Annotated in this window: 59 protein-coding genes and 1 other annotated feature (1 of these 60 running past the window's edge); of the genes, 30 read left to right on the top strand and 29 right to left on the bottom strand. The window is 36.8% G+C overall.

The genetic code is table 11. The annotated features are described in order from the left end of the window. The 8 genes from tpx to BAU17_RS07065 all read left to right on the top strand — a co-directional run. Window positions 1-336, top strand: the 3' portion of a protein-coding gene (gene tpx, locus BAU17_RS07100) for a thiol peroxidase (RefSeq protein WP_161902114.1). 156 nt of this gene lie to the left of the window's left edge; 336 of the gene's 492 nt are visible here — the last part of the coding sequence; its start codon lies off the left edge, out of view; its stop codon occupies window positions 334-336. 32 nt (window positions 337-368) lie between these two features. Continuing rightward, window positions 369-583 (top strand) — a binding site (T-box leader). 57 nt (window positions 584-640) lie between these two features. Then, a complete protein-coding gene (locus tag BAU17_RS07095; protein WP_161902113.1) occupies window positions 641-1,828 on the top strand; it encodes an aminotransferase-like domain-containing protein in 1,188 nt (395 codons plus the stop codon). A 15-nt stretch (window positions 1,829-1,843) separates the two neighbouring features. Further along, window positions 1,844-4,483: a valine--tRNA ligase gene (locus tag BAU17_RS07090; protein ID WP_161902112.1), complete on the top strand. Its 2,640-nt coding sequence runs from the start codon at window positions 1,844-1,846 to the stop codon at window positions 4,481-4,483. Window positions 4,484-4,537: 54 nt separating this feature from the next. Then, complete coding sequence (locus tag BAU17_RS07085; RefSeq protein ID WP_161902111.1) at window positions 4,538-5,005, top strand: GNAT family N-acetyltransferase; 468 nt, start codon at window positions 4,538-4,540, stop codon at window positions 5,003-5,005. Between the two features lie 36 nt (window positions 5,006-5,041). After that, the gene (locus tag BAU17_RS07080; RefSeq protein ID WP_202622293.1) at window positions 5,042-6,346 is read left to right on the top strand and encodes a bifunctional folylpolyglutamate synthase/dihydrofolate synthase; all 1,305 of its coding nucleotides are present in this window, start codon (window positions 5,042-5,044) and stop codon (window positions 6,344-6,346) included. A gap of 25 nt (window positions 6,347-6,371) precedes the next feature. Further along, on the top strand, window positions 6,372-7,031 hold the full coding sequence (locus BAU17_RS07075) for an HAD family hydrolase (RefSeq protein ID WP_202622292.1): 660 nt from the start codon (window positions 6,372-6,374) through the stop codon (window positions 7,029-7,031). Window positions 7,032-7,082: 51 nt separating this feature from the next. Further along, window positions 7,083-7,766 (top strand): RadC family protein, encoded by a 684-nt coding sequence (gene radC, locus BAU17_RS07070; RefSeq protein ID WP_161902110.1) that lies wholly within the window; start codon window positions 7,083-7,085, stop codon window positions 7,764-7,766. Window positions 7,767-7,918: 152 nt separating this feature from the next. Beyond that, window positions 7,919-8,119 carry a cold-shock protein gene (locus BAU17_RS07065; protein WP_161902109.1) on the top strand — a complete coding sequence of 67 codons (201 nt, stop codon included), beginning with the start codon at window positions 7,919-7,921 and terminating at the stop codon, window positions 8,117-8,119. A 38-nt stretch (window positions 8,120-8,157) separates the two neighbouring features. Here the strand turns inward: BAU17_RS07065 and rnjA are convergent, their stop codons facing one another. Beyond that, the gene (rnjA, locus tag BAU17_RS07060) at window positions 8,158-9,837 is read right to left on the bottom strand and encodes a ribonuclease J1 (protein WP_161902108.1); all 1,680 of its coding nucleotides are present in this window, start codon (window positions 9,835-9,837) and stop codon (window positions 8,158-8,160) included. 1 nt (window position 9,838) lies between these two features. Beyond that, complete coding sequence (locus BAU17_RS07055; protein ID WP_161902107.1) at window positions 9,839-10,051, bottom strand: DNA-directed RNA polymerase subunit epsilon; 213 nt, start codon at window positions 10,049-10,051, stop codon at window positions 9,839-9,841. Between the two features lie 424 nt (window positions 10,052-10,475). Between BAU17_RS07055 and BAU17_RS07050 the strand changes: the two genes are divergently transcribed. The 3 genes from BAU17_RS07050 (at window position 10,476) to BAU17_RS07040 (ending at window position 15,432) form a co-directional block, all read left to right on the top strand. Next, complete coding sequence (locus tag BAU17_RS07050; protein WP_161902106.1) at window positions 10,476-12,209, top strand: ABC transporter ATP-binding protein; 1,734 nt, start codon at window positions 10,476-10,478, stop codon at window positions 12,207-12,209. Continuing rightward, the gene (locus BAU17_RS07045) at window positions 12,206-13,963 is read left to right on the top strand and encodes an ABC transporter ATP-binding protein (protein WP_161902105.1); all 1,758 of its coding nucleotides are present in this window, start codon (window positions 12,206-12,208) and stop codon (window positions 13,961-13,963) included. Before BAU17_RS07050 ends, BAU17_RS07045 begins: the two co-directional genes overlap by 4 nt. A 221-nt stretch (window positions 13,964-14,184) precedes the next feature. Next, on the top strand, window positions 14,185-15,432 hold the full coding sequence (locus BAU17_RS07040) for a glycoside hydrolase family 73 protein (protein ID WP_231475060.1): 1,248 nt from the start codon (window positions 14,185-14,187) through the stop codon (window positions 15,430-15,432). A 50-nt stretch (window positions 15,433-15,482) separates the two neighbouring features. On the opposite strand, the gene clpP is transcribed toward BAU17_RS07040, so the two are convergent. Next, a complete protein-coding gene (gene clpP, locus BAU17_RS07035) occupies window positions 15,483-16,064 on the bottom strand; it encodes an ATP-dependent Clp endopeptidase proteolytic subunit ClpP (protein ID WP_161902104.1) in 582 nt (193 codons plus the stop codon). Between the two features lie 175 nt (window positions 16,065-16,239). Here clpP and BAU17_RS07030 point away from each other — a divergent pair, with 175 nt between their 5' ends. The 7 genes from BAU17_RS07030 to glnA all read left to right on the top strand — a co-directional run bounded on the left by BAU17_RS07030 (window position 16,240) and on the right by glnA (window position 22,188). Further along, the gene (locus BAU17_RS07030) at window positions 16,240-16,758 is read left to right on the top strand and encodes a hypothetical protein (RefSeq protein ID WP_161902103.1); all 519 of its coding nucleotides are present in this window, start codon (window positions 16,240-16,242) and stop codon (window positions 16,756-16,758) included. Between the two features lie 170 nt (window positions 16,759-16,928). After that, window positions 16,929-17,654: a glycerophosphodiester phosphodiesterase gene (locus tag BAU17_RS07025; RefSeq protein ID WP_161902102.1), complete on the top strand. Its 726-nt coding sequence runs from the start codon at window positions 16,929-16,931 to the stop codon at window positions 17,652-17,654. 12 nt (window positions 17,655-17,666) lie between these two features. Then, window positions 17,667-18,584, top strand: coding sequence for a tRNA (adenosine(37)-N6)-dimethylallyltransferase MiaA (gene miaA, locus BAU17_RS07020; protein ID WP_161902101.1), 918 nt, complete (start codon window positions 17,667-17,669; stop codon window positions 18,582-18,584). Next, window positions 18,581-19,819 (top strand): GTPase HflX, encoded by a 1,239-nt coding sequence (gene hflX, locus BAU17_RS07015; RefSeq protein WP_161902100.1) that lies wholly within the window; start codon window positions 18,581-18,583, stop codon window positions 19,817-19,819. Before miaA ends, hflX begins: the two co-directional genes overlap by 4 nt. An 84-nt stretch (window positions 19,820-19,903) precedes the next feature. After that, window positions 19,904-20,224, top strand: coding sequence for a hypothetical protein (locus BAU17_RS07010; protein ID WP_161902099.1), 321 nt, complete (start codon window positions 19,904-19,906; stop codon window positions 20,222-20,224). Between the two features lie 198 nt (window positions 20,225-20,422). Beyond that, a complete protein-coding gene (locus tag BAU17_RS07005; protein WP_161902098.1) occupies window positions 20,423-20,803 on the top strand; it encodes a MerR family transcriptional regulator in 381 nt (126 codons plus the stop codon). Between the two features lie 44 nt (window positions 20,804-20,847). Then, entirely contained in the window at window positions 20,848-22,188 is a 1,341-nt protein-coding gene (gene glnA, locus BAU17_RS07000; RefSeq protein ID WP_161902097.1) for a type I glutamate--ammonia ligase, read from the top strand. A gap of 40 nt (window positions 22,189-22,228) precedes the next feature. Here glnA and BAU17_RS06995 read toward each other — a convergent pair whose 3' ends face one another. Next, entirely contained in the window at window positions 22,229-22,597 is a 369-nt protein-coding gene (locus BAU17_RS06995) for a TIGR02328 family protein (protein WP_161902096.1), read from the bottom strand. A 162-nt stretch (window positions 22,598-22,759) separates the two neighbouring features. Between BAU17_RS06995 and BAU17_RS06990 the strand changes: the two genes are divergently transcribed. From BAU17_RS06990 to BAU17_RS06965, 6 genes are all read left to right on the top strand, one after another. Further along, on the top strand, window positions 22,760-23,551 hold the full coding sequence (locus BAU17_RS06990) for a hydroxymethylpyrimidine/phosphomethylpyrimidine kinase (RefSeq protein WP_161902095.1): 792 nt from the start codon (window positions 22,760-22,762) through the stop codon (window positions 23,549-23,551). Next, window positions 23,544-24,026 carry an ECF transporter S component gene (locus tag BAU17_RS06985; RefSeq protein WP_161902094.1) on the top strand — a complete coding sequence of 161 codons (483 nt, stop codon included), beginning with the start codon at window positions 23,544-23,546 and terminating at the stop codon, window positions 24,024-24,026. The genes BAU17_RS06990 and BAU17_RS06985 overlap by 8 nt, the downstream gene beginning before the upstream one ends. A gap of 3 nt (window positions 24,027-24,029) precedes the next feature. Continuing rightward, window positions 24,030-24,575 (top strand): TIGR01440 family protein, encoded by a 546-nt coding sequence (locus BAU17_RS06980; RefSeq protein WP_161902093.1) that lies wholly within the window; start codon window positions 24,030-24,032, stop codon window positions 24,573-24,575. Window positions 24,576-24,781: 206 nt separating this feature from the next. Continuing rightward, the gene (locus tag BAU17_RS06975) at window positions 24,782-26,380 is read left to right on the top strand and encodes a CTP synthase (protein WP_161902092.1); all 1,599 of its coding nucleotides are present in this window, start codon (window positions 24,782-24,784) and stop codon (window positions 26,378-26,380) included. A gap of 224 nt (window positions 26,381-26,604) precedes the next feature. Continuing rightward, complete coding sequence (locus BAU17_RS06970) at window positions 26,605-27,474, top strand: class II fructose-bisphosphate aldolase (protein WP_161902091.1); 870 nt, start codon at window positions 26,605-26,607, stop codon at window positions 27,472-27,474. Between the two features lie 171 nt (window positions 27,475-27,645). Further along, window positions 27,646-28,518 (top strand): VOC family protein, encoded by an 873-nt coding sequence (locus BAU17_RS06965; protein WP_161902090.1) that lies wholly within the window; start codon window positions 27,646-27,648, stop codon window positions 28,516-28,518. 16 nt (window positions 28,519-28,534) lie between these two features. On the opposite strand, the gene BAU17_RS06960 is transcribed toward BAU17_RS06965, so the two are convergent. Continuing rightward, the gene (locus BAU17_RS06960) at window positions 28,535-28,903 is read right to left on the bottom strand and encodes a hypothetical protein (RefSeq protein ID WP_161902089.1); all 369 of its coding nucleotides are present in this window, start codon (window positions 28,901-28,903) and stop codon (window positions 28,535-28,537) included. A gap of 162 nt (window positions 28,904-29,065) precedes the next feature. Between BAU17_RS06960 and BAU17_RS06955 the strand changes: the two genes are divergently transcribed. From BAU17_RS06955 to BAU17_RS06945, 3 genes are all read left to right on the top strand, one after another. Continuing rightward, window positions 29,066-30,325 (top strand): UDP-N-acetylglucosamine 1-carboxyvinyltransferase, encoded by a 1,260-nt coding sequence (locus BAU17_RS06955; protein WP_161902088.1) that lies wholly within the window; start codon window positions 29,066-29,068, stop codon window positions 30,323-30,325. 3 nt (window positions 30,326-30,328) lie between these two features. Next, on the top strand, window positions 30,329-31,624 hold the full coding sequence (gene rho, locus BAU17_RS06950) for a transcription termination factor Rho (RefSeq protein WP_161902087.1): 1,296 nt from the start codon (window positions 30,329-30,331) through the stop codon (window positions 31,622-31,624). Window positions 31,625-31,718: 94 nt separating this feature from the next. Next, entirely contained in the window at window positions 31,719-31,982 is a 264-nt protein-coding gene (locus tag BAU17_RS06945) for a type B 50S ribosomal protein L31 (protein WP_161902086.1), read from the top strand. A gap of 16 nt (window positions 31,983-31,998) precedes the next feature. Here BAU17_RS06945 and BAU17_RS06940 read toward each other — a convergent pair whose 3' ends face one another. Further along, complete coding sequence (locus tag BAU17_RS06940; protein ID WP_060815585.1) at window positions 31,999-33,231, bottom strand: site-specific integrase; 1,233 nt, start codon at window positions 33,229-33,231, stop codon at window positions 31,999-32,001. A gap of 99 nt (window positions 33,232-33,330) precedes the next feature. Beyond that, on the bottom strand, window positions 33,331-33,606 hold the full coding sequence (locus tag BAU17_RS06935) for a hypothetical protein (RefSeq protein ID WP_002405442.1): 276 nt from the start codon (window positions 33,604-33,606) through the stop codon (window positions 33,331-33,333). 162 nt (window positions 33,607-33,768) lie between these two features. On the opposite strand from BAU17_RS06935, the gene BAU17_RS06930 reads away from it, so the two are divergent. Continuing rightward, complete coding sequence (locus tag BAU17_RS06930; RefSeq protein WP_002405441.1) at window positions 33,769-33,984, top strand: hypothetical protein; 216 nt, start codon at window positions 33,769-33,771, stop codon at window positions 33,982-33,984. 405 nt (window positions 33,985-34,389) lie between these two features. On the opposite strand, the gene BAU17_RS06925 is transcribed toward BAU17_RS06930, so the two are convergent. Both BAU17_RS06925 and BAU17_RS06920 read right to left on the bottom strand, forming a co-directional pair. Next, window positions 34,390-34,617, bottom strand: a complete 228-nt coding sequence (locus tag BAU17_RS06925; protein WP_002405440.1) for a helix-turn-helix domain-containing protein — start codon at window positions 34,615-34,617, stop codon at window positions 34,390-34,392. Next, a complete protein-coding gene (locus BAU17_RS06920; RefSeq protein ID WP_161902085.1) occupies window positions 34,614-35,087 on the bottom strand; it encodes a sigma-70 family RNA polymerase sigma factor in 474 nt (157 codons plus the stop codon). Before BAU17_RS06920 ends, BAU17_RS06925 begins: the two co-directional genes overlap by 4 nt. A 479-nt stretch (window positions 35,088-35,566) precedes the next feature. Here BAU17_RS06920 and BAU17_RS06915 point away from each other — a divergent pair, with 479 nt between their 5' ends. Then, window positions 35,567-35,923: a helix-turn-helix domain-containing protein gene (locus BAU17_RS06915; protein WP_017370348.1), complete on the top strand. Its 357-nt coding sequence runs from the start codon at window positions 35,567-35,569 to the stop codon at window positions 35,921-35,923. 514 nt (window positions 35,924-36,437) lie between these two features. Here BAU17_RS06915 and BAU17_RS06910 read toward each other — a convergent pair. Together BAU17_RS06910 and tet(S) are read right to left on the bottom strand one after the other, a co-directional pair. Continuing rightward, on the bottom strand, window positions 36,438-36,605 hold the full coding sequence (locus BAU17_RS06910) for a cysteine-rich KTR domain-containing protein (protein ID WP_005228365.1): 168 nt from the start codon (window positions 36,603-36,605) through the stop codon (window positions 36,438-36,440). 87 nt (window positions 36,606-36,692) lie between these two features. Further along, window positions 36,693-38,633 (bottom strand): tetracycline resistance ribosomal protection protein Tet(S), encoded by a 1,941-nt coding sequence (tet(S), locus tag BAU17_RS06905; RefSeq protein ID WP_002405437.1) that lies wholly within the window; start codon window positions 38,631-38,633, stop codon window positions 36,693-36,695. Between tet(S) and BAU17_RS14320 the strand changes: the two genes are divergently transcribed. Continuing rightward, window positions 38,618-38,743, top strand: coding sequence for a hypothetical protein (locus BAU17_RS14320; RefSeq protein ID WP_193393255.1), 126 nt, complete (start codon window positions 38,618-38,620; stop codon window positions 38,741-38,743). The two genes, tet(S) and BAU17_RS14320, sit on opposite strands and share 16 nt — an antisense overlap. 718 nt (window positions 38,744-39,461) lie before the next feature. Here the strand turns inward: BAU17_RS14320 and BAU17_RS06895 are convergent. The 18 genes from BAU17_RS06895 to BAU17_RS06815 form a co-directional block, all read right to left on the bottom strand. Further along, on the bottom strand, window positions 39,462-40,379 hold the full coding sequence (locus tag BAU17_RS06895) for a conjugal transfer protein (protein ID WP_002405436.1): 918 nt from the start codon (window positions 40,377-40,379) through the stop codon (window positions 39,462-39,464). Window positions 40,380-40,395: 16 nt separating this feature from the next. Beyond that, window positions 40,396-41,415 (bottom strand): bifunctional lytic transglycosylase/C40 family peptidase, encoded by a 1,020-nt coding sequence (locus tag BAU17_RS06890; RefSeq protein ID WP_002405435.1) that lies wholly within the window; start codon window positions 41,413-41,415, stop codon window positions 40,396-40,398. 10 nt (window positions 41,416-41,425) lie between these two features. Then, window positions 41,426-43,642 (bottom strand): CD3337/EF1877 family mobilome membrane protein, encoded by a 2,217-nt coding sequence (locus BAU17_RS06885; RefSeq protein ID WP_002405434.1) that lies wholly within the window; start codon window positions 43,640-43,642, stop codon window positions 41,426-41,428. A 31-nt stretch (window positions 43,643-43,673) separates the two neighbouring features. After that, the gene (gene tcpF / locus BAU17_RS06880; protein WP_010774562.1) at window positions 43,674-46,121 is read right to left on the bottom strand and encodes a conjugal transfer ATPase TcpF; all 2,448 of its coding nucleotides are present in this window, start codon (window positions 46,119-46,121) and stop codon (window positions 43,674-43,676) included. Next, window positions 46,105-46,497 carry a conjugal transfer protein gene (locus tag BAU17_RS06875; RefSeq protein WP_025188218.1) on the bottom strand — a complete coding sequence of 131 codons (393 nt, stop codon included), beginning with the start codon at window positions 46,495-46,497 and terminating at the stop codon, window positions 46,105-46,107. Before BAU17_RS06875 ends, tcpF begins: the two co-directional genes overlap by 17 nt. A 47-nt stretch (window positions 46,498-46,544) precedes the next feature. After that, window positions 46,545-49,682, bottom strand: a complete 3,138-nt coding sequence (locus BAU17_RS06870; protein ID WP_005231832.1) for a DEAD/DEAH box helicase — start codon at window positions 49,680-49,682, stop codon at window positions 46,545-46,547. Continuing rightward, window positions 49,672-50,481 (bottom strand): Hachiman antiphage defense system protein HamA, encoded by an 810-nt coding sequence (locus tag BAU17_RS06865; protein WP_010774564.1) that lies wholly within the window; start codon window positions 50,479-50,481, stop codon window positions 49,672-49,674. Before BAU17_RS06865 ends, BAU17_RS06870 begins: the two co-directional genes overlap by 11 nt. A 133-nt stretch (window positions 50,482-50,614) precedes the next feature. Then, a complete protein-coding gene (locus BAU17_RS06860; RefSeq protein ID WP_002405429.1) occupies window positions 50,615-51,115 on the bottom strand; it encodes an antirestriction protein ArdA in 501 nt (166 codons plus the stop codon). Window positions 51,116-51,131: 16 nt separating this feature from the next. Further along, window positions 51,132-51,353, bottom strand: a complete 222-nt coding sequence (locus BAU17_RS06855; RefSeq protein ID WP_002405428.1) for a hypothetical protein — start codon at window positions 51,351-51,353, stop codon at window positions 51,132-51,134. 13 nt (window positions 51,354-51,366) lie between these two features. Further along, on the bottom strand, window positions 51,367-52,557 hold the full coding sequence (gene mobT, locus BAU17_RS06850; protein WP_060815082.1) for a MobT family relaxase: 1,191 nt from the start codon (window positions 52,555-52,557) through the stop codon (window positions 51,367-51,369). A gap of 424 nt (window positions 52,558-52,981) precedes the next feature. Then, window positions 52,982-53,320 (bottom strand): hypothetical protein, encoded by a 339-nt coding sequence (locus tag BAU17_RS06845; RefSeq protein ID WP_010774565.1) that lies wholly within the window; start codon window positions 53,318-53,320, stop codon window positions 52,982-52,984. A gap of 68 nt (window positions 53,321-53,388) precedes the next feature. Then, window positions 53,389-53,673, bottom strand: a complete 285-nt coding sequence (locus tag BAU17_RS06840; protein WP_002405424.1) for a hypothetical protein — start codon at window positions 53,671-53,673, stop codon at window positions 53,389-53,391. After that, window positions 53,663-55,039 (bottom strand): FtsK/SpoIIIE domain-containing protein, encoded by a 1,377-nt coding sequence (locus BAU17_RS06835; RefSeq protein ID WP_002405423.1) that lies wholly within the window; start codon window positions 55,037-55,039, stop codon window positions 53,663-53,665. Before BAU17_RS06835 ends, BAU17_RS06840 begins: the two co-directional genes overlap by 11 nt. 3 nt (window positions 55,040-55,042) lie before the next feature. Continuing rightward, the gene (locus BAU17_RS06830; protein ID WP_002405422.1) at window positions 55,043-55,408 is read right to left on the bottom strand and encodes a YdcP family protein; all 366 of its coding nucleotides are present in this window, start codon (window positions 55,406-55,408) and stop codon (window positions 55,043-55,045) included. A gap of 15 nt (window positions 55,409-55,423) precedes the next feature. Continuing rightward, window positions 55,424-55,738 (bottom strand): YdcP family protein, encoded by a 315-nt coding sequence (locus BAU17_RS06825; RefSeq protein WP_005228395.1) that lies wholly within the window; start codon window positions 55,736-55,738, stop codon window positions 55,424-55,426. 147 nt (window positions 55,739-55,885) lie between these two features. Then, on the bottom strand, window positions 55,886-56,293 hold the full coding sequence (locus tag BAU17_RS06820) for an antirestriction protein ArdA (RefSeq protein ID WP_002405419.1): 408 nt from the start codon (window positions 56,291-56,293) through the stop codon (window positions 55,886-55,888). Between the two features lie 2 nt (window positions 56,294-56,295). Beyond that, window positions 56,296-56,445, bottom strand: coding sequence for a hypothetical protein (locus BAU17_RS14100; protein WP_002405418.1), 150 nt, complete (start codon window positions 56,443-56,445; stop codon window positions 56,296-56,298). 69 nt (window positions 56,446-56,514) lie between these two features. Next, on the bottom strand, window positions 56,515-57,594 hold the full coding sequence (locus tag BAU17_RS06815) for a DNA cytosine methyltransferase (protein ID WP_172461411.1): 1,080 nt from the start codon (window positions 57,592-57,594) through the stop codon (window positions 56,515-56,517). Window positions 57,595-57,671 lie beyond the last annotated feature (77 nt).

Genomic DNA, 57,671 nt, shown 5'->3' with positions numbered 1-57,671 from the left:
GATATCGATACACGTGTTTGTGCAATTCAAACAAAACGTTTTAATATCGAAGCAAGTCAAATAGAAGAAATCAACTTTGCAACTATTTCAAATAATACACAAGAAGAACAAGCTGCTTGGTGTGGTCAAGAAGGTGTAGACATGGTGATGTTACATGATCCAGAAAATACCTTTGGTGAAAGTTATAGTATTCTGATTCCAGAAATGAATCGCTATGCACGTTCAATCTTTGTTTTAGACCAAGACGGTGTGATTCGTTATGAAGAAATCGTTCCGGAGTTGTCACATGAACCAGACTATACAAAAGCACTTGAAGCTGCAAAAGCACTTGTGTAAGTTGACTTTCAAAAAAGTTCATTGTAGAATAAATTCTAACGAAGAACAAGAGGAGTAGCTAGGACCACTACTTTTAGAGAGAAAATTGATTGGTGCAAGATTTTCAGTAGGGTTTAGTGAAGGTAGCTTGGGAGTTTTTTTGACTTGAACGATGAGTAGGGTCAAACGGGTAGTGAACGTTAACTCACTATTGAGAGGTAGAAAAATTCTACAATTTAGGTGGTACCGCGTAATTAACGTCCTAAGATGCATCGTGCATCTTAGGATTTTTTTATGACAAAAATCAAGAAATGAGTGTGAGAAGATGCCATTAAAATTTGCAAATCGTGTCAACGAAATTCAATCTTCTGAAGTCCGCGAGTTACTAAAATTAACAGAACAACCCGACTTCATTTCGTTTGCTGGCGGCTTACCCGCACCAGAATTATTTCCCATTGAAGAAATTCGACAAGTGAATGAGTGGTTGTTAAAAGAAGATGGTCAGGCTGCCTTACAATACAGTACCACAGAAGGATTTGAGCCATTGCGTGCGTGGATTGCTCAACGCATGAACCAAAAATTACAGACCAATTTTGATCCAGATAATATTTTAATTACCAGTGGTTCTCAACAAGCAATTGATTTAACTGGGAAAATCTTTTTAGATGAAGGTGACGTTGTTTTCTGTGAAAGTCCTACGTATTTAGCCGCATTAAATGCGTTTCGTGCGTATGGTTGCCAATTTGTCGAAATTGCTACCGATGAAAACGGCATGGATATGGAAGATTTAGAAGCCGAAATCAAGCAATATCCGCAAGCTAAATTAATCTACGTGATTCCAGAATTTCAAAACCCAACTGGTTTGAGTTGGAACTTAGAACGTCGCCAAGAATTAGCCAAGCTTTCTGAGCAGTACCAATTGCCAGTGTTGGAAGATAATCCGTACGGCGAGTTACGCTTTGAAGGAGAAGATTTACCGTCTATTCGTCATTTTGATCAATCAGGAACGATTATTTGTACGGGAACTTTTTCTAAGATTTTTTGTCCAGGATATCGTATTGGCTGGATTGCAGGAGACAAGGAAATCCTAAAAAAATATACGATTATGAAACAAGGAACTGATTTGCACAGTAATACGAAAGCGCAACGTGAAATTGCTCTGTATTTGGAGCATTTCTCGATTGATAAGCATATCGCAACGATTCGTGACTTGTATTTACATCGTCGCAATCTAATGTTAGCCGCAATTGAACAGTATTTCCCAAAAGAAGTGCAATATACACGCCCAGAAGGCGGATTATTCGTTTGGGTCACTTTACCAGAATACATGGATGTCCGACCTATTGCGCAAGAGTGTTTGGCTGAAAAAGTGGCTTTTGTCAGTGGAGAAACATTCTATCCAACGAGTGAAAATCATCATACTTTCCGATTGAATTTTTCAAGCATGCCGGATGAGCGCATTAAAATCGGGATTGAAAAATTAGGTCGCGTACTATATAACTATACAAAATAATTAGGAGGAACAAAGATGTCAGATAACAATTTATCGACAAAGTACCAACCACAAGAAGTGGAAGCCGGTCGCTACCAACAATGGTTAGACCAAGAATTATTCAAACCAAGTGGAGATAAAAAAGCCAAACCCTATTCAATCGTCATTCCACCACCAAATGTGACTGGAAAACTACATTTAGGTCATGCATGGGATACAACACTCCAAGACATGATTATTCGTCAAAAACGCATGCAAGGCTTTGATACGTTATGGTTGCCAGGTATGGACCATGCGGGTATTGCTACGCAAGCCAAAGTTGAAGAAAAATTGCGTGAACAAGGGATTTCTCGTTATGACTTAGGTCGTGAAAAATTTGTTGATCAAGTATGGGAATGGAAAGAAGAATATGCTAGTCATATTCGTGAACAATGGTCAAAACTAGGCTTGTCATTAGATTATAGCCGTGAACGTTTTACCTTAGACGATGGCTTATCAGAAGCGGTTCGTAAAGTATTTGTCACTTTATATGAAAAAGAATTAATCTATCGTGGTGAATATATTATTAACTGGGACCCACAAGCGCGAACAGCATTATCTGATATTGAAGTGATTCATAAAGACATTGAAGGTGCTTTTTACCATATGACTTATCCACTAGCGGATGGTTCAGGCGTAGTTGAAATTGCAACGACACGTCCAGAAACAATGTTAGGTGATACGGCGGTCGCTGTTCACCCAGAAGATGATCGCTACAAAGCATTAATTGGTAAAAAAGTTATTTTACCATTAGTGAATAAAGAAATTCCGGTGATTGCCGATGAGTATGTTGATATGGAGTTTGGGACTGGGGTAGTAAAAATTACACCAGCGCATGATCCAAATGACTTTGAGGTTGGTAATCGTCATGACTTACCACGCGTTAATGTGATGAATGAAGATGGCTCAATGAATGATTTAGCCGGTCAATACGCAGGCATGGATCGTTTTGCAGCCCGCAAACAAATCGTCAAAGATTTAGAAGCGGCTGGTCGTTTAGTTAAAATCGAAAAAATGGTACACAGTGTAGGACATTCAGAACGTACAGGTGTTGTTGTTGAACCTCGTTTATCGACACAATGGTTTGTTAAAATGCAACCACTAGCAGAAGAAGCGATTAACAATCAAGCAACCGACAAGGCTGTTGATTTTTATCCACCGCGCTTTAATCAAACATTTTTACGTTGGATGGAAAACGTGCATGATTGGGTTATTTCTCGTCAATTATGGTGGGGCCATCAAATTCCTGCATGGTACCATAAAGAAACTGGTGAAATGTATGTGGGAATGGAAGCACCTGCTGATGCGGAAAATTGGACACAAGATGAAGACGTTCTAGACACTTGGTTCAGTTCAGCATTATGGCCGTTTTCAACAATGGGTTGGCCAAATGAAGAAGCAGAAGACTTCAAACGTTATTTCCCAACAAATACATTAGTAACAGGTTACGATATTATTTTCTTCTGGGTAAGTCGCATGATTTTCCAAAGCTTGGAATTTACGGACGAACGCCCATTCAATAACGTGTTGATTCATGGATTGATTCGTGCGGAAGACGGACGTAAGATGAGTAAGTCATTAGGGAACGGGATTGACCCAATGGAAGTCATTGAAAAATATGGCGCGGATGCGTTGCGTTGGTTCTTATCAAATGGCTCTGCTCCAGGTCAAGACATGCGTTTTAGCTATGAGAAAATGGATGCTGCTTGGAACTTTATCAACAAAATTTGGAATGCCTCTCGTTTTGTTTTGATGAATGTGGAAGGCATGACCATTGAAGACATCGACTTCTCAGGTCAAAAATCTGTTGCGGATCGTTGGATTTTGACGCGCTTGAATGAAACAATTGAAAAAGTCACTGACTTGTTTGACCGCTTTGAATTTGGTGAAGCAGGCCGTCAATTATACAACTTTATCTGGGATGACTTCTGTGATTGGTATATTGAGATGAGTAAAGAAACTTTATATGGGGAAGATGAAGCAGCGAAATTAGTCAATAAGAGTGTCTTAGTTTATACATTAGATCAAATTTTACGCTTGTTACACCCAATCATGCCATTTGTAACCGAAGAAATTTGGCAAAAGATTCCACATACGGGCGACTCTTTAGTTGTTGCTGAGTACCCAGTTGTACGTCCAGAATTAACGGATGAAACAGCGGCAAAAGGAATGGAAGTCTTGAAAGAATTGATTCGTTCTGTTCGTAATATTCGTTCAGAAGTGAATACCCCATTATCAAAACCAATTACGCTATTGATTCAAACCAATGATGAAGACGTTGATACGTTCTTAAAAGCAAATCAAAACTACATCGATCGTTTCTGTAATCCAGAAGAGTTAGTCATCGATAGTACATTAGAAGCACCGGAATTGGCAATGTCTGCCGTTTTAACTGGCGCAACGATTTACTTGCCATTAGCAGGTTTAATTAATATTGAAGAAGAAATCAAACGTTTGGAAAAAGAATTGGACAAATGGAACAAAGAAGTCAAACGTGTCCAAGGAAAATTATCAAACGAACGCTTTGTATCTAGCGCTCCAGAAGCTGTCGTTGCCCAAGAGCGTGAAAAAGAAGCGGATTATTTAGAAAAACAAAAAGCAGTAGAAGAACGTATCGCACAATTGCGTACGATTTAATCAAAAAGGAGTGGAATCTTTATTCCGCTCTTTTTTGCAATAAGGAGGATGTTTATGGAGTTTCGTTTTGCAACGAAAGAAGATGTGCCATTAATTTTAACTTTTATTAAGGAACTAGCAACGTATGAAAAGCTACTAGCCGAAGTTGTGGCAACAGAAGCCGATTTGGAAAAATCGTTGTTTGAACAAAAACATGCTGAAGTGTTGTTTGCAGTCGTTGATGGAAAAGAAGTTGGTTTTGCTTTGTTTTTCCATAATTATTCAACCTTTTTAGGAAAAGCCGGTTTATATTTAGAAGATCTTTATGTTACACCAGAGGTTCGGGGCCAAGGGATTGGGAAGAAGTTATTAAAAAAATTAGCCCAAATTGCTTTAGAAAGAGATTGTGGTCGTTTAGAATGGTGGTGCTTAGATTGGAATCAAACAAGTATTGATTTTTATCTTTCTTTGCATGCTGAACCAATGAATGAATGGACATCTTACCGATTAACAGGTGAAAACTTAAAGAAATTGGCAGAATAAAGGATTTATTTGTTATAATAATGACAGAGGTGAAGCATGTTGCAAACAGTAGAAGAAGCAATTGAATGGGTTCACAGCCGTTTACCTTTCGGCTCACGCCCGGGATTAGAGCGGATAGAGGCACTTTTAGCATTATTAGATCATCCGGAAAAGAACGTGCCGATGATTCATGTAGCCGGAACGAACGGCAAAGGTTCGACCGTCAGCTATTTGCGAGCGATGATTCAAGAAACAGGTTTAACAGTCGGAACGTTTACATCACCATATATTGAAAGTTTCAATGAACGTATTGCGATGAATGGCGTGGCGATTTCAGACGAAGAGCTACTTGGATTAGTCAAAAAGATTCGTCCGCTAGTTGCACAGTTGGATGAAGACGAGCAATTATCTGGTATCACTGAGTTTGAAGTCTTAACAGCCATGGCATTTGTGTATTATGCCGAACAGCAAGTTGACGTAGCTATTATTGAAGTTGGTTTGGGTGGTTTGTTAGATAGTACAAATGTTATTTCGCCTATGCTAACGGCAATTACGACGATTGGCATGGATCATATGGACATTTTAGGCGATACATTAGAAGAAATTGCTGAACAAAAAGCAGGGATTATTAAAGAAGGCATTCCAGTTGTGACAGGAAATATTCAAGAAAAAGCATTGCGTGTGATTAACCGTATCGCTGAACAAAAACATGCTGAAGTTCATCGTTTTGATCAAGCGTATCAGGTCACTTACAAGCATCCTGATGCACAATGGGGCGAAGTGTTTGATTTTTACAATGAATCAGGACGATTACCTGAATTAAAAACTTCCTTGCTAGGTAAACATCAAGTGGAGAATGCAGGAGTAGCGATTCAACTGTTCTACCTTTATTGCCAAACAGTGAAGATTCCGTTTCAAGAAAAAAATGTACGTGAAGGATTGAAAAGAACATTTTGGCCAGCACGTATGGAACGTATTAGTGAGGAGCCATTAGTCATTTTAGACGGTGCTCATAATGAACATGCAATCAAGCGATTAGTTGAAAATATAAAACAAGAATTTAGTAATTACCGTATTCACATTTTATTTTCAGCACTTGAAACGAAAGAAATCAGTACAATGATTCACCAATTACTTGAATTACCAAATGCCAATATTTATTTGACATCATTTGACTATCCAAAAGCGTTACGTTTAGAAAAAAATTATCAAAAAATTGATGAAAAACGAATTCAAATTGCTTCACTATGGCAATTCGGCTTAGCTGATATTTTAGAAAAAGCAGAAGAAGATTCATTGGTTTTAGTAACAGGTTCATTGTATTTTGTGTCAGAAGTGAGGAACTTATTACAGGAACTATAACTATAAATGATACAGGGAGGAAATTATGGCATTACAAGGTGTAATATTTGATATGGATGGGTTAATCTTTGATACCGAACAATTGTATTATCAAGCAACCCAAGATGTGGCTGATGAGATGGGATTTGCTTATGATTTTAGTTTGTACGAAAAATTTATTGGTGTGTCAGATGAAGAGCTTTGGTTAGCCTATCATGAAATGTATGATGAGATTCACGGCAAAGAAACAGTCGTTCAGTTTATTGATCGTGCATTTACCCGAGGATTGGAATTGTTTGAAAATGGCTTAGCTGATTTAAAGCCAGGTGTACGCGAGTTGTTAGCCTATTTAGATGAGAAACAAATTCCTCGTGTGATTGCGTCTAGTAATCAACGCCAAGTCATTGATATTTTGTTAGCAAAAAATGATTTAGCCAAAGAATTTGATGCGGTTGTTTCCTTTGAAGATGTTGCACGTGCGAAGCCAGATCCTGAAATTTTTGAAAAAGCCCAGCAGTTTTTGAATATTCCTAAAGAAAACTTGTTAATTCTGGAAGATTCAAAGAATGGGATTTTAGCTGCGCATAGTGCTGGAATTGATGTGATTATGATTCCTGATTTGTTACCACCAACGCCAGAACTAGAAGAACGGACACTAGCGGTGTTTGATTCTTTATTAGAAATTCCAGCTTTTTTAGAAAAATAAATCTTACTCCTTTACGTATCTATTATTGATTAGATGTAAAGGAGTTTTTTTATGGAGAAAAAAACAATGGTACCAGAAAGTTCACTGCCACGTGAACGCTTGTTAGAATTTGGCGAAAAAGCATTATCAAATCAAGAATTACTGGCTATTTTACTACGAACCGGCTCCAAACCGTATAATGTATTAGAGTTAGCAGGAATGATTTTATCGGAATTTCCGAATTTATATGAATTAAAAAGCGCCAATCTCAATGAATTACAACAAATCCGAGGGGTAGGGAAAATTCGTGCCATTGAATTAAAAGCGATGATGGAATTAGGGGCGCGCATTCAGCAAGCGAATCAACAAAAATACGGTAAAGTACAATCAAGCTTTGGCCTTGCCCAACAACTGATTGAAGAACTGAAAGATTCACATCAGGAACATCTTATTTGTTTGTACTTAAATACTAAAAATGAAATTATTCACCGCAAAACTTTATTTATTGGCTCTTTGAACCAATCGATTGCGCATCCCAGAGAGATTTATCGGGAGGCCGTTCGTTGTAGTGCGGCGCGCATTATCTGTTCTCATAATCATCCAAGTGGGACGCCCGCAGCAAGCGTCAATGACCGATTGTTTACTAAAAGATTGAAAGAGTGTGGAGAAATGATGGGTATTGAATTATTGGATCATTTGATAGTTGGAAGTGATGGGTATGTTAGTTTACGTGAAGAAGGATTTTGGGAACAATAATAATAGAAGAATACTTGCAAAAAAATAACTGCAAGTGTACAATTAATTTGTAATCTTGTTTGGCAATAGATGTTGAAACACATGGATCACCTCTATCGTACACGAGCAAAGTTACAATCAATTTAGTGCATCGGCACGAGGAGGTTTCTATAATGGAACAAGGAACAGTAAAATGGTTTAACGCAGAAAAAGGTTTTGGTTTTATCTCACGTGAAGACGGAAGTGACGTATTCGTACACTTTTCAGCAATCCAAAGTGATGGCTTCAAGACTTTAGAAGAAGGTCAAGCTGTAACATTTGATGTTGAAGACTCAGATCGTGGCCCACAAGCTACAAATGTTGTTAAAGCCTAAAACAAAAAGATGAAAGTGGATATCCACTTTCATCTTTTTTACTCTTCATCTAGTGTCATAATCATTGATAAAATCATTGGATGACGCTCTGTTTTTTCAAATAAGAAAGGCTGTAATGCGGCCGACATTGCTTCACGTAATTTATACTCTGTACAATCTGGTTGATTCAAGGCTTCACGTAAAGCGTGGAACAAAATACTTTGCCCTTCGCTAATCATTTCTCCTGATTCACGCATATAAACAAAACCACGAGATAAGATATCTGGACCAGCTAAAATTTCTTTTTTCTCAATATCAACTGTCGCTACAGCTAAAACCAGCCCTTCTTCTGAAAGAATACGACGGTCACGCAATACGACATTACCAATATCACCAATCCCACTACCATCAACATACACATCGCTAGCATTGAAATGTCCTGCCATTCGAGCTGTATCTGGCGTTAAAGCTAACATATCACCATTTTCCATAATGAAACAATTTTCTTTTGGTACACCCGTATCTTGTGCTAATTGCGTATGAATTTTTAGCATACGGAATTCACCATGAACCGGCATAAAGAATTTTGGTTTCATTAGACGAAGCATTAATTTTTGTTCTTCTTGACCACCATGGCCAGAAGTATGAATGTTGTTTAATTTTCCATGAATGACATTCGCACCTGCTTCTAGTAATAAGTTAATCAAATGATTCACACTTGTTGTATTACCAGGAATAGGAGAACTTGAAAAAATCACCGTATCATCTGGATGAATATTAATTTGACGGTGTGTACCATTGGCAATTCGACTTAAGGCAGCCATTGCTTCACCTTGTGAACCAGTACATAGAATCATTGTTTCATTTGAAGGCAAGCGATTGATTTCGCTTGCGTCAACAAACGTTCCAGCAGGGACTTTGATATAACCTAATTTTTGACCATTTACAATGGCATTTTCCATACTACGACCAAAGACGGCAATTTTACGCCCCGTTGCAACGGCGGCATCTGCGGCTTGTTGCAAACGGAAAATATTTGAAGCAAAGCTAGCAAAGATAATGCGCCCTTCAATTTTTTCAAAAATCTTCACAATCGAAGAACCGATTGTTTTTTCTGACTTGGTAAAGGTAGGGATTTCTGCATTGGTACTATCTGATAAGAGACAAAGAACACCTTCTTCACCAATGCGAGCCATTTTGTGTAAATTTGCTGGTTCGCCGACCGGAGTGAAATCAAATTTGAAGTCACCTGTCGCAACAATATTCCCACACGGCGTTTTAACAACTACACCTAATGCATCAGGAATACTATGCGTTGTACGGAAAAAGCTAACAGACGTTTTTCTGAAGCGAATCACGGTATCTTCGTTGATTTCATGTAATTCAGCATCACGCAAAAGACCATGTTCATCTAATTTATTGGTAATTAATGCTAACGCTAGTGGTCCAGCATAAATTGGAATATTCGCTTGACGTAGTAGATAAGGAATTCCACCGATATGATCTTCATGACCATGCGTGACAATTAAACCTTTTACTTTTTGGATATTTTGGACAATATAACTGTAATCAGAAATCACATAGTCAATGCCAAGTAGCTCATCTTCAGGAAATTTAATCCCTGCATCAATTAAGATAATCTCATCTTGAAATTGCACCCCATAGCAGTTTTTTCCGATTTCTCCTAATCCTCCAACACCGAAGACACCTGTTTCGTTGTTTTTAAGAGATACTTTCATTCTAAAACTCCGTTAATTGGAAATCAGCATTTTCTTTTTCATATTCTAAATGATTTCCTTCTAGTTTGTAGACAAGTTCAATGTTATATGGGGTATTGTCTTCAACTAATTGACGTGCAATGACTTCGTTGTCTGCTTCAATATATAAAGCATGTGTTTGTTCTCTTTTTGGATTACGTTCTTTTGTTTCTTGATAATAAACTTTAAAAATCATGGTTCTATCTCCTTTATCTGCTCAAAGCAGTTAATTATTATTTTTGTTTGAATTTATACGCGCAACAAACTTGAGGTCCGTCAAATATCAGACCTGTAGGGAAGACATCTGAGATACTTTTTTCAGACAAAGTGTGAGAAAAAAAGAGAAAGCCTAGTCGTTGCTTTCCGAATTTATGGCGCAAAAAAATTCAACCGATGCTGTATCGTGATACACGACATTTGTTCTTAGTTTATCATACAAATCAGAATAAGTATAGAAAGTAAGAAAGTTGAAAACGTTTCTAAGAAAAATGTTTAAACGAGAAAAATTAAAGCTTGATGAAAAGTGAAAGTTATTTTCAGAAACATAGCTTGGAAAGTTTTCTTAAAAAAATACCTGTGCTATAGTAGAAGTAATTAAATAGTTTAAGGAGGGATTTTTTTTGAAATTGATGTTTCGTTACACAATGAAGAATAAAAAGTGGCTCTTTTTTAATTTCATCTGTGTATTTGGCTTTATTTTAATTGAACTTGGCTTGCCGACGCTTTTAGCCCGCATGATTGATGTTGGGGTTGAAAATCAGGATTTCGAGTATGTGAAGAAAATGGGTCTAGCCATGATTGTCATTGTCATCGTCGGGATTTTCATGAATATTATGTTAGGATATTTCACTTCGCGTATTACGACAAAAATGACCGCTGATATTCGTGATGATTTATTTGAAAAAATTCAGACATATTCTCATAATGAATATGAACAAATTGGTGTATCATCATTAATTACTCGTGTTACCAATGATGCTTACCAAATTATGCTGTTTATGCAAAATATCTTGCGGATGGGATTTATGACACCGATGATGTTTGGTGTTAGTTTGTATATGGTGTTCCGAACAAGCGCGACTTTAGGTTGGTACGTTTTAGCGGCATTGCCATTTCTATTGATTGGTGTTGTAGCGATCGCTCGTATTTCAGAACCATTGTCAACGAAACAACAAAAGAATCTGGATAAAATTAACGGTATTCTTCGAGAGAATCTTTCAGGGTTGCGAGTAATTCGAGCTTTTGTAAATGAAAAATTTGAAGAAGAACGTTTTGATAAGGTAAATAGTGCCTACGAAAAAAGTTCAAAAAGCTTATTCCGTTTAATGGCGATTGCTCAACCAGCCTTTTTCTTCTTGTTTAATATCGTGATGGTCTTGATTATTTGGACTGGGAGTGTTCAGATCGATGCGGGGCAATTACGAGTTGGGGATTTAATTGCCTTTATTGAATATATTTTCCACGCCTTATTCTCATTCATGTTATTCTCAACAGTCTTTATGATGTATCCTCGTGCCGCTGTTTCAGCAAATCGGATTCAAGAAGCCTTTGATATTGAGCCAATTATTAAAGACAATCCAGAAGGCGTGATTGAGACAGACACAAAAGGATATATTGAATTTAAAAATGTAACCTTTGCTTACCCCGGCCCTTCTCAAACACCAGTAATTCGTAACATTAGTTTTACGGCAAAACCAGGTGAAACAGTGGCCTTTATCGGTAGTACGGGTAGTGGGAAATCAACATTAATCCAATTAATTCCACGTTTTTATGATGTGAGTGAAGGGCAAGTGTTGATTGACGGCGTGGATGTTCGTGATTATCAATTAGATGCCTTACGTCAAAAAATTGGTTTTATTCCACAGAAAGCTTTGTTGTTCACTGGGACGATTGCTGATAATTTGCGTTATGGAAAAGAAGACGCCAATTTACAAGAAATGGATCGTGCAGTAGATATCGCTCAAGCGACAGAATTTATTTCTCGCTTGCCTGAAGGCTATGATACCCCTGTATCAGAAGGTGGAACGAACTTTTCGGGTGGTCAACGTCAGCGTTTAGCAATTGCTCGCGCAGTGATTCGTCAGCCAGAAATTTTTATTTTTGATGATAGTTTTTCGGCTTTGGATTATGCAACAGATGCAAAATTACGTGAACGACTACGTGCAGAAACGACTGAATCTACAACTTTAATTGTTGCTCAACGTGTAGGAACGATTATGCATGCCGACAAGATTATCGTATTAAACGAAGGTGATGTTGTTGGTACAGGTACACACAGGGAATTATTAGAAAACTGTTCTGTTTATTATGACATTGCAGCATCACAACTATCAGAGGAGGAATTAGCCAAATGAAATCTATTGGATCATTGAAACGTTTAGCGCACTATGTGAAGCCGTATAAGATTGCATTTATGCTAGTCCTGTTCTTTACAGTTGCGACCGTGCTCTTTAATTCGGCATTGCCTTACATTACCGGACTACCGACAACGGAAATTGCTCGAAATGTATTCAACAATGAAGCGATTAATTTTCCATATATTTGGAAGACGTTGATTTGGATATTAATTGTCGGTGTAGGGTATAGTGCGTCTCAATTACTATCAGGGATTTTAATCACCAATGTGGTGCAATCAGCAATGAAAGATTTGCGTCAAGATATTGATAAAAAAATCAATCGATTACCCGTCTCTTATTTTGATACGAACCAACAAGGAGATGTGTTGTCGCGTGTCACAAATGATGTGGATGTGGTGAGTGGTGCGATGCAACAAGCGTTGATTGGGATTGTTAATGCCTTTTTAAGTATTGTTATGGCGGTGGGGATGATGTTTTACATTAATGTGCCTATGGCGTTATTAGCGATTATTATGATTCCAGCTGCGCTTCTAATCTCCCGTTATATTATTTCGAAATCACAAACATACTTTAACAGCATGCAAAATGCATTAGGGGATATGAATGGATTCGTACAAGAAAATATGACAGGCTTTAATGTTAATAAAGTTTATGGTCGCGAAGCTCAAACATTGGAAGGCTTCAAAGCAGCAAACCACAAATTACGTTACTTTGGTTTTCGTTCAGCTTTTATTTCAGGTTTAATGATGCCGTTAGTACAAATGACTGCTTATCTTGCTTACATTGTCGTTGCTGTGTTAGGAAGTTATTATGTAATCGGTGGTGTGATTGTTGTCGGACAATTACAAGCATTTATCCAGTATATTTGGCAAGTGAGTCAACCAATGGGAAATGTCACACAATTATCTGCCTTGTTACAAAGTGCTTCTGCAGCTGCTCGTCGTGTATTCGAAATTTTGGATGAACCGGAAGAAAAAGAAAACAAAGTCGATGTGCCATTGCCGGAAACGTTTGAAGGAAATGTTTCCTTTGAACATGTGAGCTTTGCTTATACACCAACCAAACCTTTAATTGAAGACTTGAACTTTACAGTAAAAGCAGGACAAACAGTCGCTGTAGTTGGTCCAACAGGAGCCGGGAAAACGACTTTAATTAACTTGTTGATGCGTTTTTACGATGTTAACAAAGGCGCTATTCGCATTGATGGGATTGACACGAAGCAAATGGCTCGTAGTGATGTTCGCTCATTATTTGGAATGGTGTTACAAGATGCGTGGCTATACGAAGGAACAATTGCAGACAATATCCGTTTTGGTAAATTAGGGGCAACAGATTATGAAGTGGTTGATGCTGCTAAGACAGCCAATGTCGATCACTTCATTCGTACAATGCCTGAAGGATACGATATGTTTATCAATTCAGAAGGAGATAATGTTTCCCTTGGACAAAAACAATTAATGACTATTGCCCGAGCTGTTATTTCAGATCCTAAAATTTTAATTTTGGATGAGGCAACAAGTTCCGTCGATACCCGTTTAGAAGCATTGATTCAAAAAGCTATGGATAAAGTGATGGAAGGACGCACGAGTTTCGTGATTGCCCATCGACTATCAACTATCCGTGATGCTGATTTGATTTTAGTGATGGACCAAGGTTCAATTATTGAACAAGGAAACCATGAAACCTTGCTTGCTAAAGGTGGCTTCTATGCCAATCTGTATAACAGTCAATTTTCAGAAGAAGCAGAATAATTTTAAAAGAAGTTTTCACGTTGCCAATTTGATGGCGGGTGAAGACTTCTTTTTTTGTTGAAAACTAAAAAAATCAAAAAAATGACCGATAAGTAAAACGAGAAAAAATAGGCGACGTACGTTTTATCTGACAAAATTGGCAGAAAGACAAAAGCAGGTTTTCTTTCTATCAATTTTCGTGTAAAGTAAACTAAGACATTAGCAGAGGAAGGACGAATGTAGTGAAGCAACGATTTGTGAAAGCCAGTTTAGTTATCGGATTGAGTAGTCTATTTTGGGGAACACCCCATTATATCCAAGCAGCTGAGCAAGCTGAATATGTCAGTATTACTGATCAATCCTTTAAAATTTATAAAGATATCGGTCAAACAGAAGATACAGCGACCACCATTACGGTCAATCAGACGTTTCGTGTAGAGGATATTCACGAGAAAGGGATTGTCACGTATCTTGGGATTCACGATGTTGATGGCTTAGTCGGTTATATTGATGCATCGGATACAACTCAAGCAGTTGGTCCAGAAGGGACGGAAAAAATCATTCGTCAATACGTAAAAATTGATGAAAGCCGAGAACGATATAAGGATTTTGATTGGTCCATTCTAGGCGATACAGAAGAATTTATTGGCCAAACGTTCCGTGCAAAAGCTATTTACCATCATTTTAATGGCGATGCTTATTTATCTTTGTATGATAATCAAGATGAATGGATTGGTTATGTCGAGGAAAGTGCTACCAGTGATAGTAATCGACAAGCATATTTACAACTAGAAGAAGCTGAAACGACTTCCTCTGAACCTGAAAAAAAAGTTACTCAAGCTACACAGCCGACAATTGCTACGAACCGAGGGACAATGACGGAGAATCAATCGTCAACAGATACCAATAAACACTTTATTCAAGGAACTAGTGATACAACCCGTTCGCGTGTTTCTGAGAAGAAGGCAGTTCGTCAGGTTGCTGCCACACAACAATCAGGGAAGAAAACTTGGACAAATCATTCAACTTTTATTGAAGCCATTGCACCAGAAGCCCAAGCGTTAGCAGCAGAATATGGACTGTATCCATCTGTAATGATTGCCCAAGCAACTTTAGAATCAGGCTTTGGTGAAAGTTTATTAGCCAAAGAAGCCAATAATTTATTTGGTATTAAGTATACAAGCGGAGATGCAGGGCGCTTTGAGCCATATAATATTCCTTCTGATGAAGTGATTAATGGTGTACGAATGACGTTACCAGCAACCTTTAGAAAATACGAAACACTTTCTGATTCGCTATTAGACAATGCCAAGTTATTAGCCAATGGGTTAAGTGGTAATTCAACCTTCTACCAAGGTGCATGGCGTAAAAATGCCAAAACTTACCAAGAAGCAACCCGCTCATTAACTGGAAAGTATGCAACCGATCCTGAATATGATATAAAATTAAATCGGGTGATTGAAACTTGGAATTTAACCCAGTATGATTAAGAAAAAAGATGGATTTTGCAAATCAAGCAAAAATCCATCTTTTTTTATTCTTATCTATTAGTCATTACTTCATCAATTAAACCATATGCTTTTGCTTCTTCAGCAGACATAAAGTTATCACGATCAGTATCTTTCTCAATAACTTCGATTGGTTGACCAGTACGTTCTGCTAAAATTTTATTTAAGCGTTCACGTGTTTTTAAGATATGACGTGCAGCAATTTCAATTTCAGTTGCTTGTCCTTGTGCACCACCTAATGGTTGGTGAATCATGATTTCGGCATTTGGTAAAGCAAAACGTTTGCCTTTTGTACCAGCCGTTAATAAGAAACTACCCATTGAAGCAGCCATTCCCATTACGATTGTTTGAACATCTGCTTTAACAAAGTTCATAGTGTCGTAAATTGCTAGTCCGGCAGTTACGCTACCACCAGGAGAATTAATGTACAAGTAAATATCTTTTTCTGAGTCTTGAGCATCCAAGAATAGTAATTGTGAAATAATTGAGTTGGCAAGGTCATCTGTTACTTGACCACTCAACATAATAATACGATCTTTTAATAAGCGAGAATAAATATCATACGCTCTTTCTCCACGAGATGATTGTTCAATAACTGTTGGAATTAAATTCATCTAAGGATCCTCCTTTAATTTTGCGAGTTGATAAAGTGTCTATATGCATGTAGCATAACTTTTATCTACTTGACATTATACATACAAGGTCAATAAAGGTCAAATGAGAAATCTTACGTCAAATAATCAATAATATGGTAGAATGGAAAAAGAAAGATAGAAGGGAGATTGGAACATGCAGGGATTTTTTCTTGGTATTCTCGGTGTCATTGTTGGAGCAGTGATTACGATAATTGCCTTTGAATTACGGATACGTTATGACCGCCAAAAAGAAGAGAAACACAGACAATTAGAACACAAAGTAAAAGAGATTGAAATCCTCGTTTTATTAAATAAAAAAATTATTGAGATTTTAGAAAAACGAATCATTATGATGGACAAATATGTCAGCTTTGATGCGTTTGACGACTGTTATATTACGGTCGATGATTATGTGTATTTGCAATCATTTGCAGCGCAAAATAGTTTTTATTTACCGAATCATTTTTTAGAAGAATTCTTCAAAAAAATTGCGACGCGTAAAGTCGTTCTCTCTCCAGAAGAAGTAGTTGCTATCGGCGGCTATACATTTAAAGGCGGTCGTGTGATTATGGAGCAATTTTCTGACCAATTAACAGAGATGGTTTATGAACGGAAAGTACAAATTCAAAAGATGACAGATACCCCTTTAAGTTATTTTTCTAAAACACTGTAAGTTGTACGTGAGATACATGAAGCATTCAACCGAATTGTAGCTAGATGCTATGATTCGGTTTTTTTAGAACCTAGAGTTGTACATCTCGAAGCATTTGTCTTAGCGCTTATTCTTTCTTTGGCAATGAGGAATATCCGTGATACAATATCTCTGATTGGAGTGAGACAATAATGCAAATTTTTGCTCATCGCGGAAGCAGCGGTACACGTCCAGAAAATACGTTGCCAGCTTTTGCAGAAGCGGTACGGATCGGTGTTGACGGCATTGAATTGGATGTACAATTAACAAAAGATCAACAACTAATTGTGATGCACGATGAAGAAGTCAACCGAACAACAGATGGAAAAGGCGCGATTGTCAATAAGACATTAGCTGAAATCAAAAAGCTTAATGCCGGCAGTTGGTTTAGTGAGGATTATTCGTCGACTAAAGTACCAACCTTAAAAGAAGTCCTTGATTTGTTAGCAATGCGAAATTTTCGTGGTATTCTAGCTATTGAATTAAAAACTGATAAAGAAGAGTATCCAGGAATTGAGGAAAAGGTTTCTGACTTAATGACTAGTCAAAAATGGCCTTTCACTTACTGGTACAGTAGTTTTAATATGTCTTCCTTGGAACGCATGTATGCACTCGAACCCGAAGCGCATATTGATTTTATTATGGGAAAATCTGAAAAAAAACCACCGATGGCGATGGAACGTGGATTTATTAAAGGCATCCATCCTAATAAAGAATGGGTGTGGAAGCATGAAGCGGAGATAGCTGATTTTCCATTAGCAGTGCGACCATGGACGATTAATACCGAAGACGAGATGCGTCAGTGTTTAGCATGTGGTGTGACCGGCATCTTTACTGATTTTCCAGAACTGGCTGCATCAATTAAGAGAAATAAGTAATCGAGGGATGAAATGAAAAAAGTGTTAGTAATTGTTGGCCCAACAGCTGTCGGGAAAACAGCTTTAAGTATTGAACTAGCCAAAAAATATCAAGGTGAAATTATTAGTGGCGATTCGATGCAAGTATATCGTGGCTTAGATGTTGGTACGGCAAAAGTCACCGAAGAAGAAAAAGCAGGCATCCCGCATTATTTAATTGATGTGCGCGACAAAACTGAAAGTTATTCTGTTTCTGAATTTCAAAAAGAAGCCCGCTTTTGGATTGATGATATTCATCGACGTGGCAAATTACCGATTGTCGTTGGAGGTACGGGTTTATATATCCAAGCCTTACTGTATGATTTTCAACTAGGTGGAAAGCAAGAAGAAGATGCTAAGGTACGTGAAAAATATCAGCAATACGCCGATTTGCACGGCAATCAAGCACTGTGGCAATTGTTACAGGAAAAAGATCCGATTGCAGCAGAGAAAATCCATTTTAATAACCAACGAAAAGTTATACGTGCGTTGGAAGTCTTTGAATTAACAGGTGAGAGCATTGCAGCACCACAAGAAGAGCCACAAAAGTTGTATGATTATTTTATGATTGGCTTGACGACCGAACGCGAAGTATTATATGACCGTATCAATCAACGGGTGGATTTGATGATGGCTAATGGGTTATTACAAGAAGCTGCAACTTTAAAAGGGCTTGATACGCAAGCTGCGCTAGGTATTGGCTATAAAGAGTTTACCCCTTACTTTGAAACAAACAGTTCTTTAGAAGAAGTTGCTGATGAGATTAAGCTGCACTCTCGACGCTACGCAAAACGCCAACTTACTTGGTTTCGTAATCGTTTTTCACCGTATTGGTTGAATCTTGTACAAGAACCTGAGACACTGACACAACTAGAGACCACCATTCAAGCGTGGTTGGAGGAAAATAAATGAAAAAAGAACGGGTTATTTTGGTCGGTGTAGAAACCGAAGCAAATTACAAAATATTTGAAGAAACAATGATTGAACTAAAAAGTTTGACGAAAACAGCCAATGGCGAAGTCGTCTTTTCTCTAACACAACGTCGTCCACAAGTCGATCGTCAAACCGTTGTTGGAAAAGGCAAACTAGCTGAATTAGAGCAATTGGCTGACGCACATGAAGCTGATTTAATTATTTTTAACCATGAATTAACACCCAGACAAAGTCAGCTGATTGGTGATGCGGCAGGCATTCCAGTGATTGACCGCGTGCAATTAATCTTGGATATTTTTGCGATGCGTGCGCGTTCAAGAGAAGGCAAATTACAAGTCGAATTAGCACAATTGGATTATTTATTGCCACGTTTAATTGGCCAAGGGAAAAATATGTCACGGCTAGGTGGAGGAATCGGTACAAGAGGACCAGGAGAAACCAAACTAGAGACGGACCGCCGCCACATTCGCAATAAAATGATTATCATCAAGCGTGAACTAAAAGAAGTTGCAGCGCATCGTGAACGTACACGCCAAAAACGAAAAGACAACCAAACCTTTCAAATTGGGTTAATCGGCTACACAAATGCAGGAAAATCCACTATTTTGAATGTCTTAACGAGCGCTGAAACCTATGAACAAGATCAATTATTTGCGACCTTGGATCCTTTAACTAAAAAATGGCGGATGCCAGATGGATTTGAAGTTACTCTGACAGATACAGTTGGTTTTATTCAAGATTTACCTACTCAGTTGATTGACGCTTTCCACTCCACTTTAGAAGAAAGTCAAGGGATGGATTTACTTTTGCATGTAGTAGATGCGAGTGCTGAAAACCGCCAACAACAAGAAGAAACCGTCCTAAAATTAATGGAACAACTTGATTTAGACAATGTGCCTCTCTTAACGGTTTACAATAAAGCAGATAAATTAGATGTCGAACAGTTTGTGCCTACTCTGTTTCCAAATGTACTCATTTCAGCCAAAAGCTTAAAAGGCAAGGCTGAATTAACACAAGCGATTAAGCAAGTCATTATGGAACATTTTCTTCCTTATACCTTAGAGTTAGCACAATCAGAAGGCGCGTTGATGAATCGCTTAAAACGCGAAACACTCGTACTTTCACAAGAGTATCAAGAGGATGCACAAACCTATCTAATAAAAGGGTTTGCGCCAGAAAATTCGTATGCTATCCGTAAAATGGAAGAAAGTTAAAACCACTCCTATCATTAGAAGTGGTTTTTTTTACGTCACGCGAATAACAAATATGGTACAATTATTGTTAAAGGAGGAATGTCCATGAAGAAAAAATGGCAACGGCTATTAAGTGTATTGGTTCCAGCAATCTTAGCAATAGGGGTTAGTCTATGGTTTCACTGGCCATATTTCATTACTACGGCTGGTATTTATGTCGTCTTACTTATTTTTATGATTCCATCGGATAGTTTATTTTCAAGCACAATGGATTATCAGGCCAAAAGTTTAAACCCGACTTTTCGACCGAAACGTTTACCATTCAAGGTGATGCATAATGACGAATGGCTTGATTTTTTGGTTGTTGTTGCGGCGTTAATCGTCTGTTTATTGTCAATGTATGTGGCAACATTTTTTGTTTCATAAAAATTGGTACATATCAAATGGAGGGGAATTGTCTTTTTTAGTTAGAGATGATTTTTCTTTCTTTTTACCCAAAAATCCGAATATTTTTATTTTTCATGTAATATTATCTGACATAAGTGCTTGACAGTCCCTAAAAACATTGCTATATTACTCGTAGATTGATTGCTTTGTCATTTTACAGAAGAGAGGAGAGACACTATGCGAGAAAAAGAACTACGACGCTCAATGTCCGTGTTTCCAATTGGTACAGTAATGAAACTGACTGATTTAAGTGCACGGCAAATACGTTACTATGAAGAACAAGAACTAATCCATCCTGAACGCAGTGAAGGAAATCGTCGAATGTATTCATTGAACGATATTGACGTTTTGCTAGAAATAAAAGATTATCTCTCTGATGGCTTAAATATGGCAGGCATCAAGCGAGTATATGAAATGAAAAAAGCAGAAGAACAAACGGTCAAAGAGAAAAAACCGCTTACCGATAAAGATGTTCGTCGAATCTTTTATGATGAAATTTTATCGCAAGGCGGACTCAATCAACAGCACCCTTATCAACCTAAGGGACCGCGCTTATAAGCATCAAAGAGAATTGATATGAAAATAAAAGGATGGGATTAACTATGCCAGTAGTGGATTACACTGCAGAACAAATTAAGCAGATTGCACAAGAGGAAAATGTTCGTTTCTTACGTTTAATGTTTACCGATATTATGGGAACAATTAAAAACGTTGAAGTACCTATCAGCCAATTAGATAAAGTATTGGATAATAAAATGATGTTTGACGGTTCTTCAATTGAAGGATTTGTACGAATTGAAGAAAGTGATATGAATTTATACCCAGATTTATCAACTTGGATGATTTTTCCTTGGGAAAACGATCATGGTAAAGTCGCTCGTTTAATTTGTGACGTGTATAATCCTGATGGTACGCCATTTGCTGGTGATCCTCGTGGAAACTTAAAACGTGCAATCAAGAGCATGCATGATTTAGGTTTTACGTCATTTAATTTAGGACCTGAACCTGAGTTTTTCTTATTTAAATTAGATGAGAATGGTGAAATTACGACGGACTTAAATGATCGTGGTGGTTATTTTGATTTTGCCCCAACTGATTTAGGTGAAAACTGTCGTCGTGATATTGTTTTAGAATTAGAACGCATGGGCTTTGAAGTAGAAGCTTCTCATCACGAAACAGCACCTGGACAACATGAAATTGACTTTAAATATGCGGAAGTTGTCGAGGCGTGTGATAATATTCAAACATTCAAATTAGTCGTAAAATCGATTGCTCGCAAACATGGGTTGCATGCGACATTTATGCCAAAACCATTAGTAGGAATTGCTGGATCAGGGATGCACTGTAATATGTCTTTATTTAAAGGTGAAGAAAATGTGTTCTTTGATCCAAACGGAGACATGCAGTTAAGTGAAACAGCCTATCAATTTTTAGCTGGTTTAATTGAACATGCCCGTGCATTTACTGCTGTTTGTAATCCAACAGTCAATTCATATAAACGATTAATTCCCGGTTATGAAGCACCTGTTTATGTTGCTTGGTCTGGGCACAATCGTTCTCCATTAATTCGTGTACCAGAATCTCGTGGTTTATCGACTCGTTTAGAATTGCGTTCAGTGGATCCATCAGCGAACCCTTATTTAGCGATGGCTGTCTTATTAGAAGCCGGCTTGGACGGTGTTCGTCGTGAATTGACACCACCACCAGCAGTTGACCGTAATATCTATGTAATGACGGAAGAAGAACGTTTAGCTGCACATATTTATGACTTACCATCAACTTTGCATAATGCAATTAAACAGTTGCGTAAAGACGAAACAATTAGTGGCGCTCTGGGTGAGCATATTTATGGCAATTTTGTGGAAGCGAAACGCATGGAATGGGCGGCTTATCGACAAAGCGTCTCTGAATGGGAATTAGAGCAATATTTAGAACTGTATTAGAAAAAAGCGTTGCATGTTGGTAGTCAGCATGCAACGCTTTTTATTCAGAAATAAAAATACCTTTTTGTTCTAAATTAGCTAAACAAATAGCGAGATACTCATTGTTGTGTTCTGGATAAATGGGTGTTGTTAAGGCGATAGCAGGTAAAATAATGTAACTTGGGCATTTATTTCCTCGATATAATGGATCTTCCCAAAGTGAATTAGGGGTATAACCTCGTCTTTTCATTTCTTGCATAATCAGTTCGTGGTATTGGAATAGTTTGTAAGGAGAATGATTAAACACATAATCAACGGTTGCATGCTTTTTCCCCCAACCATTTCCTCGTAACGCACAGCATTCTCGGTGTTGTCCTAATAATTGCTGGCGAGGGAGTTGTGGAATTAATTGTTGGTGCCATAAACGCATGAGAAAACCTCCTGAACTCAATTTTCTTTATTATAACGATGCAGGAAACTTTCAGCAAAGAAAATCATATAGTGGTTAAAATTGGATGGGTAAAAAACTAGCCAATTGGTCGTTTTCTTTTTGTAAAAACCAACGTAAGATAAATGCAGAGGAGTGAGAAGCATGACAAAAATAATTTTGACGATAGGTGGTTCCGATCCGTTTTCTGGTGGTGGGATTCAAACGGATTTAAAAACTTTTGAAAATCATCAATTATTTGGACTATCAGTCTTAACTTGTGTCGTAACTAGTGAAGTATCCTTTGAAATTCATCGTATTGAGCCTGAGTTACTAACAAAGCAATTACATACGTTAGCCAATGTGGAACTAGCAGCAATCAAAATCGGTTTGATTCATCAAATAGAAAATATTGCAATTATCAAAGATTTTTTGCTACAACATCCGAATGTGCCTGTCGTATTGGATCCAGTATTTGCATTTAAGGAAACGACAACGACCTACGAGAAAGATTATGTAGATGTCTTGCGTAACGAATTGTTTCCAATTGTCACTGTGATTACACCGAATTTGTCAGAGGCAGAGATTTTAGTTCAACGTGCGATTACAACCATTGAAGAATTACAACAAGCTGCAAGGGAACTATCTACAGAGACAGCTGTTTGTCTAAAAGGTGGTGCACATTTAGCTGGTGAACATGCGGTGGAGGTGTTAGCTGTAAATGGCAAAGCGCAAGTATTTCAAGAAATGAAATTAGCCCTAGAAACGGTTAATGGCGCAGGTTGTTCTTTTGCTTCAAGTATTGCAGCGAATTTAGCACTAGGGGAATCATTGCCGACATCGGTTGCCGCAGCTAAAGCATTTGTCTATGAAAGTATTCAACAGGGCGTTCTTGTGAAAGAAAATTTTGGTAGCGTTTGGCACCAAGGAGAGAAAGTGAGGAGAAGTCATGGTTAGAAATATTTCTTTGTTTGGTGTGATGACCGCGTTAGTCGTAGCGATTTCGATGATGTTTATTATTCCTGTCCCAGCAACAAATGGTTTTATTACTTTATGTGATGCCGGCATTTATTTAGCAGCGCTTCTTTTTGGTCCTGTGGGTGGTTTATCCGTCGGGGCTCTTAGTGGCGGCATGATCGATTTATTGTCAGGTTATCCGCAATGGATTTTCTTTTCAGTCGTAATTCATGGTTTACAAGGATGGGTTGCTGGTATCGGGTATCAAAAAGGTAGAAATAGTCACTTAATTGGGCTGTTATTAGGTAGTATTATTATGGTTGTCGGCTATGCCTTAGCAACGACATTATTATATGGAATTCCTGCCGGTTTGGCATCGATTCCGACAAACAGCATTCAAGCGGGATTTGGTAGCGTAGTAGCTTATTTTGTTGCCCCAATGTTAAAAACACGCGTCATTTGGAAAAGAGGTTAGAAGATGTTATCAGAAGAAAAAATTAGACAAGATGTGTCTACGGTAGTGCAAGAAATACTCACACAAGGAAAATTGAAAAAAGGGGATATTTTTGTTTTAGGATGCTCAACGAGTGAAGTAATGGGCGGGCAGATTGGTAAAAATTCGAGCCAAGAAGTCGGCGAATGGATTGTTGCAACATTAAAACAATTATTAGATGAAAAAGGGATTTTTCTAGCTGTACAAGGCTGCGAACATTTAAACCGTGCATTAGTTGTTGAAGCAGGATTTGCAGAAGCCAAGGATTTGGAAATTGTCGCGGTTCGACCGCAATTACATGCAGGAGGCGCTTGCTCGGTTGCTGCATTTAAATTATTTGACTCACCAGTAGAAGTAGAACACATTGTCGCAAAGGCAGGTGTTGACATCGGTGATACGGCAATCGGGATGCATGTAAAGCATGTCCAAGTGCCGTTTCGCCCAAGTATCAAAGAAATTGGCGCAGCACACGTGACCGCTTTAACGAGCCGTCCTAAATATATTGGTGGTCCCCGAGCAGCATATGATTAACTGTTTCTGAAAATTTTCACGAAAAAAGTATATGAATTGACTTTTGTACCCAAACCGAATAGAATACTGTTTGGGCACTCTTTCAAAGAGTCAACAATTAGACCGTTACGCTCCCTGTTCAATGGCGATGTCATTGAGTAGGGAGCTTTTTTCGTTTTTCTAATCGTTGGACCTTCAAATACGTACAGAAGAAGGAGTTTTTATTAATGACAAAATATATTTTTGTAACAGGTGGTGTGGTTTCTTCCATTGGAAAAGGGATTGTCGCCGCATCATTAGGACGTTTATTAAAAAATCGTGGTTTGAATGTGACCATTCAAAAATTTGATCCCTATATTAACCTTGATCCAGGAACCATGAGTCCTTACCAACATGGCGAAGTATTCGTAACCGATGATGGTGCAGAGACTGATTTGGACTTAGGCCACTATGAACGTTTCATTGATATTAACTTAAATCAATATTCAAATGTTACGACTGGAAAAATTTATTCAGAAGTTTTACGCAAAGAGCGCAAAGGAGAATACTTAGGAGCAACTGTCCAAGTCATTCCCCATATCACCAATGAAATCAAAGATAAAATTATGCGTGCAGCAACAACGACGAATGCAGATATTATTATCACGGAAGTCGGTGGAACAGTCGGTGACATTGAATCCTTGCCATTTTTAGAGGCGCTTCGTCAAATGAAAGCTGATGTGGGTTCAGATAATGTGTTGTATATCCACACAACCTTGATTCCTTATTTAAAAGCTGCTGGTGAAATGAAAACCAAACCTACACAACACAGCGTAAAAGAATTACGCAGCTTGGGTATTCAACCAAATCTGTTAGTTGTCCGTACCGAACAACCGGTATCTCAAGGAACCAAAGACAAGTTAGCACAATTTTGTGATGTCTCACCAGAAGCGGTGATTGAATCCTTGGATGTCGATACCTTATATTCGATTCCTTTAAATTTACAAAAACAAAACATGGATCAAATCGTCTGTGATCATTTAAAAATTGATGCACCAGAAGCAGATATGACGGAATGGAAAGCGCTAGAAGAAAAAGTCTTAAACTTGAAGAAAACTGTTAAAATTGCTTTAGTTGGAAAATATGTCGAATTACCAGACGCATACCTTTCCGTCGTTGAAGCATTGAAACATGCTGGTTTTACTGACGATGCCGATATTGAGATTGACTGGGTTCAATCGGCGGATCTAACTGCTGAAAATGTAGCCGCGCGTTTACAAGATGCCGATGGAATTATTGTTCCTGGTGGCTTTGGTGATCGTGGTGTTGAAGGAAAAATTGAAGCAATTCGTTATGCTAGAGAAAATGATGTGCCGTTCTTAGGAATTTGTCTAGGGATGCAAATGGCTTGTGTCGAATTTGCACGCAATGTGATTGGTTTAGAAGGTGCTCACTCTGCAGAAACCGTACCAACAACACCTTACAATATTATTGATTTAATGGCCGACCAAGAAAATATCGAAAACTTAGGTGGCACACTACGTTTAGGTTTGTATCCTTGCCAATTAACACCAGGCACAAAAACAGCTGCTGCTTATGGGAATGTAGAAGTTGTTGAAGAACGCCATCGTCATCGTTACGAATTTAATAATAAATTCCGCCAACAGTTTGAAGAAAATGGGTTTGTCTTTTCTGGGATGTCACCAGACAATCGCTTAGCAGAAATTGTTGAGATTCCAGAAAATAAATTTTTTGTAGCTTGTCAGTTCCATCCAGAACTAGTGTCACGCCCAAATCGTCCACAACCTTTGTTCCAAGCATTTATTGATGCTTCTATCGATAAATGATAAGAATTTTCTATTGTTATTTTAAAAGATAAAATTTGTATGAATAATCACATTCTTTCAGAAAATTTTCTTCTATTCTTTGTTTTAAAATAAAGGAAAAGATGGAAATTCACTAGAATTGCATAGTTTTAGTAGAAAAATCTATCAATATTTGCTAAAATAATAGCGTTGGTTAAGTTAAGTCTTAACAAATACAGTTTTTTAAAACTTAGGAGGAAACTATTATGCCATTAGTATCAGGTACTGAAATCTTTAAGGCAGCTCGTAAAGGCGGATATGCTGTAGGTGCATATAACACAAATAACTTAGAATGGACTCAAGCAATTCTTGAGGCTGCTCAAGCAAAAAATGCACCAGTATTAATCCAAACTTCAATGGGTGCTGCAAAATACATGGGCGGTTACAAATTAGTTGTAAACATGGTGAAAGATTTAATCGAATCAATGAACATCACTGTACCAGTTGTATTACACTTAGACCATGGTGAATATAAAGATGCATTAGAATGTATCGAAGCTGGTTACACTTCAGTAATGTTTGACGGTTCTCACTTACCATTTGATGAAAACTTAAAATTAGCAAAAGACGTAGTTGAAAAAGCTCATGCTAAAGGTGTTTCTGTAGAATGTGAAGTTGGTTCAATCGGTGGAGAAGAAGACGGAATCATCGGTACTGGTGAATTAGCAGATATCGACGAATGTGTACAAATGGTTAACACTGGTATTGATTTCTTAGCATGTGGTATTGGTAACATCCACGGTGCTTACCCAGAAAACTGGACTGGTTTAGCTTTTGATCACTTACAAGCTATCGCTGATGCTGTAGGACAAGATGTACCATTAGTATTACACGGTGGATCAGGTATCCCTCAAGAACAAATCGAAAAAGCAATCTCAATGGGTGTTTCTAAAATTAACGTAAACACTGAATTCCAATTATCATTTGCTAAAGCAACTCGTGAATATATCGAAGCTGGCAAAGATTTAGAAGGAAAAGGTTTTGACCCTCGTAAATTATTAGCACCAGGTAAAGCTGCAATTGTGAAAGATGCAATTGAACACATCGAATGGTTCGGTTCAGCTGATAAAGCTTAATTAGATATTTAACCCTTAGAAATGAAAATTTCTAAGGGTTTTTTATATAAAAAATAAATCAGTAAATGATTACACAAAAAAGTTTTATATTTTAGCCCATACATAGAGCAAATAACTTCACTTACTAAACATAAGTAGTGTATGATACAGAAAACGAAAGAGGCGAATCGTATGAAGACAATTCATCCAGCTTTTCAATTATCTGAACAGACACATCCTGGATTGGTCGCGCTCAAAGTGGCGAATCTTGAACATATGACAAAATTTTACCAAGAAGTAATTGGTTTAACGCTGCGAGAAACTTCTGAGCGACAAAGTATGTTAGGAACAGAAGAGACGACGTTGTTGATTTTGACTAAAGTCGCAAACCCGCTACCCGTAACACCTAAAACAGGTTTATATCATGTGGCTTTTTTATTGCCAACTCGCCGGGATTTAGGTAATGCACTGTATCATTATTTAACCGTGAACGCACCAATTGCTGGCGCTAGTGATCATGGCTATAGCGAAGCGCTGTATTTAACTGACCCAGAAGGCAATGGGATTGAAGTTTATCGTGATAAACCAAAGAGCGAATGGGATATTCGTGAAGATGGTGAGATTGTAGGCATTACGATTGAAATGGATGCTGATGGTGTTCTTGCTGCAGCTGATAGACAGCACGCAACTTTTCCGAAAGGCACAACAGTCGGTCATGTCCATTTGAAAGTAGCAGATTTAGATAAAACGGAACAATTTTATACAAATAGTTTAGGTTTAACCTTAAAATCCGATTTTGGGAAGCAAGCAAAGTTTTTTGCAACAGGCACCTATCATCACCATATTGGTTCAAATATTTGGATGGGACACAATATTCCAGCCATGTCAGCAGACGATTTGGGATTAGATTATTATACGTTTGTCACAAATCAAGAAGAATTAAGCAAATTGGAAGCACATTGGCAAAATCATCAAGTGGATTATGTAAAAGAAGATAATCAACTAATTACTATGGATCCAAATGGCATCAAAATCAAATTTCAATTAGCAAAACACGTGCAGTAATGCTACACGTGTTTTTTTACGCCAAAATTTCAAAGGAAGCATAAGGTGGTTTTGCGTCAGCTTCGGGAAATATCTCGATATAATCTGAGTGAATGACTATTTTGTCATTGGCTAAAAAAGGAGCAACAGTCGGCGTTGTGATAGGATGAACAGCATATTGAAAAAGGCGTTGTTTGTTAATAATGACTAGTATATATTCCAACGTCAAAGAGACACCAATTTCAGACAAACTATCCTTTAAGCTGGGCATTTCTAAGACTTGTGAATGTGTAAATTTCAAGCGTATCAACTCATGTTGTAGACGTCGAAGCGCTGCAGGAGTATCAATAAATAGGTTGCAATAAATGTCGCCATTTTTTTCTGCATAGAAACGTTTTGTCTGCATAATAGAGTCCTCTCTTCTCATCATTTATTAATGATTATCGGTTGTTGCTATTTATTTTACAAGAGGGATAGGAAATTTACTTAACTTTTTTATTCGTGCAAGATATGGTAAAATGTTCAATGATGTGTATTTAAATTTGAAAAAATAATAGGTGAAAAATATATGAAAAAAATAGTCATTAATGGCAATCGCCCATTATCTGGTGAAATTACTATCAGCGGGGCAAAAAATAGTGCAGTGGCATTAATTCCAGCAGCGATTTTAGCAGATTCTCCAGTAATTTTAGAAGGTGTACCAGATATTCAAGACGTCCATTCGTTAATTGAAATTCTTGAAATTATGGGGGTTAAAACAAAGTTTGAAAATAATGAATTAGAAATTGATCCAACAGAAATTGTTTCTATTCCAATGCCAAGCGGCAAAATTAATAGCTTGCGTGCGTCTTATTACTTCATGGGAGCCTTATTAGGTAAATTTGGTGAAGGTGTGGTTGGTTTACCTGGTGGTTGTCACTTAGGCCCACGTCCCATTAATTTACATGTAAAAGGTTTTGAAGCGTTAGGCGCAACGGTAACCAATGAACATGGGGCGATGTATTTGCGTACCCCAGAAGATGGTTTAAAAGGAGAGCGTATTTTCCTAGATATGGTTTCCATCGGTGCGACGATTAACGTGATGTTAGCTGCTGTCAAAGCAGAAGGACGCACGATTATTGAAAATGCAGCCAGAGAACCAGAAATTATCGATGTTGCTACTTTATTAAATAATATGGGTGCTAAGATTCGTGGCGCAGGTACGAATGAAATTCGGATTGAAGGGGTCAAAGAATTGCATGGCTGTCGTCATTCAATTATCCCAGACCGAATTGAAGCAGGAACTTATTTATCTTTAGCTGCTGCAGTTGGTGAGGGAATCACTGTCAAAAATGTTATTTACGAACATCTAGATAGCTTCATTTCTAAATTAGAAGAAATTGGTGTTGCGATGGATATTTCGGAAGATAGTATTTATGTGCATCCTGCAAAAAATTTAAAAGCAACAGCAGTCAAAACATATCCTTATCCAGGTTTTGCTACAGACTTGCAGCAACCAATTACGCCACTTTTGTTGAAGGCTAATGGTACCTCTGAAGTGACAGATACGATTTATTCTCAACGTGTGAATCATATTCCAGAACTTGTTCGGATGGGCGCATCAGCTTCGATTGAGGGCAATATGATGATTTTAGAAGGACCTAGTGAATTACGAGGAGCAGAAGTCGTAGCCTCTGATTTACGTGCCGGCGCTTGTCTAGTAATCGCTGGTTTGATGGCAAAAGGAACAACAACTATCGGAAAAGTCGAATATATTTTACGTGGCTACGACCATATTATTGAAAAGTTAACCGCCTTAGGTGCAGACATTAAGATGGTAGAGGAGTAATTTATGGCTGACTATTTAACAATGGCAGAGCTGGATCATAAAACGTTAAAAGAAATTTATACGTATGCCAAATCATTTAAAATTCCTTACTATAGTCAAATGAATAAAAAAGAATTATCGCTAGCGGTCATTCGTGCCCAAGCAGAAAAACAAGGCTTTTTCTACATGGAAGGCATTTTAGATATTGTTGGGCAAGATGGGTATGGCTTCTTACGCCCAATTAACTATGGGCCAAGTGCGGAAGATATTTATATTTCAAGTTCACAAATCCGCCGTTTTGGCTTACGAAATGGAGATAGTGTGGCAGGGAAAGCACGCCCACCTAAAGAGTCTGAACGTTACTATGGTTTAATGCATGTGGAAAGTGTCAACGGTAAAGATCCTGAAGATGCCAAGGAGCGTCCGCATTTTCCAGCGTTAACACCGCTTTATCCAGAAAAACAAATCAAGCTAGAAACGACCAAGAATCGTCTATCTACGCGCATGATTGATTTATTTTCGCCCGTTGGATTTGGGCAACGAGGATTGATTGTTGCGCCACCCAAAGCCGGAAAAACGAGTGTGTTGAAAGAAATTGCCAACGGAATTACTGAAAATCACCCAGACGTTGAGTTAATTGTTTTATTAATTGATGAACGTCCTGAAGAAGTAACGGATTTAGAACGTAGCGTCAAAGGCGATGTGGTGTCATCCACCTTCGACTTGCAACCAAGTAATCATACCCGCGTTGCTGAATTAGTCTTGGAACGAGCGATGCGTTTAGTCGAAGACAAGCGTGATGTTGTCATTTTAATGGATAGTATTACCCGTCTAGCTCGTGCATATAACTTAGTTGTGCCACCAAGCGGTCGTACATTAAGCGGTGGGATTGACCCAGCTGCTTTGTATAAACCCAAAAAATTCTTTGGTGCTGCACGTAACATTGAAGAAGGCGGCAGTTTAACGATTTTAGCCACAGCTTTAGTCGATACTGGCAGCCGCATGGATGACGTCATCTATGAAGAATTTAAAGGAACTGGCAATATGGAGTTGCAATTGTCACGCCAATTAGCGGAACGTCGTGTCTTCCCAGCAATCGACTTGAAACGTTCAAGCACGCGCAAAGAAGATTTATTAATGACACCTGAACAATTAGAAGAAACATGGCGCTTGCGCAACCATATGACTGGTGATTCTTTAGAATATACCGATCAATTCGTGCAAATATTGAAGAAAACCAAAAACAACGAGGAATTTCTAAAGGTTTTTCATGATGTAACATTCAATGAAAAAAGACCGAAAAGAAATGTAAAAAGATAATTGCATATCATATTGAATCATGTTAATATGGTACTGTTGTAAAAAAATCAACTCTGACTCAGCAAATGGTTCAGGGCAAAGGAGAGAAAGCGCAATGAAAGAAAACATCCATCCAGATTATCATCCAGTAGTATTTTTAGATTCATCAACTGGTTTCAAATTCTTGTCAGGTTCAACTAAAACTACACAAGAAACAATCGAGTGGGAAGACGGAAACACTTACCCAGTAATCCGTGTTGAAACTTCTTCAGATTCACACCCATTCTACACTGGTCGTCAAAAATTCACTCAAGCAGATGGCCGCGTGGACCGTTTCAACAAAAAATACGGTCTCAAAGACGCAAACGCTGCGGAATAAGAAAAACGCTGATTTATCAGCTTTTAGCAGACTTCATTATAGGTGGAGTCTGCTCTTTTTTCGTTTTGACCATCCTTTTGACCATCCCATCTTCTTCCTCGTGCAACTTATTCATGTAATCAGCAAAACGATCTGCCGTTTCTTCTTTTTTCTGTTCACTCACATGGGCGTAAATATCCATGGTAGTTCGAACATCCGTATGACCCAAACGAACTTGTACTTCTTTGATAGAAGCTCCTGATTCAAACAATAAACTACAATGCGTATGACGAAAACCATGAACAGTCATATGCTTTAACTTATTTTCTTTCAGTATTTTAGTTAAATTATGATTTAAGAAATCTAGGTAATGCGGTTTATTTTCTTCTGTCGTGAAAAGAAGTTGTGCGCCATTTTCCACAGGTTTTCTACCTGTTTTTAAAAAAAAGGCTTTTTGTTTAAGAATACATTGTCGAAAGATTGATAAAGTTTGATTATCAATCGAAATAGTTCGCAAACTTTTTTCTGTTTTCGGGGTTTGGAAAGCTAATTTCCAATCTTCAACAGTCGTTAATGTTTGCTTAACAGAAAGGGTTCCTCGTTTGAAATCAATGTCTTTCCATCGTAAAGCTAGTAATTCACCTTTACGTAAGCCTGTAAAAGTTAAAATATGAAACATTGGGTACAATGGATCAGGATATTTTTTAGCAATTTGCAAGAAGTATAGAACTTCTGCTTTCGTATAGAAGGGAGCCGTATATTTTTCTTCATCAATTTGTTTTTGTCTCTTTGGTCGAATAACGCCTTCCATTGGATTTCTACGAATCAGTCGTAAGCTTTTGGCGTATTGAAAAATGGAGTTTGTCATACCAATCAGATTAGAATACTTTTTGTAATAGGAATACCAATGATTGACTTGTTTCTGACAATACGGAATGGAGATTTTAGAAATTCTCCGTTCACCAAATAGTGGAAGAATATGTTTGTTTAATGCGACTCTTTGAACAACATAGGTACTTTCTTTGACCGTATTTTTATATTGTTCAAACCACTCTAAAGCGATATCCGAAAACAATCGGTTAGACTCGATGACAAGATCATATTCTTGTGCGAGTAACTGTAAACGTGCTACTTCTTGTTTGGCTGCTTTTTGGGTTTTGAACCCTCGCTTGGTTGTTGTTTTCTTCTTTCCAGTAAGCGGATCAACGCCTAAATAGACTTTAACCAGATAAGCAGTAGACCCATTCTTTTTTGTATATTTTTTAATCATGGGAGTTCTCCTTTGAATGATTCGCCAGTATATCAAAGGGAAATCGTTTTTCCTCCTTCCATACTGGTATCATAGGCGGATTGGCGTAAATCGTCAAACTTAAACTTTTAAGTGGTGTAAGAAATCTTTGATATCATCGCGATCAAAACGAGCTTCTTTTCCAAAAGGGATGACTTTTAATCCTGAGGCAATCCACTGATTTAATCGGTCATCTCCAATACGTAATCTTTTTTTGACTTGCTTACGATTCGGATAGGGTGGTAAGTCATTGACAGAAGAAAATTTTGTTGATTGTTCTTCAATTCGCTGCAGTATCTGTTCGGTTAAAACTTCGATTATTTCACTATTGTCTTCTAATGAAATTTCAATTTTCATTTCATCACCTCGTTTAAGAAAGTTTAAAAACCTATCTATTTTTGTATTTTTGGCTCTCTCCTATCAAAAATTCCGCCAGACCACTATAGTACCCTTGAAATAAGCTTGAAAACCACTACAGTGGCATGGTAAAATTTTCTATGAAAAGGAGGCTAATCCCTTATGAAACAAGGTATCGCAGACATTCATTTAATTCGTAAAATTTTGAAAGAAAAACCAGCAAAAGAACTTTCTGACCACACAGGTATCAGTTTAAGTTCCATCAAAAAATGGAAAAGCGGCGAGCGATCCATTGAAAAAATGAATCTGGGCGATGCCATTAAACTAACAGATTTTGCATCTAACAATTCAAAGGCAGAAATCAGTATCTGGTCTTAGTAACAGGTGTATAAATCCTTGTAACAATCGGTAGTACTCATAATTAGACGGTCTGGGAAGACCCACAGAAGTTTCATCTCTTCTCATACGCGGAGAGCTACCTAATGCGGTGAGGCGTTCAAGGTAGGTGTATCATTATCCAGCTTAGAGATCCTCGCACTTCCATTTTCCCAAAATGAAAGCTGTAACCAAAGTGTGTATCGCTCCTTTCAAATGAAAATCATCGCGCACTTTCTTACACCGCTTCTTCTAAAACTGAACGTATCTAATTATGCTATTTAGTTGTCAAGGAGCAAGTGGCTTACTAGCCCATGAAAATTTGCTTAAACCAGTAAACTTTCATGGAATAATAAACAATCGAGGAAGTGTGAGAGGTTGACCACACCTCCACGAAGGATGAAGCTATCAAATCTTAAATGCTAAGATTTTTGTAAGCAAACGTGTTTCAAGACGAGCAGATAATACTTCATCTACCACCAGATGTTTTTGCCCTACTTCATCTTTCAGAAACCGGAGAGAGCGTTGCATCATATACGGACGAAAATGTTCTTTGATTTGATTAATTGCCACCACATCACCATCAATTGCCTGTACAATCACGTCAAAGGGGACTCTGGAATAGGTTGTCTTCATTGCGCATCCTCCTTCATGAATTTTCGAATCAAATGTAACGCTTTGTGTCGATGCTCATTTACCGTTGAGCGACTCAATCCCATCAAATTTGCAATTTCTGCGTCATTCATTTCAATAAAGTAATAAAACAAGATAATGTTTCTTTTTTTCTTTGGCAAACGCTCTAATGCTTCTCCTAGAGACATACTTTTAACAGCAATTTCTGCACCCTCCAATTCAAAGTAACTGAAATCGGATGGATACTGGTCAATACTAGCAAACTGTTCCACTACATAATCATCTAGTTCTGAAAAAGCGACTTCTTTTTTTGATATCCGACTGAGAGACTTTAAATAATCCTTACGTTCGTCATCAATGGATCGTTTACAAATATAGTCAAATTGCATTTCAATGGCAGCTTGGAACAGGGAAGAACTCATGTCATTCACATCTCCTTTCCCGTTGAGAAAGAAGATGATTCCAATGAACATTTATCTCCTTTCGTAATATAACCCGACGTAAAGAGAGGAAATGACGGAATTTTTGAAAAAAACTTTTAGAAAAACACAAAAAAGTCCATATCCGACGATATGGACAAAGTAATTCACACAAATAGTTCCCTTTTAATAGAACCAGGAAACTACATTTTAATCCGAAAGGATTCTTTGAAATAGAAAAAATTTTTTTGATAAATTTAGTAAATAAATCCAATGGATGCTGTCATGAGTCATGGTTTATTCTCCCAAAAACATCGTCTTTAGCTTTACACATAAAAAAATGACGATTCAGAAATCGTCGTTTAGTGTACTCAGATATATTTTTGTGCATAGGAAAGAAATCGCTAAAAGACTGATTTTTTTTTTCTTTTAGCAATTTGAAAAAAATAGGATTTATTTAAGCTATATACTGCTTTATATAAGGCCTGTTTACATTTAGATAGGAACAGTATAATGCCGATAGGTGATATATGATGGACAGAAAAAAACATAGAACTTTTGATTTCAAACCATTGGGTCTTGCGATTAAAGAAGCCCGTCTTAGTAAAGGATTGACTCGTGAGCAGGTAGGATCAATGATCCAGATTGCGCCACGCTATTTGACGAACATTGAAAATAAAGGACAACAGCCAAGTTTTCATGTTGTATATGATTTAGTGACTTTGCTAAATATTTCTTTGGATGGATTTATTTTAGGGGAAGAAAACAGTCATAAAAGCTCCAAACGTCTTCAAGTAGAAGCACAGTTGGATTGTCTGGATGAAGATGAATTAGTGACGATTGGGAAAGTGATTCAAGCAATTTACGGAGAAAAATGTAAATTTAACTAGTTCAATAATACACAATGGATTAATTAATACTATCAGGAAAGATTGATTACAAAGATGTAATGAATTTTTTCTGATTTTTGTTAATCATAAATAGAAAATGAATTTATCTTTGTTACACTTAGGAACTAGAGCGAATGATAAATAGTTCTTTGGTTACTCTTATCGCTGCAAAGTACAGTTCATTTTTTTGTTGTTGGGAAAATTTTCTGGATTTATTGCATATCACTTCATCCGACTAAAAATTTTTGATTCCCATAGCGAAGTTCGTTTTTGTTCCTTAGGAAAAACTTGACTGATATACTAGTTTTGAAATGACGAGTAACTCTGTACTTCATCAATAATCAAGTATTGAATTTTAATTGTATACTTTTTATGCTTGAGGGATGTCTACTGTAATACAGCTACTGCAAAAAAAATCAGTACACTTATTTTCTTATAAAGGATATCAAGAACTAAGCTCAATGGTATGCATAGAAAAGAAAAAGCCGATAAAATGAGATTTTGATATCTCGAATTATCGGCTCTGCGTCTTTGCGTCTGGCTCTGTAATTACAGTTATTCTAAACTTCGTTATTTCAATTAAAATTTCTTGTCTGCATTTAGGACAAAATAGAGGGAAATTTTTTAATTCAGTATCTTCCCTCATTTTTAAACGGGTCTTATTGCCACATATAGGGCACAGTATCCACCTAGTATTTACAATATCTATATCCTCCTGTTCTAATTAACAACTCAATATTCATTTTAAAAATTTCTCTTTAGTTCACTATCAATGTAAGTTGATTTTATTAAACATATGCCTTACTTTGTCTATTCTATTATTTGGACGACGTGGTTGGAAAGCAGACTTAATGTTAGTAACCTGATAACCTTTTAACTCTGTTAAACAGACACTGCGTCCATTTGTAAAGAAAGTTAAACTGTTTCGATACTCTTGAATACAACGGGCTGGAATTTCACCAATGAGAATGACCTCGTTACCTTTTAACTTAGTATTTAAAATATTTGCACAATATTTGGAAGCATCATTATATGCTCTCGAAAGATATTCTTGTGGTACATAAATTTCGAAGCTAAGATATGGCTCTAATAACTCTGTACCACTCTTTCTAAAAGCCTGCTCTAGTACAATAGGCGCAAGCATTCGGAAATCTGCTGGCGTACTGACAGGGCTGTAATATAGACCATACTTAAAACAGATCTTACAGTCTGTTAATTTCCAACCGTACAATCCTTGTTCACACCCATAGCGTATACCTTCCATAACTGCATTTTGAAATGATTGATTTAAATAACCTAGAGAAACCAGGCTCTCATACTGAATGCCACTACCCAAAGGAAGTGGTGTTACAGATAAACCAATAGAAGCCCAGAAAGGATTTGGAGGTACTTCGATATCAATGGTAAATTCAGATTTTTTTAATGGTCTTTCCATATAAATGACAGTTGGTTTTCTTGTTTCTATCTCAATATGATATTTTTCTTGAATCAGAGTACAAGTTACCTCCATTTGGACCTCACCTAAAAAAGATAGCACAATTTCGTGAGTTACTGTATCTACATAATATTGTAGAAGGGGATCACTATCGGATATTTCAAAAAGTGCATCTAGTAACTTTTCTCTTTGTACTGATTTACATGGTTCAATTGTTGTTTGTAACATAGGAAGAGGATTCTCAAGAATTTCTCTATGTGGTAATCTTTTTTTATCTCCAAGTACGTTATTTAGTTTTAAAAGCTCATTTTTTAAAATAATAATCTCACCAGGCTCTGCCTTATCTATCTGGCGTAATTCTCCATTTATTGAAGTATACATTTCTGTAACTTTTATTTTTTCCTTTTCTGATATATTGACTGAGTCTCGCAAATGTAGCGTTCCACTATAAAGACGTACATAGACAAGCCGTTGACCATCATCTGAATATTCTACTTTAAAAACATTTCCACAAAGTTTATCTGAATTGAGTTGTGTGGGTGAAAATAATTTGCTAGTAATTACCTCTATAAGTTGTTTAATTCCAATATTATTCTTTGCACTTCCGTGATAAACAGGATATAAGGAGCAACTTTGAATTCTTTCGTTTTCCTCCTTTTCAAGTTCTGCAATATTCAATGTTTTCCCAATGGTATATTTTTCTAATAAATAATCATTTCCCACAATTACTGTCTCCCATTGTTCTGGTTCAGTATAATCTATTACATAAGGTTTCAAATTTAGATTCACAGTCTGCTTAATTATGATGTCGTCAGAAAGTTTGTCCTTAATATCTTGATAAACATCTGGCAAATTTATTCCATTTTGATCAATTTTGTTAATAAAAAATATTATAGGTATGTTCATCTTTCTAAGTGCATGGAATAGTATACGAGTTTGTGACTGTACTCCATCTTTTGCAGAGATTAGCAAAATAGCTCCATCCAAAACAGATAATGAACGGTATACATCTGCCAAAAAATCCATGTGTCCAGGAGTATCTACAATATTTACTTTAACATTTTCCCGTTGAAAAGATGTTATTGCGGTCTGAATAGTAATACCTCTCTGGCGTTCCAAAAACATAGTATCCGTTTTCGTTGTACCGCTATCTACACTTCCTAACTCTTTAATTGCTCCGCTACTGTATAGTAAGCTTTCTGTCAAAGTAGTTTTTCCTGCATCAACATGTGCTAAGATACCGATATTAATAATTTTCAATTTTATTTCCTCCATTCAAAAGCTCAAAAAGCAGAAAAAATCCCAGTGATAAATACTCTTATCACTGGGATTTTAATACAAAAATAGCTGTATACTACACACTGATAGCCACAGATGCTTTATGATAAAATGATAAAAGTATTCTTAAACTGGGCACAAAAAACCAGTCCTTATTTTAAATAAGGATGCTTAATTAATTATTCCCGCTATCTAATTGACAGTTTATTTAAGAATACCTTGCCGCATTTTTATTATCTCCTTTTGAATGTTATCTTAATTCTATCATATGATAGAATGCTTGTAAAGCCAACCATATTTTTTGAACGAAAGGGAAATTAATGAGAAATTAATGGAAGTTAGTGTAGTAGTTGAAGATAACTCTTCAGAATGGCTATCAAAATTCAGCGATTTAATAACGATTTACAAGTTCATAAGGGATTCTTTATTCATCCAGCTATTATATTACTTTTCAGGTCAATAGGACAACTGTCCACAACCTTTCTACAAATATATTACGTATAATTTTTGAAATATATACTGCTTAACAAAATATTTTGCAGTGGTTCCAATAGTTTTGAATTGTTAATATTAAGTTTGACTTGGAAAATATCATTAAAAGTTATACTGTTTATTTGGAAAAAATTGGAGAGACCTTTTTAAGTAATGTAATGAAAATAGTTATAAGTTAGAATAAAGGTGAATTTGCTTATACTTCTCATAGAAGGTTGATTTCACGCTATATTTTGGATTATTTATGCTAAATCATTATAAGTTTGCTATAGTGACATACAATTTTTTTTGCTTATACTAAATATTCAAGTATTGTTTTCATCTTAATATTCTTTATTCATTCATTATTATTTTCCAGTTATCCTTCTTCTCTAAAGTTAATTGGTATTGGGAAATATTTTCAATCTTTGTTTCATTGTCTAAATATCGAACGGCTATTTTTACTAGATACTGTTTCTCTTTCTTCTGAATAATTGGATTCACCAACTCAGAGTAAATAAAGTTTTGACTGATTATTGGTAAAACATCTTCCATCATATAATAATCCAATTCATTCTTAGTAGCATTGGGATACAACTTAAAGAAAGTTTCTAAAAAATCGAGAATTTCTAGCTTCGTTTGTTCATCAATATTATTATCGTTTACAAGTGTATCTGGTTGAAATTCAGAGGGATTCGGTGCTGCCCAGACGGTTGGATTACTTGTAATAACTAGATTGTTATTCTTATCTTGATGAATCGTGATTCGATAGGTAGAAGCCACATTTTTCGTTTCTTCGCCTTCTTTAATTTGTTGCTTGACCGTATAAACTACTACAAAATTCTGTTCATCAATGGATTGTATCTGCCAAATTTTACAATCACTGACAGAAGAGCTCGTGGGAATATCGGTCCGAATTGTATCTACATTCAATTCTTGTAATTCCGAAGTCAGGTAACGATTGATTCGTTCAGGTCGTTGCTCAATGGCTTCTTTGTTATTTTCCCAAGAATAATATTCTTGAATGAAATTAAGAGTAAAACTCTCAATCGCATGGGTATCCACAAGCACAGGTTCAATGACTGTTGTCTCATGAATCGTGTGTGTATCAATAGCGGTAAAGTTTTTATACAGGCCAAAACTAAAGCTACCAATCAATAACAGCCACAAGAAAAGGACACTCTTTTTGTGAGTGCCCAAGTGGATGGTTTTGACTTTCTTTTGTCTGTTTGCTTTTTCTTTTTTAGGTTTGTGTTCAATATGAATTTTCATGAATTGTCCTCATTTCTTATTGTTTTATTCGTCCAGCACCAATTAAATGTTGCTGCCAATAGTTTTCATTTAAGTCGGTGTAACCAATCGGATCACCAGCGTGGTACATTCTCATATCTCCTACATAAATGCCGACATGTGTCACATAATCGGCAGTTGCATAGGTCGAGTGAAAGAAAATTAAATCTCCTGGTTCAGCTTGTGACAAAGGCAAATGATCCATCACCTCGTATTGTGCTTGGGCAGTACGAGGCAAAATGATGCCAGCTTTCTGAAAGGTCCATTGGGTAATGCCGCTACAGTCAAAAGAGGTATTTGGATTGGAACCGCCAAAAACATAGGGATAGCCTTGATATTTCAACGCTTCATCCATAATTATCTGAACGGTTTGATTATCAAACTTTTGCGAAGCTGTCTCTAAATATTGGATAACTAATAGCACATAAAACATATTGCCATAGTTATAACGCCAGCCGCCATTTTTAGGAATAGAAAGTGCATTTTTATAAGTCACTCGTTGACCTTTGGCTTGTTCATTAGAAAAGCTTTCCGCTAACTCAAAGGAATAAGTTTTCCCATTCTTCGCGACATAATTTAAAAAGCTCCCACCGTAATTGTACGCTTGGATCACGCTTTGTTGGTCAACACCTAACGATTCCGCAGAACGTACCAGTCCTGCAAAATAAGAAACACCTTGTTTTATTGATTCTTCGGGATCAGTAATCGTATTTGGAGGTAAGCCTTTTGATTCTGACGATTGCATGACATCTTTTAGAGTGCCGCCACTTTCAACTTGAATAATCGCTAAGAGAATATGGATATAGTCCTCAATATTCTCTTGTTTTGCGTATTTTTCTACTAAGGAGCGATACTTTAGGACCTCTGGTGAAACAGACAAACCACTTCCTTGAATAACAATGGAATCAGAAGAATTACCTTGAGGTTCATCTGCCACAAAAATTGCCACAAAAGATAATAAGCCAAAGAAGGACAGAAAGAGCGTTAAAGCCACCATTATTTTTAGTTTCCATTTCATAGCGATTGACCTACTTTCTTTTCATTGGACGTGTGAAACGGACATTTTTCTTTTGACGGTTATTTTGAGAATAACGGACAGTTGACGTTGTTTGTTTCTGATTTGTCATGTACCTTGTTGGTTGCTTGCGAGAAATAGGAGCTTGTTGCTTGATAGAAGGTTGTTGTTTTATCGAGCGGTTCCTTTGTTTGGTTATTCGCTCTTGTACTTTGGAAGCTGTCTGTCCTTGTGGTACTTCTTGCGATACTGTTTGGATCTTATTCGATGGTCTGTGTTGTACAGGTGGACGAGTAACAGTAGAACGAATTGGTTTCATTTCTCGATTTGTTTTTCGAGATTGAATAACCGGTCTATTTTTTCTCGATACTGAATCTATTCGTTTGTTTGACGTACTTGCTTGTTGTATCTTATTCACTGCTTGAACCGAATCAACAGCTGGTCGTTGATGGTTTTTGTCAGTCGTAGGATTTGTTGTTCCTCGCTTTTTTTCTTGTTTTGTTTTTCGAGATTGTACAACCGGTCTGTTTTTACTTGTTACTGATTCCGTTCGTTCATCTGACATCCCTTGTTTAAAATCAGAAATGGTTTGATGAAGATTCCCTGTAACTGTTTTAGGTAACTCTTTGACTTGTTGTTTCTTTTGAGCCACAAAATTGCTCGCTCGATTTTTACTATCCAAGACTTTCCCAATTTGTTGCCCAGTCTGATAACTTCGAGTGGTTGGTCGTTGTGTGCGATCATTTTTTTGTTGATTGGAAGGGACAGACGCACGAGCATTGGAAGGCGTTGTACCTGCAATTGAAGGAAGTTGCTTGGCATTTTTTCTTCCTTTGGTTTTGCCTGCCAAATACCCAAGAGAACCACCGATCATGGTTCGACTAATGGTTCGTTGAAGTCGTCGTGCTCCTCGGTGCATATATTGTTTTGGTCGTCTCATAACCCCTCGACTAATTTGTTGGGAATCGTTGGCTTGAAGATTAAACAAACTCATAATATCGCCCATCTTTAAGTAGATACCCGCAAAAGTCACAATCTGTAAAAAGGCAACTAGGAAAAAGGGATAACTGGTGGTTAGGCTATACAACATGGTGGATAAACTAAACGCCACCGTAATAATCAACGTGATTCCAGCTCGCAACATAATGGTATTAAAGAGTTTCATCAATGCCGCTTTTCCCATGCCACTAAAGGTTGGCAACATAGCCAACAAGAAAATAATAGGCAAGAACATTGCATAGAGAATAAACAGAATTTGACTGAAAATCATAATGCCAGTCAATAAGAAAACGAAAATGGAAATCCCAATGTTAAACAAGACTAAAAAACTAACCGTCCCTAATCGATTGACCGTTTTTGTTAAGGTTAGTTGTTGGTTGTCGTGTTCTTCAATTTCATTTTTTACTGCTTCCTCACGATCTTTCCCATTATTGGTATCAGGATTGATTGCCAACAGGTCATTGACCCGACTTTCGCCAATTTCTTCTTTATTAGAGTTATCAAATTGTAGTAAAAGCCAAGGTTGTTCGACTTGTACCGAAAACAAGGTATCTCGAATACTGTCTACACTATCTGTTCCTTGTGAAGAGGAATGAGGAAAAATAATTTGCCCCCCTAAATCCAAACTGGCTTGCGAAATATCGGCAGAAAATTCATTAATTCGTTGAATGTACGAAGGGGCAAAAGCAATAAAGCCGGCCGACAAAACAAACACCACAAGAAAATTCGTGACTGCTTGAATTGCTTTGGATGTCTCTCGTTTGAGCAAGCCGACATAGGCAACATAGGCCCCTACAATCAGAATAAACAACAACAGAAAGCCAACATAAAAGCCAGAAGTCGAAAAGCCATTTTCTGATATGCCTGCTAATATTTGAATATTTTCACCAATTTGATTCGCTGTGTCTGAGATGAAATCCAGTTTGTAAGCTTGTTTGATCAAGTAACCCGTCGCATTGGAGAGGTACAAACTAATGGTCCAAATAAAATCAGACATAGCATATAAGCCATATTGCACTTGATTGCCAATGCCATCTTTCCAATTCCAAGGCAACCAGTCCCAATCGGTATCAACGTAGAAATCCAATTGATAATGAGACAAAGGATATTGTGAATACAAATTTTGTACGTCCACGGTATCATCAACTAGTCCAATCGCCTGAGCGACAGTACCAAAAAGTAAGAGAAATAAAAAAGTCATTCCTCCAATTAGAAGAATGACACCTAGCATTTTTTTCAATTTTGGTTTCAATGTATACACCTCACTCTTCTTGATGGACGGGGGGACGAGTATCAAAGGCATGGAATAAATCTTCAAAGACTGGATGGACTTGAATTGTACCAACACGCCCATATAAATCTTGAATCAAGCATTGGCCATTTTCTAATTCTCGCAACCGTTTTTGATTGTCCTCGTCGTTGGGATCCACACCAAAGAAAGTCAATGTTTTTTTGATTTCCTGACTATCCGTTGAACGAAAGGCAAACTTTAAGCCAATATTGTTTTTCAATTTTTCATCGATTAAGTCGTCCGCATTTTGCGTGACAAAATAAACACCCGCATTCATTGCACGTCCTGCACGAACTAAGCGATTCGACAAGGTTTTTCCTTGAGCTACTTGTAAAAACGACCACGCTTCGTCCAAATCCACAATTTTAAATTTGGTTCGATCAGAATGAATGAAATCCAAAGCAAAAGTCGAAATGACAATTAACATAGCCACACTCAATAATTCAAGAGTGGTGTAATCTGAAAAATTAGATTGGGCGTCTGGTAAAACCAAATCTGCCACTTGAATAATATTTAACTGTTTCTCTAAACTAATCGAGTTTTCCGTTGTCCCATCACTAAATAGTAAATGGGCAAAGTCATAATCGGTAAAACTTTCAATGTGATCCGCAATCGAATGCGATAGTGGGTTGTCATCTTCTCGTAATTCATCAATGACTAACCACAAACCACGAATCTCTTTTTGAGTGACGGATCGAATCGCTTTTCGTAAAAGAGGGAAACGTTCCCCATCTCGACTAGAAATTCCAGTTAGAAAAGTGAGAATATCAATCGCTAAACTTTCAGCGTCTTTCTTCCGTTTCATGAGAACATAGGGATCAAGCAAGCCTTGATTTTTCTCTTCACTGGTTAAATTGACAATATTAATTTCATCGGCCATGTCTGGCAAGGTTTCTTTCCAATTGCCACGTTCGGCCTTTGGATCAACAATTAACGCTTGTGCCCCAAATAAAACCGAGTAATACACCAACAAGTTATTAGAGAAGGATTTTCCACCACCTAAAGAACCAAGAAAAGCCGAAGCCAGAGCATTCGTCACCGAACCTTTGACACCTTGACTAGCTAAACTAGGTTTAAGATACACATTTTTTCCAGTCTCGATGTTGTAGCCAATGTAAATTCCTTCTGTTTCTCCTAACATTTGGGAAGCACCAAAACCTAAGCCAGCTAGAAAGTCAGAAGTCACATATTGCACATAGTCGTTGATGTATCGTTTGCTTGAAGGAAGAAATTCATAATGTAAGCCCAACATATCGCCAAAGGGACGAACCAATTTAATACTCCAATCGTCATAGAAATCTTTGATCTCATTGCAACGACGTTTTAATTCTTCATAGGAAGAAGCTGCCACTCGAATAACATAGCTTAGTTTGTACATGGCTTCTTTGGTCTGGTCTAATTCAGCTTCTAACTCATTGACATCTTCTAAGGCTTCCAAAACGTTGTTTCCTGTTTCATTGTCACTATTCCACGCATGATCGTCCAAGTCTTTGAGTTCTTTTTTCTTGTTCCGAACAGTAGACAAGGCTTTTTTATTGGCAACAATTTCAATGTTCATATTGGTATCAATGGGGAAGTCGAATTGTTGTTGCTGGTAATAGAAAATCTCATTGGAAGGAAAATCCAATTCGCCCACAATCGAATCAATCGTAAAGTAAGCAACATAAGACGTCGTTTCTTCATTTTGAATTTTCAAATAGCGTTGGTTTTCTTCAATCAAGGAACGAGTGGGTTTCAGTAAATCATATCGTTTTACGAGTGTTTGGTGTTTCAATTTTTTGAGAGGTAAAGGGAATTCGTATTCCTCAAAAGAACTTGTTTCTTTGCCATACAGATGTTCAATCAAATAGCCAAAATCATTTTTATCTAAGGGTCTGATATGGAAACGTCGTTCAATCTTTGCTTGTAAGAGGTCAGCCATTTTTGTGTAACGACGGACCTCATCTTGTGGCATCACGACAAAATCACCCATCCATTTTTGATTCACTTCTCTAAAAAATGTAGTGAGTGTATTTTTGGCAGATTTTTTCAAATTCTTTAAGGAAACTTCCTCTTCATTGACCAGTAATTTAAAGCCAATAAAAAAGCGATAGTCCACTTGATTGTCACCAATCATGTTTACTAACGCTTCGGTTTGTTCATCAATCCGCTGAAAAGCAATGTCTTTCAACCGACCAGTGACCGTTTCTTTACTTTTTTCTTGAATCGAACGAATCGATCGTTCGGTACTTATTTGTAAGGCATGAATCTTACCTTCACGATTTTGTGCAATGAGTTGTCGAAAATTCGTGTGGACTTGAAGTTTCTGTTCAGGGGTCAAAAAGGAATAGTTATAGGGCAACAATTCAAAATAGGCAAAACATTCGCCTTCGTGATTGAATACGAGGTTGTTTTCAATGTATTTAATCGGATAATTCAATGTATTCACTCCTTACAATTGTGGCAGTTTCATCCATTTTCTCTTTTTCAAAGGTTACTTTTTTTCCAGCATAGGTTCGTTTGGGACGGAAGGCATAAGTGACAACGGTTTGAATAAAACGATAGGGTTTCTTCCCATCGAACGTCTTTTGACTCATGAACCAAGTCAAGCCAACAGGAATGCCGACATATTTCAATAACGCCCCCTCAATCAATGAAAGAGGAGGGATATCAGCCAGTAGAATCACCGTAAACAGACTACAAACAAACCAAGCCATCTGACTAAAACTAATTGGAAAGGGAAGTTTAAAGTCGTTGATGGCATAAATCACTTTTTCAACGGACCAAATACTGGTATAGCTTTTTAGTTTTTTCAGTTTAAACACCTCCAAAAAAGAACACCTATAAAGGTGCTCTCAATAGTTTATATTTTTCTCAATATATCCAGAAAATATTGAGGAAAAACTTTTAGTGCTTCTTCAATCTCTCGTTTATTTTGTCTAAGTAATTCTTTAGTTATCCTTTTACTAATTGAAGTAATTGTAAAAGAAGAAGAATTTTCAATAATTCGAGCCAAAATTTGAGCAATTACTCGATCAGAAAAACCAAGCTCGAAAATATTTATTGATAGATTGCTAGGAAGTCCATAACGTATTTTCTTTTGTAGACTTTTAATCAAATGAAGTGTTGAATCATTTTCGGAATTTTCCATAAATGTTGCAACTCCATTTAGAGGTAATATAGTGCTGTAAGCTAGTATGTTATCACATATTTCAATGATATCTTGTAATATGAGCGGAACTAGCTGATTACGCTTACTAATTTGGAATTGATTGCTTTGACAATAGTTTAAAATATCAGAATAGCTTTGTCCTTGAGTCCATAATTCACATATCTGAGTAAAAATAGAAGTATCATCAATCCTATTTATAATATTATTTTCTGAGAATAATATTAACTGAGGAAAGATTATGTCAATCAATTCAAATTCTGACCTTGCTTGAGTAATGTTTTCAATTTTCTCTGAAATCCATTGAGACAAGACTTTAGAGTTATCAAATCCTAAAGAGGATATTGAATAAAGAGATAGTTCAGCTTCAGTGAAAGAAAGAGAATAAGTCTTAATTACCTCAAACAGTTCAACTAATTTTTCTTTTTCGCTATCGCTAGCCAAATGATAACCTAAAGTTTGCTGAGTTACCATATTAGTAAAATTTGGATTTGAATCTTTAAAGTATTTCACAAAGTACATTACATAGTTTTCGACATCTTTTAAAATATCTAAAATTATCTTTAATTCGAAGTTGAAGTCTGATATTTTATTCGGAAAATTTGAGTTGCTAATTACGGTTTTTATCTTATTGATTACATCATTAAACTGTTCTTGATTAGTATACTTTTGTGGCAGTACATTCCAAAGATTAATAGGGGGGAATTTATCAATTATAATAGGCCTAACAAGCTTTAATAAATTACTCTCACTGTCTTCTGAATTATCAATATCTAGCATATTTTTGTATCTGTTCCATTTCCAATTTGATTTGTTAGAATGAATAAAAGGTTCTGATAATATAACCGTTCCTTCAATATGCTTACCTGCTCTACCCACTCTACCTAATAAATTGTGAAAATCACGAACCTTCATTTGACTTTTTCCTTGATAGAGACTTGAAATAATAAGGTATTTAATTGGTAAATTCACTCCTTGAGCTAAGGTGGAAGTACAAACTACAAAATTGATTAAATTCTGCGACATTGCATATTCAACTGATAATCGAATTCCTAGAGGAATATTACCATGATGAATAAATATGCCCTTCAAGGCTGAAATATAATATTCAGTATCACTTCCTAAGTTCATATTAATAAGACTTGCTATTTTTGTATTCTCATTTTGACTAACTTCATTTGAAAAGGCTGATATATCTAGTCCTCTTTCTTCAAGTTCAAGTAGTCTTTCGATGGTCTTATCAGCAGTTTTTTTTGTTCCAGAGAATATAGCTGTTGCTCCATTGTGAACCATTTTTAATGCATAATAAATTTGCATATCGTAAGGTTTATTGAGTTTTCTTTTACGAAAATCCACGTCAGGAAAATACCTTTTTGCTCTTTCTCTATCAAGTCTATTTATTTCACGTATATCAACAATTCTTGGGACATAAAAATCATCTATGTCAGGATTATCTTGATTTAGAAAATATAACTGTCCAGTTTGTCCCATCCAATCACCTATTGCTATTGATCGTTGGGAAGAAATAATATTGTTGTTAGAAATAACTTCTCCATCAGTACCATTTAACCATTCATTGATTACTTCACTATTCGCAATAACCGCTGAGATCAGTATTTTTTGTGAAGATTCATTTAAGTAATATCTGATTGTTGAAACAAGCAATTCATAATTAGTACCTCGCGAGCTATCATCGAATAAGTGAGCTTCATCAAAAATAATCAAGTTAAGTTCTTCCAAAATTTCACTATTATTTCTAATTAAGAACAGTAATTTTTCAGGAGTGAGTATAATCAATGTGTTTGTAGCGATATCATTATCAAAGAACGCAATATCATCTTTTTCTGCAATATCCGACAGTTCGTTTATGATTACCTCATCATTTGAAAAGAATTCTATTAAATTTAGAGTTATTTCTTTGCAGAGAGCTTTAAATGGAGCCACAACAACGGCAAGTTTTGTTCGATGGGTAATAAAAGCTGATCTAATTATTAAACCAATTGAAGTTGTTTTGCCAGAACTCGTAGGCATTTGAATGACTCCAGATTTACCTTTAAAAATATTCTTTTCTCCTAGCAAAATTTGACTAGGCCACAATTCTTTTATTGTATGATTGTTTAACAATAAATCTTCCCAATCTTGTATTGTCGTATCAGAATAATTGGGCAAAAGATTCAAAGCAGAATTTTTATACTTTTTAATAAAAACTGCCAATAATGAATCTCCAAAAAGAATCTCTCGTGGATTTTGAGATAGATATATTTCTTGTTTTAAGTCATTTAATTTTTCAAAATCAATGGGTGTACCATCTAAGTAAAATTGAGATAAGTCATATATTAGATAATAGAAGAGATTACCATATTGACTGGAAAACTCGTACCCCTTTAATTCGTCCAATCTGTCTGCTAATAGATATAAAAGAAAAGTATCAATTTCATTAATTTCTAAATCCATTGCCCAATCTATCTTGTTTATCATTACTTTTGTACTTCCAAGTGCATCCGAAAGATAGAAAGAAATTGCCCCTAATAATCCAAAATAATCATTATAACTTGCTTCACCAATCTCTGAAGTAAGTAGTGAATCAAAGTAAATTGATGTGAAATTTAAATTTTCAAATAGTTCATTATTTAATTTTGAAGAAAATTCAGTATATCTATTATCCCAAATAAAATTAGATGCATCACCAATTGTCGCTATTGCAAGGACTATTAATTCTTGTGCCATATATTCTACTTGGATATGCTCTTCAAGAGGAACATTGTATTCAAACATTTTTGATTTTGCTTGAACTTTTTTTAAGTAATATTTTGAATTATTTTCAATTAACATTGGCAGCCCTCACATACATTTGTTTAATAAATTCTAAAAATTTAGGAGAGTGTACAGCTATTAACTGAACATCTGGACTAGGATGTTCTGAAGTATCGATTTCTTTTAATAACTCTCTAGAAAAAGCTTTATCCGAACTAACAGCTGCTGCAGCAAAAGTTCTCTTATGAGGTCTGTCTGTAGGATTTTGAAATCTTCTTACTAAACGCATACCTTCCTCTTCATTATAGTTCTTTAACATTCTGTAAGAGGCATTTAAAGATTCAGCTATTCTAACAAGGTCTTTTGCAGAATGATCTACAGCATTTTGTAGAGTTGCTTCTGGATTTGATTCACTATTTCTAGCTTTTACTTCAACAATTAACATTTCATCATTGATACTATTAGTTTCAATAGACTCTACTTTGTACCCAATTAAGTCACTTCCTTGTGTGGAAGTATTTCGATTGAATTTTTGTCTGTAGCGTACTCTTGGAACTATATAATTCAAGATGTATTCAATGTAATCTGCAATTAATATTTCTGAAAAATCACCGGACATTGTTGCTGAACCCAATCCAAAATTTGGATTGGGAAACTTCATATCTCTAAGGAATTCAGCTCTAGAAAGACCAGTACCTTCTCTTAGTTCATCCAATTCTTCAAGTGAACAATAATGCTCTCTAAGATGTCTTGCCCATTGTTCGAAAACGGTCAGATCATCATTTATTTCAATTTTTATAACAGAGATATCTTTTCCTTTGTCAGTGATAACGATTTCTTCATGAATAAAGTAATCAATGAATTTCGGAATATCCATAAAACTCAACCCCTTTTAAAATTAATAACATTATATCATTAATTTTAAAAGGGTATTAATTGTTTTATAACAGAAAGAAATTGTTTATATAAAAGATTAGTAAATATTAGGATGTATGCTAGATTTTTCTATGCTATCCTAAATATTCAAACACCCCATTACTCGTAACTAAAAAGTTCCCTTCCAACTCCATATCTCGTCCAAGTGATTGATAGTCAATATAATTTTGAAGGTTAGAAGGAACTTCACCAAGTTGGCCTGTTTCCTCCACATAATAAGTCGCTACATCTTCCATTGAATCACAATCTGAATAACAGATAATATCGTCTTTGTGTTCAATCAAGTCTTCTAAACTAGAAAACCACATGCTCTGAATTTCTTTTAATTCTTTCAAAATTTCTGTGTCCTCAATCTCTTCAATTAAGGCACATAATCGATTAATTTCTGAAATGGGTGTGTATTCACCAATTTCAAAAGGCAACTCATAATCATGAATTGCATATTCTTCGTATTGATCATTCAATCCAATTTTTTCTTTGACCTCTTCCATATCAATAGGTGGTTGGAACCAAGCACCGACTATTTCGCCTTCATTGTATTTTCCTAAGTTGGAGATATAAACTTGCATATCCATTTGGTTTCATTCCCTTCTAAGCACCGATAATACGATTGAAAAGATTCAATAAGACATCTTTTACACCAGCAGCATTAAATACCAAGCCAACCGCAATTAAGGCAATGATCAAGAAGCCAATCAATTTAGAAAATTCTCTTTTAAAACCTAAATACACACCAATCACAACAATTGCCATTAATACTAATGATTCCGCATTGGAAAGAAACCAATTATATAAATTTTGTCCAAAGTTCATCACACATTCTCCTTTAATTAATAATAACTTCCTCTACAGGAAGGGTTTGTTGTTGTAAAATCTTTTTCTGACGATCCGATAATTCCGCATAATCAATCATATTTTGGATGACACTCGTTTGATTGAGTTTGTCGATTTTCATTGCTAATTTTAAGGTAGGAATGACTTGTCGTGACAACCAATTCAAGGTTCGGTCAAACGAATAGGGTTCAGGTTCTGAAGTTAGTTTTAGTTTTCGCTGATTTTCTCCTAGGAAAAATGCCCAATCCGCATTAATTTTCCATTGACTACGACGTTTGTTGGAATCTTTATCCACAAACCGAATATATCGGTTGATAATGGAGAAGGTCGTTTCGCCAACGTTTCCATTGTTTAATAAATCAATCACTGCGTGTAAGGCACGTTCATTTTTCAAACGAATCTCAAAACGATTTTTGACTGGATTCTCTTCTAATGGAATCCCAAGTTTTACATATTGCTCATAATCTTTTTGATAGATACAAAAATAGACTTCTGATTTTAGCGAACCAATATACAACGTATCACCCATATCAGCTTTTTCATGTTGGCGAACCAATTCACCTGAACGATAATTTTTAAAGCTACGAAAGACAGAAATACATTCTTCGTTCTGACATTTACGCGTGAGTTCTGGAATATTTAATAAGCCGACTTTATCGTTAATCGCTAAATCCAAACGTTTATAAACACCATTTACTGCAAAGACATCTAGGAAGAAGTCTACCCACGTTCTTCGTTGTGCCAACAAAAAATGTTCAAATTGCCGACAGCCTTTGCCTTTCATTTCTACGAGAATACCTTTTTCAATATCATGAGATACCATGACCGCGATATCACCAAAAACATATTGTTCCTCATACGAGTAAAAAGCGTATTCCTCATGTAACATATACTTCATTTTTAGTTTTAAGATATTCTCGATCACTCCTTCTGGATTAGTGGTTGGAAATCGAATCCGTACATAGTCGAATAGCATTTCCAAGGGTAACTCTGGATTGAAACGTTCGAGCAGAACATCTAATTCTGAAAGTAACTCACTGGAAGGAACGACTTTTTCTGTTTCAATTTCACTAAGGTATTGTCTTGAGATACCAACTGCAGTAGCTAGTTTATTTTGCGATACACCATAGTTTTTTCTCCGTTCTTTTAGTTCTAATACTTGTTGTTTGAGGTTTATCAACACAACTTCTCCTTTCTTTTTTGAGTGAACAAAAAAGATGTCAACTATTCAAAAAAAGTTGACACCTCATAAAGCGATAGAAAGTTTGTTGTATCAAAGTTCCTAAGCCTTTATTGCTTATTATTTTTGTATTTCTACCCCCCTGTTAGAATGGGGGGGTTAATCAAGGTGGGCGTGGCAAGCCACACCCACCAGATAAGAAAAAGCCATGACTTATGCGCTGCCGTCATGACTTTTTCTGTCTGTGTTCCGTTTATTACGTTGTTCTTTCCACTAATGGGCAGTGAAATTGTTGATATTCTTGATTTTATACATTCGACTACGCTCATGTTTCCCCTCTAAAAGATATAAAGTATCAGTCACAGGCTCCTTCGATCCTTCACATCTTTTCTACGGGACGAATGGAAGACCTTTATAATCTAATTCTCTAACGATTTGTAAAATACAGAATAAGGATGCCAATTGGCGCAATCAAAACACTAAAGAAGTAAATTAATAAAATTTTGATGAAGCCCCAAATGAAGGCAAAAATGCCACTGGTAATCCACACATTATTCCCCATTAAAAGAGAGACAATCGAATCATAAACAAACATAGCAAATGGATAGAGAAGAAAGTTTAATCCTAAAAAGACATAAAATGAAGTAGGGGCAGTATCAGGACTTGAAAAATAGAAAAACGCAGTGACAATACCACTAAAGATATACTGACGGATCAAATAGGCTGGATGCAAACTGGTAAAAACAGTACGGGTAAAGTGAGACATGGCAATTCCTCCCATCTTGTTACATTAACTATACCGCAGTTTGTTTAAAAATTCCGCTTCTATCCGTGCTATTTCGTATAGCCATCGATACCTTCTGAAAGTAAGTCATTATACAAGGCTTCAATTTTTGTCCGGTCAAAAGGAGAGGTGGCTAGTTCTAACCCTGATTGTAAGATAGATAGAACCACAGTGAGTGGAACGCCATCTGTAATGCCGCCTTCTTCGATAGGGACTAAACCAGTAATCCCATTTTTACTGACATCAGAAGCTAGAGAGTGAAAACGTTGTTGTAATTCTTCATTCTCAGTTCTTGAAAGTTCATACAAACGATAAATGCAATCATCAAACTCCATCTTCAGATTCCTCCTTTTTTACTAATGGTTTCGAGTGACACAAGGCACCAATCGTTTCTAAAAAATCATGTCCTTTAGGAACAAGTGGTGTGTAGAATTCGCTAATGACATTGGTTCCAACATCTACATATCCTCGGCCTTTAATTTGTTTTAAAAAGAAATCTTTATCGACATCTCCAAACATCATGGAATACCCAAGCTCACTCATACGCCCAAGTGCCACACGAAAATTAAACTGATCACGAATCCCATCTTGTAAGTATTTTGCATCCGGTCGCTGACAAGCCAAGATAATAAAGAATCCCGCTTGCCGACCTAACATGACGATTTGTTTTAATTTATTCATGACTGCCATATTTTCTTTAGCACTCAACATTTCCATATACGCCACATACTCATCAAAAATAAGGAAGTTTGGTTCTAGGTTTAGATAAGCGTAATTTTCGCCTGTTTTATAATGAGGCATTTTCTTCATATCGAGACTACGCGCCATCATGCGAGCATAAAAATCATCGATACATGCAGATATTTCTTCTTTTTGGTAATAGACATTATCCATCACTGTTCCTAAGTCCGCTAAATCGGCATTTTTGGGATCAAGGATAAACAGCTTGGCGTTGGTTTGAAGAAGGGACTCAATAATCGTAAGAATGAAATACGTTTTCCCACCACCGGTTCCACCTGCAATCAACATATGAGGCAAAGAATCGAAAGCCCACGCCAAATTTTTCATCAATTGCATAGCCCCATCTTTCACAGAAACCTCTTCAATTGAAACTCGATTGGCAATCGTGTCATAGAGTAGGGTGTATTCCACAAAAGAGTCTTTGAGTTCTTTATCGACTAGCTCACAGTACAAGCCTGATTCCAATTTCTTCTCTAAGCGTAACAATTGATCTTGGTATTTACCTAATGTGATTTCAACAGTAATAACAATCAGTCCGTTGTGCATTCGATAGTAGAACTTAGCAAAGTAGCTGATTTTTTCTTTCTTTTTAGCAGGGGAATCTTCAAAGAGTTGAAATTCTTCCACTTGTTTTGTTTCTAACCATCCGTTTTCTAGAATCATTCGAGCGAGTTTTTGACGATGGGTTAAACTCTTGTAATAATCGAACCCATACCGATACAGTAAATAGAGGAGAAAACCAACAGTAAGAAGTGAGAAGACGAGTGATAGACTACCATAGGGACTGAAAAAGTGTTGTTTAAATTCCTCTAGTTGCCAAGTAGTTCGACTGAAAAAAGCCAGATGAAAGGGAAAAAATGCAAGTAACCAACAACTTAATATAGCACCAAAGAAAAACTGAAAGACCAAGTGTTTATCGCTTGGTCTGATTCGTTTTCCTTTTCTTTGTAAGAGTTTCATGGGCTATCCCTGTTTATTCTTTGGCTCAATTTTCGGTGTGGTTTTATTCTTTAGAACCAAATCATCGGCCTTAATGTACCAATCAACATCCGCCCCACGATAAGTCGCATTGGCTACGGTGTCTGCGATTGGGTTGATTAATTCCACTTCAGCATTGTAATCAAATTCTCGTAATGGAATTGAAGCGGGAATACTGACTTGAATCATTCGTCCTTGTTCACGTGATTTTAAATCATAGGTTCGTTCTTTGACTTCAGTTGATACACTGCCATCTTCATTGTTTAGAAAAACTTCCCGACGTAGTGCAGAAAATTTCAACCGTCCAAACGTTTTTTCTTTGTCGATAATAATTCCTTGTGCTAATCTCATGTGTATTTTCCTCCTTTAGGCTTTGACCATATCGTCTGCATGTAAAATGTAATTCGTGAATCCTCGTTCGCCAATCTTATAACCTTCTGCGATAATGCGTGGGTTAATCAATTTGACCGATTCTTCCACTTCAAAGAATTTTTCTCCGGCTGTATGAGGTAAAATCACCTCAATATCATCAGCACGTTGTATATCTGAATATAGGTTATAGCTACGAGAAACAGTAGCTAAACGACCATTGATGCGTCGTTGTTCAACATTTCCTTCGCCCGCAAATTCTAAGTGTCCAAATGTGTCTTTCATAATCGGTACTACGTGTTTTAATTCCATTGTTTTTCCTCTTTTCATTCAAAATTTTGTATTGAAATAAGCTTAAAAATTGTTGTTGTGATCGGCGGGGAACGTGAGATTTTCCTCATTGATACACTTCCTTTCCAAACAAAAAAGCAGCTCAACTATTGGATTAGTCAAACTGCTTTAAATGGTAAAATAGGTGCCATCGGATAACTCAAAGGTATCTTCCAAAATATCTGGATCAGTTGGCTTTTCTTCAAAGTGCTCGAAATGATTTAATCGCTTTAAGCCATCCTCATGAGATTCAAAGACATCTAAGTCAATCAATTCATCTAAATAAGGAAATAAGTCATAGTGACAGTTTTCCTCGATTAAAAGCGCTAAACGATTGAGTGTGAGAATATCCCCATCGTCTGTTAATCGGAAAGGGGCTTCCCAATCTTCAATTTCATAACTTTCATCTGTTTCCAATTGTAGCTTTTCTCTTAGTTCATCCAAAGAAACAGGTAGGGTGAACCAAGCGGCAATAATTAGTCCGTCATACTCAAATCGACTAAGGTTGGTGACGTATACTTGAATTGTGTTATCCATTTTTATTTCTCCTTGTATAAATTCCGAATAGTTTGTATTTGATTTTTAACAATCAGTAGGTATTCTTCGACTTCCATCAATTGTTCTGCGATTGCTTGACGTCCACGCACTTCTCGGCCGTCAATATGTTGTAAAAATTGGAAGTTATGCATCGCCGCAGACAACTGATTGATTGAATTGGTACATAATAATTGTTGGGCAGCGTTTAAGCGTTCGCGTGTTTAACCATACGATTCTCCTTTACCATAGACCTTTGCGACATTCGACAAAATAAATTCCGCACAGGGAACAACGATAGAGTTTCCTAGTGCTTTGTATCGGGCAGAGTCACTGATTAATTGATTATCAAATCCATATTGTGTCCAATTTTCAGGCAAACCCATGATTCGCTCACATTCAAGTGGAATGAGCTTCCGAACAAACCCTTCAGTTTCAAATCCTTCTTGCCAATAAGCAAAGGTATCAACAGTACCTGCTAAGAGAGTGGGAAAAGGGTCAGTTGATTGTCCGAAACTGGAGACGAATCCTTTGGTATTTTTTTCTTTTGCATACGTACGCATTCGGCGCTCTTGGAAGGGATAGAGGAATAGTTGCCGCCCTGCTTTAGTAGTAAGGCTTCGATTGTCTTTGGGGGACGACAACCTGTTCTGGTCGCAAGTTTCAAGATGCGACTGCATTCCTTGGGTGTCAAATAATATTTCTCTGGCACGGAAGTCTCTAAAATCTGCGACGAGAAAGATTCTTCGGCGTCGTTGGGGGACACCCCAATATTGACTATCAAGGACTCGCCAACACACATCAACATTTCTCCCTCGCACCATACCGGCATTTGCCCATTGACGAGAGGGAGGAATTGGAACTTCGGCTTGAACGAAGGCTTCCAAGACGGCCTTAAAATCCATCCGGTCATTCGATGAAAAAGCTCCCATGACGTTTTCCCAAATAGCGAGAGTTGGATACTTTCCATTGGTGGCATCCCTCATTTCTTCAATAATTCTGATAGCTTCATAAAATAAATTGGATTTTTTGCCAGCTAATCCTTCACGATTTCCAATGGTTGAGAGGTTCTGACAAGGGGATCCAAACGTGACAATATCAACCGGTGGAATTTTTCCACCATGTAGTTTGGTTAAATCTCCTAAATGAATCATATGGGGAAACTGTTTCTTTGTAATACGAATCGGTGCTTTTTCGATTTCACCTGCCCATGATAGTGTAATGCCCTGTTTTTGAGCGGCAAGAGGGAAGACACCGATACCGTCAAAGAGGCTTCCTAAAGTAAGATTTGTTATTCTTATCATCTCCTTGTAAATAAAAAAGACACCCCAATATGAAGTGTCCAAAAAAATGTTGTGATTTCTATTTGATTATAAGGGTG

The organism is Candidatus Enterococcus willemsii (genome assembly GCF_009933335.1).
Classification (GTDB): domain Bacteria; phylum Bacillota; class Bacilli; order Lactobacillales; family Enterococcaceae; genus Enterococcus_F; species Enterococcus_F willemsii.
This window is presented reverse-complemented; position numbering and strand designations above follow the sequence as displayed.

Bases quoted from the DNA above. Each gene is read 5' to 3' on its own strand.
- BAU17_RS06970 (WP_161902091.1), top strand. From the start codon at position 26,605: ATGCCATTAGTATCAGGTACTGAAATCTTTAAGGCAGCTCGTAAAGGC.
- BAU17_RS06895 (WP_002405436.1), bottom strand. From the start codon at position 40,379: ATGAAAATTCATATTGAACACAAACCTAAAAAAGAAAAAGCAAACAGA.
- BAU17_RS06825 (WP_005228395.1), bottom strand. From the start codon at position 55,738: ATGGAATTAAAACACGTAGTACCGATTATGAAAGACACATTTGGACAC.
- BAU17_RS06955 (WP_161902088.1), top strand. From the start codon at position 29,066: ATGAAAAAAATAGTCATTAATGGCAATCGCCCATTATCTGGTGAAATT.
- BAU17_RS07065 (WP_161902109.1), top strand. From the start codon at position 7,919: ATGGAACAAGGAACAGTAAAATGGTTTAACGCAGAAAAAGGTTTTGGT.
- BAU17_RS06835 (WP_002405423.1), bottom strand. From the start codon at position 55,039: ATGAAACTCTTACAAAGAAAAGGAAAACGAATCAGACCAAGCGATAAA.
- BAU17_RS07095 (WP_161902113.1), top strand. From the start codon at position 641: ATGCCATTAAAATTTGCAAATCGTGTCAACGAAATTCAATCTTCTGAA.
- BAU17_RS07080 (WP_202622293.1), top strand. From the start codon at position 5,042: ATGTTGCAAACAGTAGAAGAAGCAATTGAATGGGTTCACAGCCGTTTA.
- BAU17_RS07090 (WP_161902112.1), top strand. From the start codon at position 1,844: ATGTCAGATAACAATTTATCGACAAAGTACCAACCACAAGAAGTGGAA.
- BAU17_RS06930 (WP_002405441.1), top strand. From the start codon at position 33,769: ATGAAACAAGGTATCGCAGACATTCATTTAATTCGTAAAATTTTGAAA.
- BAU17_RS06990 (WP_161902095.1), top strand. From the start codon at position 22,760: ATGACAAAAATAATTTTGACGATAGGTGGTTCCGATCCGTTTTCTGGT.
- BAU17_RS06870 (WP_005231832.1), bottom strand. From the start codon at position 49,682: ATGTTAATTGAAAATAATTCAAAATATTACTTAAAAAAAGTTCAAGCA.
- BAU17_RS06960 (WP_161902089.1), bottom strand. From the start codon at position 28,903: ATGCAGACAAAACGTTTCTATGCAGAAAAAAATGGCGACATTTATTGC.
- BAU17_RS06915 (WP_017370348.1), top strand. From the start codon at position 35,567: ATGGACAGAAAAAAACATAGAACTTTTGATTTCAAACCATTGGGTCTT.
- rho (WP_161902087.1), top strand. From the start codon at position 30,329: ATGGCTGACTATTTAACAATGGCAGAGCTGGATCATAAAACGTTAAAA.
- BAU17_RS06940 (WP_060815585.1), bottom strand. From the start codon at position 33,231: ATGATTAAAAAATATACAAAAAAGAATGGGTCTACTGCTTATCTGGTT.
- BAU17_RS06860 (WP_002405429.1), bottom strand. From the start codon at position 51,115: ATGGATATGCAAGTTTATATCTCCAACTTAGGAAAATACAATGAAGGC.
- BAU17_RS07005 (WP_161902098.1), top strand. From the start codon at position 20,423: ATGCGAGAAAAAGAACTACGACGCTCAATGTCCGTGTTTCCAATTGGT.
- hflX (WP_161902100.1), top strand. From the start codon at position 18,581: ATGAAAAAAGAACGGGTTATTTTGGTCGGTGTAGAAACCGAAGCAAAT.
- BAU17_RS07045 (WP_161902105.1), top strand. From the start codon at position 12,206: ATGAAATCTATTGGATCATTGAAACGTTTAGCGCACTATGTGAAGCCG.
- BAU17_RS06935 (WP_002405442.1), bottom strand. From the start codon at position 33,606: ATGAAAATTGAAATTTCATTAGAAGACAATAGTGAAATAATCGAAGTT.
- BAU17_RS06975 (WP_161902092.1), top strand. From the start codon at position 24,782: ATGACAAAATATATTTTTGTAACAGGTGGTGTGGTTTCTTCCATTGGA.
- BAU17_RS06945 (WP_161902086.1), top strand. From the start codon at position 31,719: ATGAAAGAAAACATCCATCCAGATTATCATCCAGTAGTATTTTTAGAT.
- BAU17_RS06890 (WP_002405435.1), bottom strand. From the start codon at position 41,415: ATGAAATGGAAACTAAAAATAATGGTGGCTTTAACGCTCTTTCTGTCC.
- miaA (WP_161902101.1), top strand. From the start codon at position 17,667: ATGAAAAAAGTGTTAGTAATTGTTGGCCCAACAGCTGTCGGGAAAACA.
- BAU17_RS07030 (WP_161902103.1), top strand. From the start codon at position 16,240: ATGCAGGGATTTTTTCTTGGTATTCTCGGTGTCATTGTTGGAGCAGTG.
- BAU17_RS06920 (WP_161902085.1), bottom strand. From the start codon at position 35,087: ATGTTCATTGGAATCATCTTCTTTCTCAACGGGAAAGGAGATGTGAAT.
- BAU17_RS06855 (WP_002405428.1), bottom strand. From the start codon at position 51,353: ATGAACTTTGGACAAAATTTATATAATTGGTTTCTTTCCAATGCGGAA.
- BAU17_RS07025 (WP_161902102.1), top strand. From the start codon at position 16,929: ATGCAAATTTTTGCTCATCGCGGAAGCAGCGGTACACGTCCAGAAAAT.
- BAU17_RS07055 (WP_161902107.1), bottom strand. From the start codon at position 10,051: ATGATTTTTAAAGTTTATTATCAAGAAACAAAAGAACGTAATCCAAAA.
- BAU17_RS06815 (WP_172461411.1), bottom strand. From the start codon at position 57,594: ATGATAAGAATAACAAATCTTACTTTAGGAAGCCTCTTTGACGGTATC.
- BAU17_RS06995 (WP_161902096.1), bottom strand. From the start codon at position 22,597: ATGCGTTTATGGCACCAACAATTAATTCCACAACTCCCTCGCCAGCAA.
- BAU17_RS07075 (WP_202622292.1), top strand. From the start codon at position 6,372: ATGGCATTACAAGGTGTAATATTTGATATGGATGGGTTAATCTTTGAT.
- BAU17_RS06985 (WP_161902094.1), top strand. From the start codon at position 23,544: ATGGTTAGAAATATTTCTTTGTTTGGTGTGATGACCGCGTTAGTCGTA.
- BAU17_RS06830 (WP_002405422.1), bottom strand. From the start codon at position 55,408: ATGAGATTAGCACAAGGAATTATTATCGACAAAGAAAAAACGTTTGGA.
- radC (WP_161902110.1), top strand. From the start codon at position 7,083: ATGGAGAAAAAAACAATGGTACCAGAAAGTTCACTGCCACGTGAACGC.
- BAU17_RS06840 (WP_002405424.1), bottom strand. From the start codon at position 53,673: ATGGAGTTTGATGATTGCATTTATCGTTTGTATGAACTTTCAAGAACT.
- BAU17_RS06925 (WP_002405440.1), bottom strand. From the start codon at position 34,617: ATGAAGACAACCTATTCCAGAGTCCCCTTTGACGTGATTGTACAGGCA.
- BAU17_RS06965 (WP_161902090.1), top strand. From the start codon at position 27,646: ATGAAGACAATTCATCCAGCTTTTCAATTATCTGAACAGACACATCCT.
- BAU17_RS06820 (WP_002405419.1), bottom strand. From the start codon at position 56,293: ATGGATAACACAATTCAAGTATACGTCACCAACCTTAGTCGATTTGAG.
- BAU17_RS06885 (WP_002405434.1), bottom strand. From the start codon at position 43,642: ATGCTAGGTGTCATTCTTCTAATTGGAGGAATGACTTTTTTATTTCTC.
- BAU17_RS06845 (WP_010774565.1), bottom strand. From the start codon at position 53,320: ATGTCTCACTTTACCCGTACTGTTTTTACCAGTTTGCATCCAGCCTAT.
- BAU17_RS06980 (WP_161902093.1), top strand. From the start codon at position 24,030: ATGTTATCAGAAGAAAAAATTAGACAAGATGTGTCTACGGTAGTGCAA.
- glnA (WP_161902097.1), top strand. From the start codon at position 20,848: ATGCCAGTAGTGGATTACACTGCAGAACAAATTAAGCAGATTGCACAA.
- BAU17_RS14100 (WP_002405418.1), bottom strand. From the start codon at position 56,445: ATGCATAACTTCCAATTTTTACAACATATTGACGGCCGAGAAGTGCGT.
- BAU17_RS07085 (WP_161902111.1), top strand. From the start codon at position 4,538: ATGGAGTTTCGTTTTGCAACGAAAGAAGATGTGCCATTAATTTTAACT.
- BAU17_RS07010 (WP_161902099.1), top strand. From the start codon at position 19,904: ATGAAGAAAAAATGGCAACGGCTATTAAGTGTATTGGTTCCAGCAATC.
- BAU17_RS06865 (WP_010774564.1), bottom strand. From the start codon at position 50,481: ATGGATATTCCGAAATTCATTGATTACTTTATTCATGAAGAAATCGTT.
- clpP (WP_161902104.1), bottom strand. From the start codon at position 16,064: ATGAATTTAATTCCAACAGTTATTGAACAATCATCTCGTGGAGAAAGA.
- rnjA (WP_161902108.1), bottom strand. From the start codon at position 9,837: ATGAAAGTATCTCTTAAAAACAACGAAACAGGTGTCTTCGGTGTTGGA.